Source organism: Nocardioides dilutus, from assembly GCF_054779555.1.
Genome location: NZ_BAAGYA010000004.1, coordinates 169,333 through 225,869, shown reverse-complemented (window position 1 = coordinate 225,869; position 56,537 = coordinate 169,333). Strand labels below are relative to the sequence as shown.

Sequence of the window (56,537 nt, the reverse complement as noted above, 5' to 3'; positions counted from 1 at the left end):
AGCTCGACGCCTGCGAGGGCAACCTGACCCGGCTCACCGACCTGCTGGGTGAGATCCGCCGCCAGCTCAAGCCGCTGGGGCGCCAGGCCGAGGTCGCCCGCCGAGCGGCCGGCGTCCAGGCCACCGTCCGCGACGCCCGCGCCCGGATCATCGCCGACGACCTGGTCACCGCCCGCGCCGCGCTCGACCAGGAGCTCGCCGACGAGACCCAGCTGCTGGCCCGCCAGCACGAGGTGGAGGCGCAGAGCGCCGCCGCCCGCGACGAGGAGGCCCGGCTCGAGGCGGCGCTGCGCGAGGACCTCCCGGCGCTCGCCAAGGCCCAGGAGACGTGGTTCGCGCTGGCCGGCCTCAAGGAGCGGGTGCGCGGCACCCAGTCGCTCGCCACCGAGCGGGTCCGCAACGCGCACGCGACCGTGGAGACGACGTCGTCTCCCGGGCGCGACCCAGAGCAGCTCGAGGTCGAGGCCGCCGACCTGCGCGAGCAGGAGGCGCGGATCGTCGACGAGGTCGGCGCCCACCGAGCCGCGCTCGACGAGGCCATCGCGGCGCGCCACCAGGCCGAGAGCGCCGCCGCCGAGGAGGAACGCCGGGTCGCGGGCCTGGAGCGCGCCGCCGCCGACCGGCGCGAGGGCCTCGCTCGCCTGCACGGCCAGGTCAACGCCGCTCGCTCGCGGGCCGCCGCGGCCTCCGACGAGATCGGCCGGCTCGAGCAGGCCCGCGAGGAGGCGCTGGCCCGGGCCGCGCGCGCCCAGCACGACTTCACGTCGCTGGAGACCCGGGTCGCCGGCCTGGACGCCGGCGAGGAGGGGCTCGACGCCGAGCACGAGGCGGCCGCCGCGGTCCTCAGCGACCTCGAGGACCGGCTGGCGAAGGTCCGCGACGAGGCGTTGCGTGCCGACCGCGACCGGTCCACGCTCACCGCCCGCAAGGACGCCCTCGAGCTCGGCCTGGCCCGCAAGGACGGCGCCGGCGCGCTGCTCGCGGCGTCCGAGCAGGTGTCAGGTCTGCTGGGGTCCGTCGCCGCACTCCTCACGATCCGCGGAGGTTACGAGACCGCCGTCGCCAGCGCGCTCGGGGCCGCCGCGGACGCCGTCGTGGTCGACGGTGCCGCTGCCGCGGTCGACGCCATCGACCACCTCAAGGCCGGTGACCTGGGCCGCGCGGGCCTGGTCGTGGCCGGCGGATCCCGGTCCGCGACCGCACCCGCCACCTGGCCGACGCTGCCCGCCGAGGCGTCCTACGCCGTCGACGCCGTCGACTGTCCCGACGCGGTGCGCCCCGCGCTCGCCCATCTCCTCGAGCGCGTCGCCGTGGTCGGCGACCTCACCGCTGCCCGCCGGCTGGTCGCCCAGCATCCCGAGCTCACCGCCGTCACCCTGGACGGCGACGTGCTCGGCGCCCACCTGGCGGCCGGCGGCTCCGCGAGCCAGCCGAGCCTGCTGGAGATCCAGGCCGCGGTCGACGAGGCGGGCGCCCAGCTCGCTGAGGCCGTGGCCGCCTCCGAGCGGCTCGCCTTCGACATCTCGCGGCTCGAGAACGAGCGGCACGACGCCCAGCAGCGCGTCGACGTCGCCCTCGCCAAGCTGCACGAGTCCGACGCGACCCTGGCCGCCGTGGCCGAGGAGCTCGGCCAGTTCGGGTCCGTGGTGCGCAACGCACGAGCCGAGGCCGACCGGCTGACCCGGGCCATCGAGGAGGCCGAGGCGGCGCGCGAGCAGGACCAGGCCGGCCTCACCGAGCTCGAGGGACGCCTGGCCCGCGCCGAGGCGGACCCCGCCGCCGAGCCCGAGCTCGACGCCCGCGAGCAGCTGGTCGAGCTGGCCCGGCAGGCACGCGCCAACGAGACCGACGCGCGGCTCGCGCTGCGCACCTCCGAGGAGCGCGCTCGTGCGCTCCACGGCCGCGCCGACCAGCTGCTGCGCGCGGCCCAGGCCGAACGCGAGACCCGGGCCCGCGAGATCGAGCGCCGCGAGCGGGTCGCCCGCGAGGGCCGCGCGGCCGAGGCGGTCCTGGTCGGTGCCCGGGTCGTCCTGGCCCGTCTGGAGACCTCGCTGGAGCAGGCCGCGCAGGCGCGGGCCGCGGTCGAGCAGGCCCGGCAGGGACGCGAGCAGGAGCTGCTTGCCGTCCGCGCGACGCTGCGTGAGCTGACCCGCGAGCACGACGAGCTGGTCAGCTCGGTGCACCGTGACGAGATGGCGCGCACCCAGCAGAAGATGCGCATCGAGCAGCTCGAGGAGCGCGCGCTCGAGGAGCTCGGCCTCGACGCCGACGGCCTGGTGAGTGACTACGGCCCCGACCAGCTCATCCCCTTCACCGGTCACGTCGAGGAGGGCGAGGAGCTGCCCGAGCCGACGCCGTTCGTCCGCGAGGAGCAGGCCAAGCGGCTGCGCACCGCCGAGCGCGAGCTCGCCATGCTCGGCACGGTCAACCCCCTCGCACTCGAGGAGTTCTCGGCCCTGGAGGAGCGCCACCGCTTCCTCACCGAGCAGCTCGAGGACCTCAAGAAGACCCGCCACGACCTGCTCGACATCGTCCGCGAGGTCGACGCCCGCGTGCAGCAGGTCTTTGCCGAGGCCTACGCCGACGTGGAGACGGCGTTCGAGTCGACGTTCGCGCGACTCTTCCCCGGCGGCGAGGGCCGTCTCGTCCTCACCGACCCCGACGACATGCTCAACACCGGCATCGAGGTCGAGGCCCGCCCGCCCGGCAAGAAGGTCAAGCGGCTCTCGCTGCTCTCCGGTGGCGAGCGTTCGCTCGTGGCGGTGGCCTTCCTCGTCGCGCTGTTCAAGGCGCGGCCGTCGCCGTTCTACATCCTCGACGAGGTCGAGGCGGCGCTCGACGACACCAACCTGGGCCGGCTGCTCGAGATCTACGAGGAGCTGCGCGAGAACTCCCAGCTCCTGGTGATCACCCACCAGAAACGCACCATGGAGGTCGGCGACGCCCTCTACGGCGTCACCATGCGCGGCGACGGGGTCACCACCGTGATCAGCCAGCGGCTGCGCGAAGCCGCCTCCGCCTAGCCATGGCGGCGCAGCGACCAGCGCGCGACGAGTACGTCTACTGGGAGCAGCAGACGACCCGCTGGGCCGACATCGACGTCTACGGGCACATGAACAACGCCCGCTACTTCGAGATCATCGACACGGTCGTCAACAACCACCTCGTGCACGCGACCGGGGTCGACATCCGCGAGCTGCCCGCCATCGGCGTCGTGGCCGAGGTTGGCTGTCGCTACTTCGCGGAGGTCGGCTACCCGGCGCCGGTCGACGTCGGCGTGGTGGTCGAGCGGCTCGGGACCTCCTCGGTCGTCTACCGGGTTGGCCTGTTCCAAGGCGACGACCCCCTGGCCAAGGCCGAGGGGCGGTTCGTGCACGTCTACGTCGACAACACCGACCCGGCTCGCCCTGTCACTCCGGTCCCGGACGAGATCCGCGCGGTGATCAGCTCGCTGCTCGGACCTGCTACCGACCAGGACTGATCGCGGCACCGCTGCCCCGGAGCTCATCGGGGATGCGGAACACCCGGATTGTGGGTCCACCCAGGCCACCGCCGGTGTAGTGGCCGAGGCTCCGCACCTGGCGAACAGCACTGACCGGCTCCAGCCACGACATCTTCTGGGCGTGCCCGGTGAACGAGCCGATCTCCTCGAAGTTGTCGAAGATGTAGCGGTAGATCGCCTGCTCCTGCGCGTAGTCGGGGTCCTCGAGGACACGGCCGTACATCAGGTCGCTGAGCACCACGAACTCCGCGGCGTCACCGTCGCGGGTCATGAAGAGGAACCGGTCTCCCTCGGCCTCGACGTGGTCGGTCAAGAGGGCGTAGGAGCCAGGCAGGAAGGGGGTGTAGCCCTCGTACGTGGTCTCCTCTTCGCTGATGCCCTGCTCCAGCACCCACTCCCTCGACTCGAGTCTGGTGTCCCGGGCCAGCAGCCCGGCGAGCGAAGTCACGCTGACGAGGGTGAGCTGTGTGGTCACGACCACCAGGGCTACACCGAGTGTTGCCCGCGCTGCCAGACTCCCGGCCCGCTCGACCAGATAGTCGATGCCGACGGCGGCGAGCAGCAGAGGGGTGACCCACATCGGGAGGCCCCACCGTTCCCACGTCATGGGCAGCGTGCTCAAGGACACCCAGAAGAGCATGCCGACGAACCACGGCAGCGTCTGCAGTCGCCGGCGGGCCACCACCACGCACACGCCAACCAGGACAAGGGCGCCGAGCACGAGTCCGCCGGGTTCGAGGAACTCGGCCACGTAGAACCACATGTTGCCGCCCAGCCCGTGATCCGGGTGGCCGAGCCGGTCTCCGGTGGCCTGCCTCCGGATCTCGGCGCGGACCCCCGTGGCGTCGGTGAAGAGGGTGGGGGAGATGAGGAAGAGGAGACCCGCGGTCGCGGCGAGCGACGCGGCACCGTGACTCAGGAATCGCCGCCAGTCCCGGTCGCGAAGGGCAGCCGCAGCCACGACCGCCGCGAGCATCAGGGCCCCGACGGCTCCTGGGTACTTGGTGCCGATCGCCAGGGCGACTGCGAAGCTGGCCGCGAGAAGCGGTGCCCACGACGTGGTCTCCGTGTAGCGCACCAACGCATACACGAGCATCATCACCGCGAACGTCAGCGGCACGTCCGGGGTGGCGTAATGGGCGTGCAGAACGAAAGGGGGGAAGAGCGCGAACAGGGCGGCGGCGATCAGGCCCGTTCGAGGTGACCACCGTCTGCCCACCAGGTACGCCAGCACCACGGTCAAGATCCCGAACACCGCGGTCGTCAGCCTCGCGAGGTTGTAGAACGGAAGCTGGCTCTGGGCGAACGCTCGTTCGATCGACGTCCCAACGACCCCGTGTGCGTACAGTGCGAAGACGCCGTAGTTGACCTTCATCTCGACGTGGTCGGGGCGGTAACTCCAAGGCGGTTCGAACGAGTTGCGCTCAGCCATGTCGACGACCGCCGCGACGACGGCGAACTCGTCTGGGTGCAACAGCAGCGGGAACCCGAAGTTCGCTCCGACGACACGGACCGCGGCGGCGAGCAGGACGATGGAGACCCGGATCACGCCGTCGCGCACCTCTGGGCGCCGGTCGCTCCGGGTGGCAGTCTCCCCGGTCACCCGAGCAGGGTAGGACGCATCGCTCGGCGATCGTGCGCGCATGGCCGAAGCGGCTGGTCAGACCGAGTGCTTGCGCACCATGACCGCCCGCACCGCCTCCTCGTCGAACGGCTCGCCCAGCCAGTCGAACATCCCGCGCAGGACGGCCGGGTCGGCGACGTAGTCGTCGTAGTGCACCCGGTAGGCCGCCTCGCCGAGCGAGTCGGCCAACGCCAGGATCCCGGCCTCGGCGGCGGCCAGGCCCTCGGCGTGGTCGCCCTCGGCCCACCAGCCCGAGCGCAGGACGGCGGCGTGGTCGCGGGTGTTGACCAGGAACTTCGCGCCGGGGAAGACCTCACGCAGCCACGCGACGTAGTCCGGCAGGTCCGGGTGGTACCAGCGGATCTCCTTGAAGCCAGTGACACGGGTGTCCTTCTTGGGACGCAGGACGGTGTCGAGCACCAGTTCACGAATCCCGGCCAGTGACCTGTCCAACGGGACGTCGCCGATCCCGTAGAACGGGTGCGTCCGCTGCCGGCCGTGGTCCGGCCCGACCCGCTCACGCTCAGTCGCGAGGGTCTGGTGGAACAGGAACAGGTGGTGCAGGGCGTCGCGGTTCTCGCCCCGGATCAGGTAGCCGGGGATCGAGTTGAGGATCCCCGCCAGCAGGGTCGACCCGGAGCGGCCGTAGGTCACCACGAAGACGTAGGAGAGGTCGTGGCGGCGCTGCCGACCGCGCCGCTCGAACATGCGGCCACCCTACGACCCCTCACGGCCCCTAACTGCGCGGCCGCCAGGTCGTTGATACACCATGACGGCGGTCGTGCTGGTGATGGCGCTGAGCGTGCTGGTCGCGGTCGTGGTCCTCTCGGTGTTCTCCTCGCAGGAGAAGGACGACTGGACCGAGAACCGCCCGGGGCAGGCGCCGGAGCCCGGCGAGACCCGCCTGGGCGACCTCTTGGATCCCTGACCGGGAGCCCGCTTCTGTTTGGATGGGCGTCATGTCCCTGACCGTCCTGATCCTGGTCATCGCCGCGGTGGCGGTGGTCCTGGTCGCGACCGTGACCGGACTCGTCGTGTCCGGGCGACGGAAGCCCAAGCCCCTCCCGGACACCCACACCGACGTGCTCGTGGCACCGCCGGTCGAGGCGGGCGAGGACATGCCACCCGTCGAGCTCAGCAGCCCGCCGGCGACCATCGAGCGACCCGAGGCCACCGCGACCCGGCTGCAGCGGCTCCGCCAGCGTCTCGCCGGCTCCCAGGGGGCGCTGGGCCGCGGCCTGCTCGCGCTGCTCAGCCGGGACAAGCTGGACGAGGACACCTGGGAGTCGATCGAGGACGTCCTGCTCACCGCCGACGTCGGCGTCGGGCCGACGCATGAGCTGGTCGACCGGCTACGCACCCGGCTCCGGGTCGAGGGCGGCGAGGCCCCGGACGCCAAGAGCGTGCTCCGCGAGGAGCTCGTCACGCTGGTCGACCCGGCCATGGACCGCCGGCTGCACGTCACCGGCGCCGACGGCAACCCCGGCGTGGTGCTGGTAGTCGGCGTCAACGGATCCGGCAAGACCACCACCGTCGGCAAGATCGCCCGCATCCTGGTGGCCGAGGACCGCAAGGTCGTGCTGGGCGCTGCCGACACGTTCCGCGCCGCCGCCGTGGACCAGCTAGCCACTTGGGGCGAGCGGGTCGGTGTCGAGGTCGTGCGTGGCCCCGAGGGCACCGACCCGGCCAGCGTCGCCTTCGAGGCGGTCAGGCACGGTGTCGAGCACGGGGCCGACACGGTCGTGGTGGACACCGCCGGGCGGCTGCAGAACAAGGCCGGACTGATGGACGAGCTCGGCAAGGTCAAGCGCGTCATCGAGAAGCAGGCGCCGGTCACGGAGGTCCTGCTCGTGCTCGACGCGACGACCGGGCAGAACGGCCTGGTCCAGGCCCGGGTCTTCTCCGAGGTCGTCGACGTCACCGGCATCGTGCTCACCAAGCTCGACGGCTCGGCCAAGGGCGGCATCGTCGTCGCCGTCCAGCGCGAGCTCGGCGTCCCCGTCAAGCTGGTCGGCCTCGGCGAGGGCGCCGACGACCTGGCGCCGTTCGACCCGGCCGCGTTCGTCGACGCGATGCTGGGCTGAGGTCCGAGTTGGCCGTCCTCGTCTCGGTCGTCCTCGACGCCGGCCAGGACCCGGAGGTCCGCGCCCGGACGGTGGCGAGCCTCGAGGCGCAGACGCACCCCACCTGGGAGGCGGTCGGCGGTCTCGCCGAGGCGTCGGGGGAGTACGTCGCGTTCCTGGACGCGGGCGACACCTGGGTGCCTGATCGGCTGGCGCGCCTGGTCGCCGTCGGGGCGCCGGTCGTGGCGGACCGGATGGAGGGCGTCCGGGGCAACGGCGACACGGAGGTCTACGCCCAGCCCCGTCCGACCGAGGCGGCCCGTCTGCTGTTCCGCCGCGAGGTGCTCGTCGACGGGGGCGGCATCGACCCCGAGGCCGGACCGGCCTGGCCCCTTGACTTCTTCCTGCGCAACCAGGTCGCCGCCGTCGAGCAGGTCGGCCGGACCGGTGTGCGGCGGTCCTTCCCGGACCGACGCAGAGCCGGTCTGCAGCGACCGGGCAACTTCCGGCACGCCGTGCTCAACCGCCACCTGGTCGACTGGGTCGGACTCGGGGAGCAACCTCGCGTGCCCGGCCTGACCTCGGTGATCATCCCGACGTACGAGGATGCCGAGCTGACGACCACCTGCGTGCGGTCGCTGCTCGCCGCGGATGGTGAGATCGAGGTGCTGGTCCTCGACAACGGGTCCGCGCCCGGGATCGCCTCGGCGCTGGACCGGCTGCGCTCCGACCGGGTGCGCGTCGTGCACGCACCCGAGAACTACGGCTTCGCGCTGGGCAACAACCTCGCCTTCGCGGAGTGCACGGGGGACGTCGTGGTCTTCCTGAACAACGACACGACGGTCCCGCCGGGTTGGATCCCGCCACTGCGCGCCGCCCTCGAGGACCCGGAGGTCCTCGGTGCCCAGCCGTTGCTCGTCTACCCGACGGGCGAGATCCAGTCGGCGGGCGTCGCGTTCCCTTCGACGGGTGGGCTGCCGCACATGCTGCTGCAGGGGTTCCCCGTCGAGGACGCGGTCGGCCTCGACGACCAGCCCTTCCACGCGCTCACGGGAGCCGCCCTCGCGCTGCGCGCGGACGACGTCGTCGCACTCCGCGGCTTCGACCCGGTCTTCACCAACGGCATGGAGGACGTCGACCTGTGCCGGCGGCTCGAGGCGATGCGTCCCGGGCACTTCCGCGTCGTCACCGCAGCCCCGGTCGTGCACCACGAGTCACGCAGCCCCGGCCGCTACCTGAAGCACCTGGCCAACCGTGAGCTCTACCTCGCTCGCTGGTCCCGCGCCGTCGAGCCTCGTGACGACGCCGAGCTGTGGGGTGGGCGTGGTCTCACCGTCGTCGACCACCGCGTCGCCCCGCGCAAGAACCAGCCTCCGGAGCTCGCCGTTCCGCATCCGGTCCTGGTGCGCGAACAGCGGCTCTCCTTCGACGAGCGGCCCGGCCGCCTGCGCTGGGCGATCAAGAACCCGGCGCCCGCAGGTGAGGGTGGCGAGCGGTGGGGAGACACGCACTTCGCGTCGTCGCTCGCGGCCGCGCTGCGCGCCCAGGGCCAGGACGTCGTGGTGGACCGCCGCCCCGAGTGGGACCGCACCACCGGTGCCGACGACGACGTCGCCCTGGTGCTCCGTGGTCTGCACCGGCACCTGCCGCACCCCGCCCAGGTCACGCTGGCCTGGGTGCTGTCACATCCGGACGACGTGACGCCCGACGAGCTGCGCGGCTACGACCGGGTCGTGGCAGCGAGCATCTCCTGGGCGGACCGGGTGAGCCGGGAGTGGGGCGTCCCCGTGGAGCCGCTGCTCCAGGCCACCGACCCCGACCTCTTCCACCCGCACGACGGGATCGCGGACACCGGCCATGACGTCCTCTTCGTCGGCAACTCGCGCCGCGAGCTGCGCCCGGTGGTGCGCGACGCCCTCGCAGCCGGTCTGCCGGTGGCGGTCTACGGGGACCTGTGGGGTGGGCTCGTGCCCGACGGGGTCGTGGTGGCCCGGTCGATCCCCAACCGCGAGCTGTCGGCGGCGTACGCGGCAGCCGGGGTCGTGCTCAACGACCACTGGGACGACATGCGGGAGGAGGGATTCCTCTCCAACCGGCTGTTCGACGCGGTCGCCAGCGGAGCGCGGGTGGTCAGCGACGAGGTCGCGGGGACCGCCGACCTCTTCGGGGACGCGGTGCAGGTCTATCGCAACGTCGACGACCTCCGGCGGCTCGCCACCCTGGCCGACCCGGACGCGGTGTTCGGCGACAGCGAGGCCCGGCGGCGTACTGCGGATCGGGTGCGGCGCGAGCATTCCTTCGCAGCCCGCGCCGAGCGGCTGGTCGAGCTGGCCCACGAGGCGCGGCGCGACCGCGGTCTCCGCTAGGACGTGTCCCGGCCGGCCGCGAAGCTGCGGGCCAGCGCGTCGGGGTCGGCAACGCGGCGCAGGTTGCGCTCGAACATGTCGACGGGCGCGTCCGGCACAGCGGCCAGGATCCGCTCCCGCCAACGGGCGAGCTCCGGGGTGAAGTAGGGGTTGGCGACCAGGAACCGCCGCTTGAAGAGCGGGAACCCCTCGGCCAGCAGGTCGAAGGCGCCGGGTCCGTAGAGCGGGTGGTTGGGGCGCAGGTCGGGCAGCCACGTCGAGAAGTCGAAGCCCTGGCCCACCAGGTATCGGGTGGTGCCGTACTCGTACTTCTGCACGAGCAGGTCGTGGTCGAGCTGTGGGACCACTGAGTCGAGGCGGCGGCGGAACCCCGGGTCGTCGAGCACCGGCCGGCGCAGCGCGAGGAAGTAGGAGCCGAGATGGGCCGACTCGCGCGATCTGAACACCGCCCGTGGGATCCAGTCGCGCTTGACCTCCTCGAGCGGCAGCGACTGCGGCTCGTCGGACTCGGGCTCGAACAACCGCGCGGTCACCTGCAGCGCCCAGAAGTCGCAGGCCCGCTGGTCCATCCGGGCGAAGACGTCGTCGAGCGGCCGGAGCAGCCAGCAGCTGTCGTTGGCCAGCAGCACCTCGTCGTACCGGTCCAGGGCCGACCACCCCACGAGCTCGCGGGCGAGCAGACTCCACGACCCGAAGTCGTGCGCGCCGTGCCGCCGCGCCCACGCACCCTTAACGAGGCCGTCCAGGCGCTCGAGCTGTCCGGGCCGCATGTCGCAGTCCGCCAGCACGTAGACGTCGGCGAACCGGCTGAGCTCCCGCACGTAGTCGACGACGTAGTCGTCCACCAGCCCGTCGGGGTCGTAGGTTGCGAACAGGCACACGCGGCGCGGCGGGCCCGTCAGGGTGTGCTCCGGGCGGGGGCTCGGCTCGGGGAGGGGGAGGAGCCCCCGGAACCGGCCGTCCACCAGGTAGTGGACCAGCGGGTTGACCGCGGTCTCGGAGTCGTCGGCGGGGTCGAGGTACTCCGCGACGTACCACCACACGTCGAAGGCGAGCGAGGGGTTGCGCAGCCGGCGCCAGCCGCGCCGGCAGAAGTGGTCGACAGGTTCGGCGCCGCGCTCGGCCTGCGGCGGGTTGTGCTCGAGGTAGCCCGACTCGTCGACCGCCCCCGACAGCCGGACCAGGGCGACCTCGCAGCGGCGTCCCTGGCCCACAGCCACGTCCTGGGCCGGCGGCAGGGGGGCGGCCACCGCGTCCAGGCCTGCGTCGAGCGCGCGGCGGAGCAGCGCCTCCGCGTGCGGACCCTCGGCAGCGGACCATGCCGTGACCAGCTGGGCCCAGGCGGCCCGGTAGCGCTCGTCGGTCATGGCGGCATCATCGCCGACCCTCGGGGTCCGCCCTCACGGGGTCGAGCGGTGCGCCCGACGTAACACCGAAGTAACACGGAGGCGGATGTCGTTTCCTGTCCGCAACATCCGACCCGTTGGGGTGAAACGTGGCGCACCGAAGGTTCTCGGCAAGAGGAGGGGCGCGCGACAGCGGCGTCGCACCCGAGAGCCCCGTCCTGTTCCCGCATTCTCCATGGAGGTTCTGTGGACGGCTATTACGCCTTCATGCTCATCGCGACAGCGTTCGTGCTGATGATGACGGTTCCTGCGCTGGCGCTGTTCTACGGCGGCATGTCCCGCTCGAAGTCCGTGCTCAACATGATGATGATGAGCTACATCGCGGCCGCGATCGTCGGCATCCTCTACGTCGCGGTCGGCTGGTCGATGGGCTTCGGCGGCGAGGGCACGTTCTTCGCCGACCCGACCGAGCTGCTCTGGCTCGACGGTGTCACGACCGACAGCTACATCGGAGTGATGTTCCAGATGACCTTCGCGGTCATCACCGTCGCCCTGATCAGCGGCGCGGTCGCCGACCGGATGAAGTTCGCCGCCTGGGTGGTCTTCGTGCCCCTGTGGGCCCTGCTGGCCTACTTCCCGATGGCGCACATGGTGTTCAGCTGCACCGACGACTCGCTCATCTGCGGCCGGATCGGCGCCCAGGACTACGCCGGCGGCACCGCGGTGCACATCAACGCCGGTATGGCCGCCCTGGTCCTGGTCATCCTGCTCGGCAAGCGCGTCGGCTTCGGCAAGGAGGCCATCCGGCCGCACAACCTGACGCTGACCATGCTCGGCGCCGGTCTCCTGTGGATGGGCTGGTACGGCTTCAACGTCGGCTCGATCGTCTTCACCGGCGCCACCGAGGAGGACAACATCGCTCAGTTCTTCTCCGAGACCGGCCGCACCTTCGCCAACACCACGCTCGCCACGATGGCCGCCATCCTCGGCTGGCTGCTGATCGAGTACTTCATGCACAAGAAGGCCACCTCCCTGGGTGCCGCTTCCGGCATCGTCGCGGGCCTGGTCGCCATCACCCCCGCCGCCGGTGCGGTCGACATCGAGGGCGCGGTCGCGATCGGCGCCATCGCCGGCGCAGTCTGCGCCTGGGCGGTCGGCCTGAAGTTCAAGCTCGGCTACGACGACTCGCTCGACGTGGTTGGCGTCCACCTGGTCGGCGGCATCATCGGCACCGTCCTCATCGGGGTCTTCTCCACCTCGGAGGGTGCGGGCGCCATCGACGGCCTCTTCTACGGCGGTGGCTTCGGCTCCCTGGGTGACCAGGCGCTGGGTGCCCTCGTGGCGATCGCCTTCTCCGGCGTCATCACGCTGGTCATCGGTCTGGCGATCAAGTACACGATCGGTCTCCGCCTCGCGGAGGAGGACGAGGTCGAGGGCATCGACTTCGTTGCTCATGGCGAGTCGGCGTACGACATCCACACCAGCGGGGGCGGCTCGTCCAGCGTCCTGGCGACCAAGACCGCTCCGGTCACGGAAGGAGCCAACGCATGAAGCTCGTCACCGCGGTGATCAAGCCGCACAAGTGGGAGGACGTCCGCGAGGCCCTCGAGACCTTCGGCGTGACCGGCATGACGGTCAGCGAGGTCAGCGGCTACGGCCGCCAGAAGGGCCACACGGAGGTCTACCGCGGCGCGGAGTACGACATCGCGCTGGTGCCCAAGATCCGCATCGAGATCGTCGTCGACGACGGTGACACCGAGGACGTCGTCGGGATCATCGTCAAGACGGCGCAGACCGGCCGGATCGGCGACGGGAAGGTCTGGGTGAGCCCGGTCGACACCGTGGTCCGGGTCCGCACCGGCGACCGCGACGCGGCGGCCCTGTAGCCGGCCTCGTCGTCACCAACCGTGTCGACGCCCCGGCCGTCCCAGCAGTGACTGAGACGGCCGGGGCGTTAACACGCCCGAAACAATTGCTGGGTTGGCTGTGGCCCCGTGACTTCGCTCGCCATCGACCCTGCACTCGACTCAGGCAACACGGCCTGGCTGCTCGCGGCCTCAGCTCTCGTCCTGCTCATGGCCCCGGGCCTGGCGCTCTTCTACGGCGGCATGGTCCGCTCCAAGAGCGTCCTCAACATGATGATGATGACCTTCGGGTCACTCGCGGTCATCTCCATCCTGTGGGTCCTGGTCGGCTACTCGATCGCGTTCGGTGATGACGTGACCCTCGGCCTGTTCGGTGACCCCACCCAGTACGCCGGCCTGGGCCAGCTGATGAGCGAGGAGAGCAACGGAGACTCCGGGATCCCGCTCATCCTGTTCGCGGTCTTCCAGGGCCTGTTCTGCGTGATCACCGGCGCCCTGGTCTCCGGCGCGATCGCGGACCGGGCCCGGTTCGGCGCCTGGATGGTCTTCGTCGCGGTGTGGACCCTCCTGGTCTATGCGCCGGTCGCGCACTGGGTGTTCGACTTCTCCGCCGGCGACCACGTCGGCGGCTGGCTCGCCAACGAGGTCGGCACCATCGACTTCGCCGGCGGCATGGCGGTGGAGATCTGCTCGGGCGCCTCGGCGCTGGCGTTGGCGCTGGTGCTCGGCCCCCGGGTCGGGTTCGGCAACGAGCCCATGCGTCCGCACAACCTGACGCTGGTGATGCTCGGCGCGGGACTGCTGTGGTTCGGCTGGTTCGGCTTCAACGCCGGGTCCGCGCTGGGCGCCAACCAGGCCGCCGCGGTCGTCTTCACGACCACGCTGCTCGCCGGGGCGAGCGGCTCGCTGGGCTGGTTGCTCCTCGAGCGGATTCGCTACGGCCGCGGCACGTCCCTGGGCGCCGCCTCCGGCCTGGTGTCGGGTCTGGTCGCGATCACGCCGTCGTGCGGCTCGGTGTCGCCGATCGGTGCCATCGCCATGGGGCTCGTCGCCGGAGTCGTCTGCGCGCTGGCGGTCGGCCTCAAGTACCGCTTCCGCTACGACGACTCGCTCGACGTCGTGGGGGTCCACCTCGTCGGTGGGCTGGTCGGCACCTTCGGGATCGGGCTGATCGCCACGGCGGCCGCGCCCACCGGCGTCGACGGCCTGTTCTACGGCGGCGGGGCCGACCAGCTCGGGCGCCAGCTCCTCGGCGGCGGGGTGGTGCTCGTCTACGCCTTCGTGGTGTCGGGCATCATCGGCTTCGTCGTCCACAGGACGATGGGCTTCCGGATCGACGAGGAGCACGAGGTCAGCGGCATCGACCTCGTGGTGCACGCCGAGACGGCGTACGACCTGCATCCCACCAGCGGCACCACCAGCTCGGGTGGCCCGTTCACCCAAGGAGGACTCGGATCATGAAGCTCGTCACCGCGGTCGTGAAGCCGCACAAGTGGGAGGACGTCCGCGCGGCCCTCGAGGGGGTCGGCATCACGGGCATGACGGTCAGCGAGGTCAGCGGTTACGGCCGTCAGAAGGGGCACACCGAGGTCTACCGCGGTGCGGAGTACGACATCGCGCTGGTGCCCAAGGTCCGGATCGAGATCGTGGTGGCCGACGGCGACGTCGAGCCCGTGGTCGACGCGATCACCCGGAGCGCCCAGACCGGCCGGATCGGCGACGGCAAGGTATGGGTGCAGGCCGTCGAGTCGGTGGTCCGGGTCCGCACCGGCGACCGCGACGACGCGGCGTTGTAGTCGAGTTCCAGCGATTCCTGCGGTGGTTTCGAGACGGCTCGCGCAGTCACCTCGCAAGCTCGGTGCCTGCGCCGAGCCTCCTCAACCTCATCGCCTGTCGCTCAGCCCTAGCAGGCTCGGGCTGAGCGGCCGATGACCGCGGCCGAGCGCGCGGAGCGCACGGCCGCGGCCGATGCGCTGTGCGTCCGCGCCTGGGAGTCGGTCTCCGGGCCTGACGTCGGCGCCGCGCTGGTGGCGGTCGGGGGCTACGGCCGTAGCGAACTGGCGCCCCACTCCGACCTCGACGTGGTGCTGGTCCACGACGAGCAGCCTGCCTTCGACCTGGGCGAGGTGGCCGGCACCGTCTGGTACCCCCTGTGGGACTCGGGGGCCAACCTCGACCACTCGGTGCGCACCCTGTCGCAGATGGTCGAGACGGCGGGCACCGACCTCAAGGTCGCGCTCGGCCTGCTCGACGTCAGGCATGTCGCCGGCGACCCCAACCTCACCCTGCGGCTGCGGACCACCATGCTCACCGAGTGGCGGCGAGACGCCCGGCACCGGCTGCGCGCGCTGCGGGCGCTGGTCGACTCCCGGCACGAGCTGATGGGTGAGCTGGCGCACGCCTCCGTCCCGGACCTCAAGGAGACCGAGGGTGGGATCCGGGACGCGACGGTCCTGAAGGCCCTGGTGGCGACCTGGCTGGTCGACGTGCCGCACGTCGAGCTCGAGCGCAGCCGGCTGGCGATGCTCGACGTCCGTGACCAGGTCCACGCCATCGCCGGCCGGGCGACGGACCGGATCACGCCGGAGATGTGGAGCGACCTGGCGCCACTGCTGGAGGTGGAGGACGCCCGCGCCGCCCAGGTGGCCGTGCGGGAGCTGGGCCGGCGGATGGCACACCTCTCGCGACTGACCTGGCGCCGGGTGGACGACGCTCTCGACCGGGCGACCGCTGCGCGCCGGCCGTCGCTGACGCCTGTCGCCGACGGGGTGGCGCTGGCGGCCGGCGAGATCGTGCTGGACAAGCGGGCCCGGCCCGCCGAGGACCCGGCCCTGCTCCTGCGGGCCGCCGCGGCGGCCGCCGAGCGCGACGTCGTGCTCGCGCCGCCGACCGCGGCCCGGCTGGCCCGCGAATGTGCGCCCATGCCGACGCCCTGGCCGGCCGAGGCCCGCGACCTCCTGGTGCGCATGCTCGCCGCGGGCCGCGGGCTCCTCGGGACCTGGGAGACCCTCGAGGCGACGGGGGCGCTCACCGGCCTGTTGCCGGAGTGGGAGCGGATCCGGCTGCTGCCGCACTCCTCCGAGATCCATCGCTTCACCGTCGACCGGCACGTGGTCGAGACGTGCATCGAGGCGTCGTCGATGATCCGGCGGGTCGACCGGCCGGACGTGCTCATGGTCGCCGCCCTGCTGCACGACATCGGCAAGGGCAGCCTGACCGAGCACAGCGTCGCCGGCGAGCCGATCGCGCGCTCGATCGCGACCCGGATGGGCTTCGACGACAGCGGAGTGGAGCTGATCGCCCTGTTGGTCCGGTGGCACCTCCTGCTGGCCGAGACCGCGACCACCCGCGATCCCGACGACCCGGCTACCGTCGAGACGGTCGCCGATCGGGTCGGCACCCGCCAGGCTCTCGACCTGCTGACCGTGCTCACCGAGGCCGACGCGCGCGCCGCCTCGCCGAAGGCATGGTCGACCTGGAGGGCCGGGCTGATCCTCGACCTCTCGCGACGCACCGCCGCCGCACTGAGCAGCGGCCGGGCCCTGCCGGCGATCGGGTCCGAGGAGGTCGAGATCCCAGCGGCGGCCAAGCAGGGGGCAGCGGTGTTCTCCGTCGAGGATCTCGACGACGGCAGCCGGGTCACCGTCACCGCCCCGGACCGAGTGGGCCTGCTCGCCGACGTCACCGCTGTCTTCGCCCTGCAGCGGATCCGCGTTCGTGCGGCGCGCGCCTGGTATCAGGACGGGTTCGGCGTCTCGGTGTGGGAGGTGGTCGAGGAGCAGCTCCAGCCGGCGACCCTTCGCCAGACCTACGAGGGGGTGGCCGAGGGGCGGCTCGACCCGAGTTCGCGGCTGCAGGTGTCCTCTCCGTCCGCGCTGGCGCCCTCGGTCGACGTCCGCCCGGAGGCGTCGGCACACGCCACGGTCCTCGAAGTACGGACCACCGACCGTCCCGGTGTCGTGCACCTGGTCTGCGCCGCACTCGCGCAGCTGGACGTGACGGTGCGCTCGGCGCACGTCGACACTCTGGGGCCGCAGGCGGTCGACGTCTTCTACCTCCAGGAGGCCTCGGCCGGGGTGCTCAGCGACCAGCGGGCCGCGGCTGCCGCGCACGCGGTCCGTGAGGCGCTCTCCGTCGCTCGTTAGGCTGGAGCCTCCCCAACACCCGAGGATCCATCTGTGTTCGCCACTCTCTCCGACCGTCTCGCCGACACCTTCAAGAACCTCCGTGGCAAGGGCCGGCTCTCCGAGGCGGACATCGACGCCACCGCCCGCGAGATCCGGATCGCGCTGCTCGAGGCGGACGTCGCCCTGCCCGTGGTCAAGGAGTTCGTGGCCGCGGTCAAGGAGCGGGCCCGTGGCGAGGAGGTCAGCCAGGCCCTCAACCCGGCCCAGCAGATCGTCAAGATCGTCAACGAGGAGCTCGTCAACATCCTCGGCGGCGAGACGCGCCGGCTGCGCTACGCCAAGAGCGGCCCGACGGTCATCCTGCTGGCCGGCCTCCAGGGCGCCGGCAAGACCACGTTGGCCGCGAAGCTGGCGCTCTGGCTCAAGGAGCAGGGCAAGAGCCCGCTGCTGGTCGCCTGCGACCTGCAGCGCCCCAACGCGGTCACCCAGCTCCAGGTCAACGGCGAGCGCGTCGGCGTACCCGTCTTCGCACCAGAGCCCGGCAACGCCCAGGGAATCGAGCACGGTGGTGACCCGGTCGCGGTCGCCCGGGGCTCGATCGAGGAGGCCAAGCGGACCCTCCACGACGTCGTCATCGTCGACACCGCGGGCCGCCTCGGCGTCGACGCCGAGATGATGAAGCAGGCCGCAGACATCCGCGACGCCGTCCAGCCCGACGAGGTGCTGTTCGTGGTCGACGCGATGATCGGCCAGGACGCGGTGGCGACCGCTCAGGCGTTCCTCGAGGGCGTCGGCTTCGACGGTGTCGTCCTCACCAAGCTCGACGGCGACGCCCGTGGTGGCGCCGCGCTCTCGGTGGCCTCGGTCACCGGCCGCCCGGTCATGTTCGCCTCCGCCGGCGAGAAGATGACCGACTTCGACGTCTTCCACCCCGACCGGATGGCCTCGCGCATCCTCGACATGGGCGACGTCATGACGCTCATCGAGCAGGCCGAGAAGGCGTTCGACTCCGAGCAGGCCGCCAAGGCCGCTGCCAAGCTCACCGGCCAGGGCGGCGAGTTCACGCTCGACGACTTCCTCGAGCAGATGCAGCAGGTCCGCAAGCTCGGGTCGATGTCCAAGATCATGGGGATGCTGCCCGGGATGGGGCAGTTCCGCGACCAGCTCGACAACTTCGACGAGCGCGAGATCGACCGCATCCAGGCGATCATCCAGTCGATGACGCCGGCCGAGCGGGCCAACCCCAAGATGATCGACGGGTCCCGCCGGGCCCGGATCGCCAAGGGCTCGGGCCGTCAGGTCTCCGACGTCAACAACCTCGTCGACCGGTTCTTCGAGGCCCGCAAGATGATGATGTCCTTCGCCAAGGGCGGGATGCCGGGTCTGCCTGGGATGCCCGGCATGGCCGGCGGCGGCAAGCGCGGCCAGGCCAAGCAGAAGGCCGCCCAGAAGAAGGGCAAGGGCAGCCGCCGCTCCGGCAACCCGGCCAAGGCCGCCCAGGAGGCGGCCGCGGCCAAGGAGAAGGCCGCCGCCGCTCCGGCGAACCCGTTCGGCGTGCCGTCCGGGGACGCCGAGGAGGTCGACTACGAGAAGGCCGCCGCCGCCCTCAACCTGCCGAAGGACTTCTCGAAGTACCTCAAGTGAGAGTTCTCGTGGTCGACGGGGCCAACGTCGTCGGCAGCCGACCCGATGGCTGGTGGAAGGACCGTGCCGGCGCCGCGCGGCGTCTCCACGAGTCGCTTCTGGTCGCGGACACGTCGTACGACATCACGGTGCTGGTCCTCGAGGGCGCGGCCAAGGGCGGCGTCCCCGCCGGTCGGGACGGCCACTTGGTCACGGTCCACGCGCCGCGCGACGGCGACACCACGATCACAGCCGAGGCGCGGGCCGCGGTCGGGCGCGGCGACCAGGTCACCGTCATCACCGCCGACCGGCTCCTCGCCGCGGCCGTCAACGCCGTCGGGGCCGCGGCGATGAGTCCGTCCTGGCTCCTCGACCAGCTCTGAGGCACTGCTCGGCGAGGGGAAACCTCCCGCGGATGAGGCCGCTCCGACCCACAAGCCAGGCCCGGTAACGTCCGTCGGGTGCCAGCGCTGAAGATCTCGGGTCCGGTGCTCCCCGACGGCGAGGTCCGTGACCTCTACGTCGTGGACGGACGGATCACGCTGGAGAAGCAGGCGGGGGCGGAGACCGTCGCGAGCGGTTGGGTCGTGCCGGGCCTGGTCGACGCGCACTGCCACCTCGGGCTCAACGACGACGGTGGGACCAGCGTCGAGGAGACCGAGCAGCAGGCGATCGACGACCGCGACGCCGGCGCCCTGCTGATCAGGGACGCCGGGTCGGCGGCGGACACGGCGTGGATCCACGAGCGCGAGGACCTGCCCCGGCTGATCCGCGCCGGGCGGCACCTCGCCCGGACCAGGCGCTACATCCGCAACTACGCCCACGAGGTGGAGCCAGAGGAGCTCGCGGCGTACGTCGCCCAGGAGGCGCAGCGCGGCGACGGCTGGGTCAAGCTGGTCGGTGACTGGATCAGCCGGGAGACCGGCGACCTGGCCCCGTCGTTCCCACCCGAGGTCTTCGCGGAGGCGATCCGGGTCGCCCACGACCACGGCGCCAAGGTGACGGCGCACTGCTTCGGCACCGCGGTGCTGCCGGGCCTCATCGAAGCCGGGATCGACTGCATCGAGCACGGCACGGGCCTCACACCGGACCTCGTCGCGGCGATGGTCGAGCACGGCACTGCGCTGGTCCCGACCGTGATGCAGGTGGACAAGTTCCCGGAGTACGCCGAGGCGGGCGCCCAGAAGTTCCCGGACTACGCAGCGACGATGACCGACCTGTTCGCCCGGCGGCGCGAGACGATCATGAACGCCTACGAGGCGGGGGTGCCGCTCTACGCCGGCTCGGACGGCGGGGGAGTGCGCAAGCACGGCAACATCGCCGGGGAGGTCGTGGCGATGGCCGACCTGGGGATGTCCACCGCGGCGGCCCTGGGTGCGGCGTCCTGGCGGGCGCGTGAGTGGCTCGGCTGGAACCCCACGCTCGAGGAGGGGGCGCCGGCCGACCTCGTGGTCTACGACGCGGACCCGCTGGCCGATCTGTCGGTGCTGGCCAGGCCCGCCTGCGTGATGCTGCGCGGCCGGGTGGTCGTCGGCTGAGCCGTCGACCAGCCAGCCAGCCAGCCCGTCAGTCCGTCCGGGCCGGCCGGGTGAACCACAGGATCGTCGTGCCGATGAGCAGTGCCAGGCCGAGGCCGAAGAGGAGCAGCGGGACGACGACCGCCAGCACGATGCGGAGCACGAAGTCCCCGACGACCAGCGCCGGGCCGATCTGGGCGGGACCCTCGTCGGCCGAGCAGGTCACCGACAGGTGACCGGAGCCCGGGTCGAACGACGCGATGGCCTGCCAGGCGTCGCCGTTGACGCTGCGGGTGATCGTGCCGTTGACCGGGTCGAGCGAGATCGCTCCGCCGGTGTCGGCGTCGCGGACGACGCACTCGGCGGCGCCGTGCTCCTGTTCCCAGAGATATCGGTCGCCGTCGGTGGCGACCGTGACCGGGTGCGGCGCGCCGTCCGCGGGGATCGTCGCCTCGACGCTGAGGAACCCGCTGTCGAAGATCCGGACGAACAGCACGACCCCGGCAAGGATCCCGGCGACGACCAGCAGGGCGCCGACCACGAACCAGACCACTCTGGGTCTGGGCTTCGCGGGTCCGGCCGGCTCGGGCGTGGCGCTGATGTACTCCGTCATCGGACTGGAGTCTGCTCGGTTTCGTGACGCCGTGGCGAGTCCCTCACCACGTTCGGCCCTCGCCACGGCTCCTCAACCTCCTCGCTTCCCGCTGCCTCCCTCGCAAGCTCGGGAGCCAGCAGGCTCGGAGATTTCGGCGGTCCGGCGAGGTCTGGCAGACTTGCCCGCTGAGTCTCGCGACCGAACGGACCCTCTCACCCGGTCGGATGCGAGCCCCCGGAGCCCGGTCCGCACGCCCCACGCGCACGCCGTACCTCCACCACCTGAGCAACACAAGAACTCTGAGGAGACACCACAACCGTGGCCGTCAAGATCCGTCTGAAGCGCCTGGGCAAAGTCCGGGTGCCGCAATACCGCATCGTCGTCGTCGACTCCCGCAAGAAGCGCGACGGCAAGGTGATCGAGGAGATCGGCAAGTACCACCCGAAGGAGGACCCCTCCTACATCTCGGTGGTCTCCGACCGGGCCCAGTACTGGCTGGGCGTGGGTGCGCAGCCGTCGGACGCCGTCGCCAAGATCCTCAAGATCACCGGTGACTGGCAGACCTACAAGGGCCTCAAGGGCACCGAGGGCACGCTGAAGGTCGCCGAGCCCAAGCGCGACAAGCTCGAGATCTTCAACGAGGCGCTCAAGGACGCTCACGGCGACTCCTCCGGCGAGGCGGTCACCAAGAAGGCGGCCGCCAAGAAGCCTGCCAAGAAGGCCGCCGAGGAAGCACCGGCTGCGGAGGCCCCGGCTGCTGAGGCCCCGGCCGAGGAAGCACCGGCTGCTGAGGCTCCGGCTGCTGAGGCTCCGGCTGCGGAGACGCCCGAGACCGCGGCCGCTGAGGCCGAGACCAAGACCGAGCCCGAGGGCACCGACAGCTGATGCTGGCGGAAGCCCTCGAGCACCTCGTGCGCGGGATCGTCGACAACCCCGACGACGTCTCCGTGCGTGACAAGCAGCTGCGCCGCGGTTCGATCCTGGAGGTCCGGGTCCACCCCGACGACCTCGGCAAGGTGATCGGGCGGGGCGGCCGGACCGCCACGGCGTTCCGCACGGTCGTCTCGGCCCTCGCGGGCCGAGGCGGCGCGCGGATCGACTTCGTGGATGTCGACCGCCGACGCTGAATTGGGCGCTGAGTCAGGCACGATGCCCGACGACCACATCGAGGTCGTCGTCGGCCGCGTGGGCAAGCCCCACGGGCTGCGCGGCGAGGTGACCGTCGACGTGCGCACCGACGAGCCGGAGCAACGCTTCGCCGTCGGAGCCACGTTGCGCGCCGAGCCGCCGGCCGGTTCGGCGAGCCCGCTGCGCTCGCTCACGGTCGCGAGCACCCGCTGGCACCAGGGGGTGTTGCTGGCCGGGTTCGAGGAGCTGCCCGACCGCAATGCGGCCGAGTCCGTGCGCGGGACGGTGCTCCACGCCACCATCCCCGCGGACAGCACTCCGGACGACCCCGAGGAGTTCTACGCCCACCAGCTCGTCGGGCTGGCGGCGTACGACGTCGACGGCACCCACCTCGGCGAGGTCACGGCGCTCACGACGGGCGCACAGGACCTGCTCACCGTGCGCACCCTCGACGGCCGCGACGCGCTGGTGCCGTTCGTGGCCGCCCTCGTGCCGGAGGTCGACGTGCCGGGGGGTCGACTGGTGATCGCCGACCGGCCCGGGCTCGTCAGTCCCTTCGACGAGGACTGAGCCGAGGACCGACGTGCGCCTCGACTACCTCACGATCTTCCCCGACTACCTGGCCCCGCTCGGCCTCTCCCTCACCGGCAAGGCCATCGAGCAGGGCCTGGTCGAGGTGCACGTCCACGATCTCCGCACCTGGACCCACGACCGGCACCGGACCGTCGACGACACGCCGTACGGCGGGGGCGCCGGCATGGTCATGAAGCCCGAGCCCTGGGGCGAGGCGTTCGACGAGCTCGGCCTGGACGGCGCGACCCTGGTCGTCCCGACACCGGCCGGGCGCCCGTTCACCCAGGCGCTCGCCCGAGAGCTCGCCTCGCGGCCCCGGCTGGTCTTCGCCTGCGGCCGCTACGAGGGCATCGACCAGCGGGTGCTAGACCACGCGGCCACGCGCACCGAGGTGGTGGAGCTGTCGCTGGGCGACTACGTGCTCAACGGCGGCGAGGTGGCCGCGCTGGCGGTCTCCGAGGCCGTGGTCCGGCTGCTCCCTGGCTTCATGGGCAACCCCGAGTCGATCGTGCAGGAGTCCCACGAGGGAGGCCTGCTCGAGCACCCCGTCTACACCCGGCCCCCGTCCTGGCGGGGCCTGGACGTGCCCGAGGTCCTGCTCGGCGGTGACCATGCGGCGATCGCCGCGTGGCGGGCCGAGCAGGCCCTGCGCCGGACGGCTGAGCGCCGGCCCGACCTGGCGCATCCCAGCCGGGTGGGGGAGTGGGAGATCGTCCCTGCCGTCCGAGGTGACGCCGGCGAGATCCTCACCCTCCAGCGTGCGTGCTGGGTGCAGGAGGCCCTCGACAACGACATGCTGGACATCCCGGCGCTGCACGAGTCCCTGGAGGCCGTCGAGGCGTCGCTGGACGACTGGACCTACTTCGTCGTTCGGGTGGAGGGACGGCTGGTCGGCGCGGTGCGCGGCCGGCTCGCGGTGCACGGCGAGGCGACGGCGTGGGACATCGGCCGGGTCATGGTCGCCCCGGACCTCCAGGGACGTGGGCTCGGCCGGGCGCTGCTCGAGCACATCCAGGCGGTGGCGCCCAGCGAGGCGTCGTCGTACGTCCTGTTCACCGGCGTCCGCAGCGCCGCCAACCAGCGGATGTACAAGAAGGCCGGGTTCAGGCTGCGCAAGGACCTGCCGGCGCCACCGGGCGCGGTGATCCTGACCAAGCCACGCTGATCGCCGCTGATTGGCCGGGCCCACCGCGCCTGTGGCAGACTCGTCCCTCGGCCCAGTCGGCCGAAGGACCGCCCGGAGATCGCCAGTGCGACCAAGCCGGGGATCCGCGTCGGGCCTCCTGCCACAGGGGGAGCCCACGCCGCCGGCCACCACGTCTGAGCCCACACCTGAACACCGCACCACCATCCGATACCGCGGCTGACCTGTGGCACTCGCGAGGAGCACTCAGTCATGAGCAACCAGAGCAACGTGATCGCCGATCTCGGCAACGCCGTCAAGCGCGACGACGTCCCGGACTTCCGCGCCGGTGACACCATCAAGGTCCACGTCAAGGTCGTCGAGGGCAACCGCTCCCGCGTCCAGGTCTTCCAGGGTGTCGTGATCCGCATCCACGGCTCCGGTGTGGGTCGCACCTTCACCGTCCGGAAGGTCTCCTTCGGCGTCGGTGTCGAGCGGACCTTCCCCCTCAACAGCCCGATCTTCGAGAAGATCGAGATCGTCACCCGCGGTGACGTGCGCCGGGCCAAGCTCTACTACCTGCGCAACCTGCGCGGCAAGGCCGCCAAGATCAAGGAACGCCGCGAGGCCTGAGTCGCCCCTCCCTAGACTCAGCGCGTGACCCCCGACGAGCGCGACGCACCCGTCGCCGACGAGCCGTCCGTGCCCGCCGAGGCCACCCAGTCCGAGGCCACCCAGCCACCCGCTGCTCAGCCCGAGGCCGGAGCCGGGAAGCCGGCGAAGGCCGAGCGCTCGAGCCTGCCCATCTGGCAGGAGACGCTGCTGCTGCTTGGTGTCGCCGTCGTGCTGGCGGTCGTCATCAAGGCGCTCCTGGTCCAGGCGTTCTACATCCCGTCGGAGTCGATGGAGCCGGGGCTGGTCGAGAACGACCGGATCCTGGTCCAGAAGTGGTCCTACTGGACCGGCGCGCCGAAGCGGGGCGATCTCGTGGTCTTCGAGGACCCGGGTGGCTGGCTCGGCCCCGACGAGTCGACGGGACCCTCCAACGGGTTCACCGAGGCGCTGGCGAAGCTCGGCCTGTTCCCCTCCGGAGGACACCTGGTCAAGCGGGTGATCGGGGTCGAGGGCGACACGGTCACCTGCTGCGACAGTGACGGGCGGATCGCAGTCAACGGGAAGGCCCTCGACGAGTCCGACTACGTCAAGGACGAGGCGGGTGTGGACTGCGCCGGACCGATGACGGGCAACTGCAACTGGTCCGCCGGCCCGGTGCCCGAGGGGCACGTCTTCGTGATGGGCGACAACCGGGCCCACTCCGCCGACTCCACTGTGCACATGTGCACCGAGGGTGAGACCGACTGCGTGCCCGGCCGTGAGTTCGTCGACAACGACCTGATCGTGGGCAAGGTGTTCGTACTCCTGTGGCCGTTCGACCGGTTCGGCACCCTCAACGGGGCCGACGTCCTTGCCGACGTGCCGGATCCCGAGTAGCCATACCGACATGAGCACACTGCCTCGGGGTGCCACGGTCCGTCGCGACGCGGGCCTCTACGGCTACGAGCGTGCTCTGCGCCGGCACGGTGTCGAGGTGATCGCCGGCGTCGACGAGGCCGGGCGCGGGGCATGCGCCGGCCCGTTGGTTGCCGGCGCGGCCATCCTGCCGCCGGGCAAGGCCGGCATCGTCCCCGGTCTGGCCGACTCGAAGCTGCTGACCGAGAAGGCACGTGAGCGGGCCTACGCCCAGATCGTCAGGCGTGCCGTCTCCTGGTCGGTGGTCGTGATCTCCCACGACGACTGCGACCGCCTCGGGATGCACGTCGCCAACGTGGAGGCGCTGCGGCGGGCGGTGGCGAAGCTCACCGTTCCCCCGGACTACGTCCTGACCGACGGCTTCCCCGTCGACGGCCTCGGCGTGCCCGGCCTTGCGGTGTGGAAGGGCGACCGGGTCGCCGCCTGCATCGCCGCGGCCTCGGTGCTGGCCAAGGTCACCCGCGACCGGATCATGACCGAGCTCGACGCCGACTACCCGGCTTACGACTTCAAGACCCACAAGGGCTACATCACCGACGTCCACAGCGCCGCGCTCGAGGAGCACGGGCCGTGTCCGGTGCACCGGCGGCGGTTCGTCAACGTGCGACGCGCGGCGGGCCTCGAGCCGATGCTTGGCACGGAGATGGAGGATGGCCCCGTGAGGATGCTGCGGTGAGTGCGGAAGATCTCGAGAAGTACGAGACCGAGATGGAGCTCACGCTCTACCGCGAGTACCGCGACGTCGTGGGGATCTTCAAGTACGTCGTGGAGACCGACCGCCGCTTCTACCTGTGCAACCAGGTGGACGTGAAGGCCCGCAGCGAGGCGGGCGAGGTGTTCTTCGAGGTCTCGATCTCCGACGCCTGGGTGTGGGACATGTACCGGCCGGCCCGGTTCGCCAAGAGCGTCAAGGTGCTGACGTTCAAGGACGTCAACGTCGAGGAGCTCAACCAGGCGGACATCGACCTGCCCAAGCCCTCCTGACCGTCTCCGGGCCAGGGAGGTCTAGTCCGGCCACCGCCTGGACAAGCCGTCCCACATAGCCCTTTCGGACTATTCCACCCCTGGAATGACCAATAGTCTGTAACTGCGCCGTTACCGTTCTGTGCAGCGGTTGAGGGGCCGCTGTTGGTCTTTGGGGGAGCGAGGAAGTGCTCGTGGTGACGTGCGCACGGATTTCTCGGAGTACTCGGAACAAGAACGAGCGGGGGGCTGCCGCGGTCGAGTTCGCACTCGTCGCGCCCCTGCTCATCCTGCTGGTGATGGGCATCATCAGCTACGGCTACATGCTGAGCTTCCGCCAGGCGCTGAGCCAGGGCGCCGCCGAGGGCGCCCGCGCGGCCGCCGTGTCGCCGTTCCCCACCGCCGCCGACCGCCAGCAGGAGGGTCTCCACGCGCTCAACGAGGCGCTGGGCTCCTACGGCGTCAGCTGTGACGGCTACGCCGCCGGGTCGCATCTGCGCAAGGACGGCGCCGACGTCGGCACCTGCTCGGTGACGATCGGCTCCTGCACCAACGAGCCGACGAAGGACTGCGTCACCACCTCGCTCAACTACCGATACGAGGACAACCCGCTGACGCCGAGCTTCCCCGGAGTCGGCCTCGTGCTGCCCCAGGACCTCCGCTACGACGCCGTCGCGAGGACCAGCTGATGCGCCGGTCCAGAACGCGCGAGCGGCTGCGCTCCTCGTCGCGTGACGAACGGGGCGCCATCATCCCGATGATGGCGATGCTCCTGGTCGTCCTCATTCCCTCGACCGCGATCGCCGTCGACCTGGGGATGCAGCGCGTCGTACGCCGCGACCTCCAGGCCCTGGCCGACGTGGTGGCGCTCGACCTGGTGCGGCTGGTCGACGGCCGCACCGCCGCACAGATCCACAGCGGCTACAACGGCCACCCGACCCTGGCCGCCGCACAGGCCAAGAGTGTGGACCGCAACGCAGACGTGCTGGGCGACCTGCCGACCGTCACGGTGACGCTCGCCTTCATGGACCCCACCACCCATCGGCTCGAGACGGTGGTCGACCCCAATGGGCAGGCGCAGACCAGGGAGGCGACGGGGTCCGAGGTCCCCACCGCGCTGGAGGTGCGGGCGGAGGGTGGCATCGAGTTCGCCTTCGCGCCCGGGCGCGGGAGCGCGGCGCGGGTCGCCGTCGCGGTCCCGTCGCCGTCGACCTGCTTCCGGCTCGGCTCCTACGCCGTGGGCGTGGACCTGGACGACAGCAACCTGCTCAACGCGCTGATGCCCGAGCTGATCAACAACAGCACGTTCTCGAGCACCCTCGTGGGCTACCAGGGCCTCGCGGCCGCGGACATCGACCTGCTCGACCTGGTCGGTGTGAGCAGCCTCGGCGTCGCCTCCCCGGACGAGCTGCTGGAGCTTGGCGGGCTCACGCTCGGCCAGTTCTACGCGGCGATGGCGAGCGCGCTGCAGGCCAACGGTGGAGACACGGCGTCGGTCGCCCTGCTGCAGACGCTGAGCACCAAGGCGAACCTGACCAGCCACGTAGCCGTCAGGGACATGCTTGACATCGAGTCCGGCAACACCGCTGCGCTGGCGGCGTCGTTCAACGTCCTCGACCTCGTCGTCGGCGCGGCGTACGCCGCCAACGGGACCAACTCGCTGTCCGTGCCCGGCCTCGCCACCCAGGTGCCCGGGCTGACCGGCATGACCGCGTCGCTGCTCGTCGGCGACAAGCCCAAGCTGGCATGCGGCGGCGTCGGCGCCAGGGCCAGGACCGGGCAGGCCGACCTCACGCTGTCGGGCAACCTCGCCGATGTCTCGAGCAGCCTGACCGGGCCGAGCAGCCTGACCGCCAACCTCGGCCCGCTCGGCGGCGTCGTGGGTGGCCTGCTCACGGGCATCACGAGCGGCGTCGTCACCGGCGGGCCGATCACCGCGACGACGTACGTCGAGTCGGAGGTCCACCTCGCCCAGGCCGAGGGACTGCTCACCAGGATCGTGTGCGGCGACGCGACCTCGGCCGCCAACGCCGAGGGCATCGACGTCGCGGTGTCGGCTTCGGTGATGTCGTCGATGAGCACCCAGCAGACGGTGGCCATCAACGGCACGCTCAACCTGCGGATCACCACGCTGCTGGGCCTCGAGGTCAACATCGCGACGATCACCATCGACCTGTCCTCGATCCAGACGTCGTCCACCACGCAGGGAACTGCCACGAGCACCGTGTCGTTCCGTCACCCCGACGACGACTACGGCACCCCGAAGTCGATGGGCTCCGGCATCGTGCTCAACAACCTGGCTGCCCCGACCGTGAGCAGCAGCGCGCAGGTCCACGTCGACTTCAACCCCGGCTACGGCGTGGACGGTGACGTCGACGTCTCCGCCATCTCTGGACTGAACGGCGTGCTCAACGCGCTGCTGGCGACGGCGACCGGCAACGTCAACGCGATGGTCGTCAGCCCGCTCAACACACTGGTGACCCCGCAGCTCCAGCGCCAGGTGGGGGTCAGGGTGGGGGGCGCGGACCTGTTCGCCCTCCCGCGGCCCAGCTGCAACGACCCGGCGCTGGCTGGTTGATCTGGCTGGTTGATGCGGATCAGCCTGGAACGTGTGGGACTAGTCCTTTTGGTCAGTTCTCCGTAGTCCTACCCCAGTTACCAGCCGGTTCCGCCGATGCCGGACTCGCCGGCGTGCCAGCCTGAGAACCACATCTCGTGGGGCAGAAGGTCAGGAGGGCGACGGTGTTCGGGTCGACGTTCGTCGCACGCCGGCGCCTGCGCCTGCGCCGGCAGGAACGGGGTGCCGTGGCGCTCGAGGCAGCACTGGTCACCCCGATCCTGCTGCTGGTCGTTCTGGGGATCATCGAGCTCGGGTTCCTGATGCGCGACCACAACGTCGTCGTCTCCAACACCCGGGTCGGGGCCCGTATCGCCTCGACCGGCGCCGGAGCCGGACCGGGAACGTGCGTCTCCGGCCCCGAGGAGCCACCCTGCACGCCGCAGAGTGCGCCCGCTCTGGCCCAGATGGCCGCAGACGCGATCCAGCGCAGCGGCTCGGCGATGCCGGTCGACCAGATCCAGTACATCCTCGTCTACAAGGCCAACGACGAGGGATACCCCGGCTCCAACGGCAACACGACGATGCCGACCACCTGCTCGGGCTACACCAACTGCGTGCGGTTCGTGTGGCGGGACTCGGCCAACAAGTTCCGCTACGCCGGAGGGACGTGGGACAGCCGGACCATCAGTGCGTGCTTCCCCGGCACCGCGGCCAACCCCCTCGACCGGGTCGGCATCCAGCTGGTCGCCGAGCACAAGACGTTCACCGGCATGTTCGGTGACTCCCTGACTCTCGAGGACCACGCGGTCATGAACTTCGAGCCGCTGGCCACCCAGAGCTGCGCGAGCGGCGACCACTCATGAGGTGGATGCGGCCATGAGGTGGGTGCGGCGCAGGATCGCAGCCCTGGCCGACGCCCGGACGAAGGAGGGCGGCTACGCCGCCGTGTTCGTGGCCATCGTCGTGGCCAGCGGGTTCCTGTTCGCGATGGCGGCGGTCAGCGTCGACACCTCGCGGTGGTACGACGAGCGGGCGCGCGTCCAGAAGGCGGCCGACGCGGCCGCGCTGGCCGGGGTCCCCTACCTGCCCTACGACATGACAAACGCGACCGCCCGAGCCAAGGAGGTCGCCAAGCGCAACGGTTACGACGACGCGTCTCCGAACGTGGTCGTCCTGGTCGAGGTCGGTGAGCTCGCCAGCCAGCTGAAGGTCACGATCACCTCGCGCATCGACAACGAGTTCGGCCGGCTGATCGGCGTCGACGCCATCGACATCGCCATGACCGCCACCGCGGACTACAAAGGCCCCGCCCCGATGGGCAGCCCGTGCAACACCTTCGGCAACGAGCCCGACCCGGGGACCAACACGGGGTCGCCGAGCCCACAGGGAACCGCCCAGGGGGCGAGCCCCTTCCCGAACTGCTCGCGGACGCCCCAGTTCTGGGCCACCGTCGAGGGCCCCGAGACCGGCAAGCTGCAGGGTGACCGCTACCAGACGCGCGGCTGTGAGGCCAACGGAGCCGGGGTGCCGTCCGGCGGCGTGGACGGGTGCAGCGGAGGCGGCTGGGGCAACAACGACGAGTACGACCCGTTCGGCTACGTCTTCGTGGTGAAGGTCCAACCCGCCGCCGTCAACCAGACGATCAACCTTCAGCTCTACGACCCGATGTTCGTGACGGTGGGGCAGCGCTGTGAGCAGCTGCCGGATTCCTGGAACTTCGGCTGGGACACCAATCCCACCAACCCCTACACCCGCAACATCGACGCGCGCAGCCGCTACACCGACGACGGTCCGGGCTTCCAGTCCTACTGTCCCGGCGACTCCAACGCCGGAGCCGGCTCGGGAGCCAGCCCGAGGCACCCGCTGATCACGAGCTTCGTGCTGCGCCAGCAGGTGGACTCGCTGGACCCCAAGCTCGCTCCCGTGCAGAACGACACCGGCGGCTCGCCCTGCATCAAGCAGTACCAGGGCCTGCACCTCAGCGGCGAGATCTCGGCGAACAAGTTCAAGCAGGGCGCCAGCGGCTACGACGCCGACCTCGTGAAGTACTTCCACAACTGGGTGACGATGTGCTCGTTCACCCCCACCCGGGCCGGTGACTACTACCTGCAGGTCCGGACCAACGTCTCGCTCGGCTCGGGGTCGGGATACGAGCGGTCGGGCAGCAGTACCGCCGCCGCGCAGACCGGCAACACCACCTCGGGAGAGGGGTCCAACGGGTTCGCGATGCGCGCGGTCACGCCGGCAGGGCTGGAGAAGGAGGTCGCCGTCGCCGGCTACAACCACATGCCCATCTTCGTCAACGCCAACACCGCATCGCCGGTCTTCAACCTGATCCGGGTCCTCCCCGGCGCGGCCGGTCAGTCGATCTCCTTCAGCTACTTCGACGCCGGTGACGCCGCAGGGACCGGCTCGGTGCGGGTGCTGCCTCCCACGGACGCGACCGGCAGCATCACCACCAACCCGTTCCCCGGCGGCTGCACCGCCGCGGGTGGGTCGGCGGGCAGCGGCCAGACGCTGAGCAACTGCACCGCCCCGTTCGACAAGCAGCCCAACGGCTACTCGAAGAACAACGGCAAGACCGAGACGATCGTCATCCCGATCCCCACCGACTACTCGTGCAACTACAACACGTTCGGTGGCTGCTGGTACCGGGTCCAGATCGGCTTCGGCACCGGCACGGTCAACGACGTCACCACCTGGGACGCCACGATCATCGGAGACCCGGTCCGCCTCGTCAAGTGAGCAGCGGCTGACCCATCCACGGCCCCAACCGGCCACCTGCCGTCCACATCCCTGAGGTCCCGACGCCTGTCCACAGGGCCTTCGTACGGCCGGGGCTGAGGTCGCCGGCTCCCTCGATTCTCCTTCCCAGGAGGTCGGACATGACGACGGCGGCACAACGAGCGGCCCTGGGGGCCTACGGCGAACGGGTGGCAGCGACCCATCTGGTCGCGCAGGGCATGGTCGTTCTCGACCGCAACTGGCGGTGCGACCGCGGGGAGCTCGACCTGGTCCTGCGTGACGGGGACGTCCTCGTCGCCTGCGAGGTCAAGAGCAGGTCCTCGGCCGTGGCCGGCTCACCCCACGAGGCCGTGGACTCGCGCAAGCTGCAGCGGCTGCACGACCTGCTGTGGCTCTGGTGCGAGGCACACGGCCTCCGGCCGTGGGAGACGCGCGTCGACCTGGTCGCCGTTATGCGCGGGCCGCGGGGGCGCGCCCGCGTCGACCACGTGCGGGGGTTGTCCTGATGCCGTTCGCCACCACTCACTGCGTGTCCCTCGACGGCGCGACGGGTCACCTGATCGACGTCCAGGCAGACGTGTCGGCCGGCCAGGTCGCCACCGTGCTCGTCGGCCGGCCGGACGCCGCGCTCAACGAGTCGCGCGACCGGTGCCGGATGGCCATCATCAACAGCGGCTACGACTGGCCCAACACCCGGCGGACCACGATCCTGCTGTCACCGGCCGACCTGCCCAAGCGGGGCACCCACTTCGACCTGGCCATCGCTGTTGCGGTGCTCGGCGCGCTCGACGTCGTGCCGCACGAGTCGCTCGAGGACACGGCGTTCGTCGGTGAGCTGACCCTGGCCGGCGGACTGCGCTCGGTGCGTGGCGTCCTGCCGATGGTGCTCGCTGCGCGCGAACGGGGCGTGGTCAGGGTCTTCGTCCCTGAGCCACAGGTCAGCGAGGCCGTCCTGGCGGGCGGGGTCGAGGTCGTCGGGATGCGGTCCCTGCGCCAGGTCGTGGCCGAGCTGTGCGGTGATGAGGTGCCCGAGGCGCCGCCGGTGGCGGCGATGTCGGGCAGCCGGCTGCTGGCCTGGCGTGGTCGGGACCGCCTCGACGGCGTCGACATGGCCGACGTCCGCGGGATGGCCGACGCGCGGTTCGCGGCGGAGGTGGCGGCGGCCGGCGGCCACCACCTGCTGCTGTCAGGCCCCAAGGGGTCGGGCAAGACAACGCTGGCCGAGCGCATCCCAGGCCTCCTGCCTGACCTGACCCGCGAGGAGGCGGTCGAGCTCACCGCGTTGCACTCCCTCGCCGGGGCGCTGGAGCCCGGTGACGAGCTGATCACCCGTCCGCCCTACGCCGCGCCGCACCACGACGCCAGCAAAGCGGCCCTCGTGGGCGGCGGGAGCGGTCAAGTCAGGCCGGGCGAGATCAGCCGCGCCCACTGCGGAGTGCTCTTCATGGACGAGTTCCCGTTGTTCCGGACCGACGTCATCGACGCCCTGCGCGAGCCGCTGGAGAGCGGTGACATCACCATCGCCCGGGCCGAGGAGTCCGTGACCCTGCCGGCGCGCAGCCTGGTGGTGCTCGCGGCCAACCCCTGCCCCTGCGGCAACTTCGTGGTGTCCGCCGCGAAGTCCCGGTGCACCTGCGCAGAGACCCAGCGCCGCAACTACCAGTCACGGGTCCGCGGACCGATCACCGACCGGATCGACATCACGCGACACCTCACCCCGTTGACCCCGGCGCACACCGACGGGCTCTCCCGCCCCGAGTCCACGGCCGCGGTCCGCGCTCGGGTCCAGGCCGCGCGGCTGCGGCAGGAGGACCGCTACTCGGGGGAGGGCTGGCGCCTCAACGGCCAAGCGCCAGGACCGGCGCTCCGCGACCGCTGGCCGCTGGCGAGGCCCGCGCAGACACTGCTCGATCAGCAGATGTTCGGTGGTCGGCTGACCCAACGCGGCGCCGTCCGGGTCCACCGGATCGCCTGGACCCTCGCCGACCTCGCCGGGTTGGACCGGCCGGGGCTCGCGGAGGTCGACGTCGCCATCCGGCTCCGCGCGGGTGATCCGCTGATGGCCGCGACGGTCGCGAGGCAGGCCGGATGACCGGGGACCTCGAGCAGGAGCGTCTCGCCCGGCTGGCTCTGGCCCGCACCCGCGAGCCCGGCGACCTCTGGCTCGCGCACTCGGTGGAGAAGGTCGGTGCGATCGACCTCTACGAGCACCTGCGCTCCGGCCGGGGTCGGTCGGAGACGGCCACCGAGGTGGCGGGGCGCCTCGCCGACGTCGAGCCCGCGCGCGACCTCGACCGCGCCCGGCGCCTGGGCCTGCGGTTCGTGGTGCCCGGTGACGACGAGTGGCCCACGCAGGTGGACGACCTCGCGTTCGCCGAGCCCGGCAGCGAGGGCGGCGGGCCGCCGCTCGGCCTGTGGGCCCGCGGTCCCGTGCGGCTGGACGACCTCGGCCGGTCGGTGGCGCTCGTGGGGTCACGGTCGGCCACCACCTACGGGTCCGACGTGGCAGCCGAGATGGCCGCAGGGTGCGCAATCGAAGGATGGACGGTCGTCTCCGGTGCCGCAGTCGGGATCGACGTCGCGGCCCACCGCGGTGCGCTCGCCGCCGGTGGCCGCACGGTGGCCGTCCTCGCCTGTGGTGCCGACAAGGCATATCCCCAGGGCCACCAGCAGCTGCTCGACCACCTCGCCGCCGAGCACCTGGTCGTCTCAGAGACCGTCCCGGGCGGCGCGCCCCTCAAGCACCGGTTCCTGACTCGCAACCGCATCATCGTGGCCCTCGCGCGGGGTGTCGTCGTCGTAGAGGCGGCTGCCCGCAGCGGGGCCCTCAACAGCGCCGGCTGGGCCACCCGGCTCAACCGTCCGCTGATGGGCCTGCCGGGCCCGGTCACCAGCGCGGCCTCCGAGGGGGTCCACACGCTGCTGCGCAGCGGCCGGGCCACGGTGGCCACGTCCGCGGAGCACGTGCTCGAGGCGGTCGCCGAGATCGGCCAGCACGACGCCGCGGACCCGAGAGGGCCCGAACGCGCCGCCGACCGGCTCAGCCCGCGCCGGCGCCAGGTTCTCGAGGCCGTCCCGGCCGTGCGCGCCGCGGGTCTCGACTCGATAGCCCGTGTCGCCGGGCTGGGCACGAGTGAGGTGTCGGCGGCGCTGCACGAGCTGGCGGCGGGGGACCTGGTGGAGGCGGACGGCCGTGGATGGCGGCTGGCGCGGCGGCCGGGGCAGGAGGTCCCGCGTCACTAGCCTGGTCAGGTGACGACCGACGCCGCGGACGAGGCCGCGCTGCCCGAGGCAATGACGCGGGTGCTGGCCGACTACGAGCGTCACCTGGCCTCCGAGCGGGACCTGACTCCCCATACCGTCCGCGCGTACGTCGGAGACATCGCCGGCCTGCTGGACCACGCCGGCCGGCTCGGCCTGAGCGACGTGGCCGAACTCGACCTGCGCTCGCTTCGCAGCTGGCTGGCCCGCCAGCAGACCAGCGGGCTGTCCCGAACCACCCTGGCTCGGCGGGCCACCGCGGCTCGGGTCTTCACCGCGTGGCTGGCCCGCACCGGCCGCATCCGCTCCGACGTCGGAGCCAGTCTCGGGTCGCCGCGCTCGCGACGAACGCTGCCGTCCGTGCTGCGCGCCGACGAGGCCGCCGAGCTCGTGCGCGCCGCCGCGGAGCGGGCCGACGACGGGAGCCCCGCCGGTCTGCGTGACGTGGCCATGCTCGAGCTGCTCTACGCCACCGGCATCCGGGTCGGTGAGCTGGTGGGCCTCGACCTCGACGACCTGGACCGGGAACGCGACCTGGTCAGGGTGCTCGGCAAGGGCCGCAAGGAGCGCTCGGTGCCCTACGGCAGGCCCGCGCGGCGTGCCCTGGACGCGTGGCTGGCCACGGGTCGTCCGGCCCTGCGGACCGCCGGGTCCGGCCCGGCGCTCTTCCTGGGGGCCCGCGGCGGCCGGATCGACCAGCGCGCTGTTCGGACCATTGTCCATCGGCGGGTGGCCGACGTGCCGGGGGCTCCGGACATCGGCCCGCACGGGCTGCGGCACACCGCGGCCACCCACCTGCTGGAGGGTGGAGCAGACCTGAGGTCGGTGCAGGAGCTGCTGGGACACGCCTCCCTGGCGACCACCCAGCTCTACACCCACGTCACCACAGACCGCCTGCGAACCGCATACCGACAGGCGCACCCCCGAGCCTGAGACCGTTGACCGGCTCGTCCCGCCACAGCGGGAGCAGGCGCACCGGACCGAGGCCCACCAGCCGGAGCGGGTCGAGGTAGGTCTGGCCGGCGACCCAACCCCAGTGCAGACAGGCACGTGGGAAGCAGTGGGAGCCGCTGAGCTCCAAGGAACCCAGCATCGTCCCCGCCCCGACCTGCTGCCCCACGGTCACCGCGGCAGTCACCGGCTCGTAGGTGGTGCGGGTGGCCCCGTGGGCCACGACGACGACCCCTCGGCCCGCGACCAGCCCGGCGTAGGTGACCATGCCGGCCAGGGCGGAGTGCACCGGCTGGCCGGGTGCCCCGAGCAGGTCGACCCCTCGGTGCCCTGCCCCGTAGGGGAGCACGGGTGGGTCGAAGCCGCGCACGACCTCGGGCTCGGGTCGCAGCGGCCAGACCCCGACCGGGTCGGCATCGGCTGCGTCCGCGACCGGCGCGAACGGCCCGAGAAGGGAGAGCAAGGCGAGGGCGACCACGACGATGACGGCACGAGCCCGAGAGGTCATGGCCTGAGCATCGCCCTGGTCGGCGACCGTGGCCGGTGACCGCGGCGGCTACCTGGGGAGAACCACCGGCCGCAGGCGGCTGGGGAGAGGTGCTGGCGGATTCGCCTGGTGTGTCAGGGGTCGACTAGTCTGGAGGGCGCAGTGCGGAGGTTTCGCACTGACTTCGCACGCAGGCAGACCACGACGGTTCCGCACTCTGACGAAAGAGCGGGGACCGGCCACCCGTGGGCGTCGGCCTTCAGTCCCGGCCCAGGCACGATTTTGGGCCAGGGTCAGGCCGCGCGCAGGCGTCAGGGCGACCGGCACCCGCCGGCCGCAGGAACTGAACAACGACCGGGCTCCGACACCGGTGCGTCCTGCCAGCAAGACAAGGACGCGCAGACGGGGTCGTGCCCACACAGGAGAAGAACCACATGGCAGTCGTCACCATGCGCCAGCTGCTCGAGAGCGGCGTGCACTTCGGACACCAGACCCGTCGGTGGAACCCGAAGATGAAGCGCTTCATCATGACCGAGCGCAACGGCATCTACATCATCGACCTGCAGCAGTCGCTGGCCTACATCGACCGCTCCTACGCCTTCATCAAGGAGACCGTCGCCAAGGGCGGCACCGTGATGTTCGTCGGCACGAAGAAGCAGGCCCAGGAAGCCATCGCCGAGCAGGCGACCCGGGTCGGGATGCCCTACGTCAACCAGCGCTGGCTCGGTGGCATGCTCACCAACTTCCAGACGGTGCACCAGCGGATCAACCGCCTCAAGGAGCTCGACGAGATCGACTTCGACAACGTCGCCGGCTCCGGTCGCACCAAGAAGGAGCTCCTGCAGATGAAGCGGGAGCGCGACAAGCTCGACAAGACCCTCGGCGGCATCCGCGAGATGAGCCGTACGCCCGCCGCGGTGTGGGTCGTCGACACCAAGAAGGAGCACCTGGCGGTCGAGGAGGCCCGCAAGCTGCGGATCCCGATCATCGGCATCCTCGACACCAACTGCGACCCCGACGAGGTCGACTTCCCGATCCCGGGCAACGACGACGCCATCCGCGCCGTCGGCCTGCTGACCCGCGTGGTCGCCGACGCCGTCGCCGAGGGCCTGATCGCCCGGTCCGGCGCCGGCAGCACGACCGGTGACGTGGCGGCCGAGGAGCCCCTGGCCGAGTGGGAGCGCGAGCTCCTGGGTGGCGACGCCGAGGCCGCGGCCGAGGCTGCCACCTCCGCCGACGCGACAGCCGAGGTCGCGGCTTCCGAGGCCACCGGTGCCGCTGCGGAGGCCGAGCCGGCCGCCGAGGCCGCCGTGGCTGCGACCGAGCCGGCCGCTGAGGCTGCCCCCGAGGTTGCCCCCGAGGTTGCCACCGAGGAGCCGGTCGCTGAGGCTGCGCCCGAGGTTGCCACCGAGGAGCCGGCTGTCGAGGAGCCCGCTGCCGAGGCCGCACCCGAGGCCGCACCCGAGGCGGCACCTGAGGCGGCATCTGAGGCGGGGGCCACCGAGCCCGCCGCCGACGAGACCGCCTCCTGACGGCTCACCCCGAACCACGAACCAGAGAAGAGGGACTGGCCCCACATGGCTGACTTCACCGCTGCCGACGTCAAGAAGCTCCGGGAGCTGACCGGCGCCGGGATGATGGACTGCAAGAAGGCGCTCGACGAGACCGAGGGCGACTTCGACAAGGCTGTCGAGCTGCTCCGCATCAAGGGCGAAGCCAAGGCCGCCAAGCGCGGCGCCGAGCGCGAGGCGTCGGCCGGCCTGGTCGCGCACGCCCCCGGGGTGCTCGTCGAGCTCAAGAGTGAGACCGACTTCGTCGCCAAGAACGCCGAGTTCGTCGAGGCGGCCCAGAAGATCGCCGACGCCGCGGCCGCGGCCAAGCCTGGCGACGTCGAGGCCCTCAAGGCCCTCGAGGTCGACGGGTCGACGGTCGGTGAGATCGTCGACGGGCTGGCCGTGAGCATCGGCGAGAAGATCGAGCTCGGCCAGTACGTCGCCTTCGACGGCGACGTCGTCGCCTACATGCACAAGCGCGCGGCCGACCTGCCGCCCGCCGTGGGCGTGCTGGTCCAGTACGAGGGTGACGCCAGTGCCGCGCGTGGCGCGGCCATGCAGATCGCCGCGATGCGCCCGCAGTACCTCACCCGCGACGAGGTCCCCGCGGAGATCGTCGAGAAGGAGCGCGCGATCGCCGAAGCGACCTCGCGCGAGGAGGGCAAGCCGGAGCAGGCGATCGCCAAGATCACCGAGGGTCGGCTCAACGGCTTCTTCAAGGACGTCGTCCTGCTGGAGCAGTCGTCGGTGACCGAGAGCAAGAAGACCGTCAAGGCGGTGCTGGACGAGGCCGGGACGACCCTGGTCCGGTTCGCACGCTTCGAGGTCGGCGCCTGACAGACTCCGCCCAGGAGACCGCCGGACGACTCGACGTAGAGGGGAGCACGAGCAGATGACCCACGAGGGCAGCTACAAACGGGTCCTGCTGAAGCTCTCCGGTGAGGTGTTCGGCGGCGGCGAGGTCGGGGTCGACCCCGACGTGGTCGCCACGATCGCCCGCGAGATCGCCTCGGTGCAGCGCGCCGGGATCCAGATCGCCGTCGTGACCGGCGGGGGCAACTTCTTCCGCGGCGCCGAGCTCCAGCAGCGGGGCATGGACCGGGTGCGCGCCGACTACATGGGCATGCTCGGCATCGTCATGAACTGCCTGGCCCTGCAGGACTTCCTGGAGAAGCTCGGCATCGAGACCCGGGTGCAGACGGCCATCACCATGGGCCAGGTCGCCGAGCCCTACGTGCCGCGCCGCGCCATCCGGCACATGGAGAAGGGCCGGGTCGTGATCTTCGGCGCCGGCATGGGCATGCCGTTCTTCTCCACCGACACCGTCGCCGTCCAGCGTGCGCTGGAGAGCAAGTGCGAGGTCGTCCTCTACGACAAGTCCGGTGTGGACGGCATGTACACCGCCGACCCCAAGATCGACCCGACGGCCACCAAGATCGACGAGATCACCTACGACGAGGCGATCGCCCGCGGCCTCCAGGTCATGGACCAGACCGCGTTCACGCTCGCCAGCGAGAACAAGCTGCCGATGATCGTCTTCGGGATGGCCGACGAGGGCAGCATCCTGCGCGCCGTCCAGGGTGAGAGGATTGGCACCCTCGTCAGCCCCGGCTGAGCAGGGACCGACACAGCTGCACCTTCGACGAAGCAGGAGCCAGGCGTGATCAACGACATCCTCAACGAGGCCGACGGCAAGATGGACAAGTCGGTCGAAGCCACCCGCGAGGAGTTCGCCACGATCCGGGCCGGCCGCGCCACTCCGGCGATGTTCAGCAAGATCCTCGTCGACTACTACGGCACCCCGACGCCGCTGCAGCAGCTGGCGTCCTTCACCGCCCCCGAGGCGCGGATCATCATGGTGCAGCCCTACGACATGGGCGCGATGGCCAACGTCGAGAAGGCGATCCGCGACTCCGACCTGGGCGTCAACCCGGCCAACGACGGCAAGGTGCTGCGCTGCGTGTTCCCCGAGCTCACCGAGGACCGGCGCAAGGAATACATCAAGCTCGCGCGCCACAAGGCAGAGGACGGCCGGGTCGCCGTCCGCAACCTGCGCCGGACCGCCAAGCAGCACCTCGAGAAGCTCGAGAAGGACGGCGAGGTCGGCAAGGACGACGTCACCGGCGCGGAGAAGCGGCTCGACTCGATCACCAAGAAGCACACCGACGAGATCGACGACATGCTCAAGAACAAGGAAGCCGAGCTCCTCGAAGTATGACGACCGTTCCGCCGGCACCGGCCAGGGACCACGGCCGGGCCGGTCGGGACCTTCCCGCGGCCATCGGGTCCGCGGTCGTGCTCCTGGGTGCGATCGCGCTGTCCCTGTTCTTCTGGAAGACGGCGTTCATCGCGATCGTCGTCGTCGCGATCGTGGTGGCGATCTGGGAGCTGGGCAGGGGACTTCGGGCCCAGGGCATCGACCTCCCCGAGCAGCCGCTCATGGTCGGCGCGGTGGTCATGCTCGTCGTCGCCTACGTCTCCGGAGCTCCGGCCCTGGTCACCGCGACCGCCGTGACGGCGCTGGGCACGATGCTCTGGCTCCTGCGGCGGGGCATCGACGGCTACGTCAAGAACGCCACCGCTTCCGTCTTCACCGTCGTCTACCTTCCGTTCCTCGCCTCGTTCGTGGCCCTGCTGCTCGCCGAGGGCGGGCGGTCGGGTGCGGGCCTGGACGACAGGGGGGTCGCCGGCGTCATCACGTTCATCCTGGTGACCATCGCTTCGGACACCGGCGGCTACGTCGCGGGGGTGCTCTTCGGCAGGCACCCGATGGCTCCGGTGATCTCGCCCAAGAAGTCCTGGGAGGGCTTCGTGGGCTCGGTGGCGGCCACCATCGGTGCCGGGATCGTCCTCGTGGTCTACCTGCTCGAGGGCGACTGGTGGGTGGGTGTGGCCCTCGGTCTCATCGCGGCCGTGATGGCCACCCTCGGAGACCTGTGTGAGTCGGTCATGAAGCGCGACCTCGGGATCAAGGACATGAGCCAGGTCATCCCCGGTCACGGCGGCCTGATGGACCGGCTCGACTCCCTGCTCGCCACGGTCGCCCCGATCTGGCTGCTGCTCCATTACGCGGTCTTCTGATGGTCGCCGTCCGAGGCACGAGGACGGGACCATCGATGGTGGTCGAGCAGGCCGCGCGACCGAGGGACGAGGTCGCGACCGGCCGTGTCGAGACCTACCGCAGGATTCGCGCCTGACGTAGGTGCAAGCCCTACTCTTGGACACGATGAGCAGCGACGAGACCGAGGTCCGGGACCCGGTCGAGGAACAGTCCGGCGGCGACGGGCCGGACTGGTGGCATCGGGACCACCCGACCTTCTCGGCGCTGTCCGGCTTCTTCACCGGCCTGCTCTTCGTGCTCCTGGTGCCGGCGGTGTTCGTCGGCGTGCTCAGCCTGCTGGTCGACTACGACCGGGTGGAGGAGCTGTTCCCGCTCGTCCTGGTCACGCTGATCGTGCCGCTGGGGCTCGTCCTGACGCCCAGGTCCAGGCGGTTCGGCACCTACATGTGGGTCGGCATCGTCACCACGGCGATCGTGGTGGTGGGGGTAGGCGCCCTGGTGCTCTACGTGCTGGTCAATGGCGAGTCCTAGCCCCGGCAACGACGCCGGCGATGGTGTGCGGACCCTGCCACTGGTCTTCGACGAGCCTCGTGGGCGCGCCAAGCCCCCTCGCCACCTCGCCGACCTCGCCCCGGACGAGCGTGCTGCGCTCGCGGCCGAGCACGGGCTGCCGGCCTACCGGGCCAAGCAGCTCGCGACGCACTACTTCTCCCGGCTGGTCGACGACCCGGCCCAGATGACCGACCTGCCCGCGGCCACGCGCGACCAGCTGGTCGCGGCGTTCCTGCCGCCGCTGATGACACCGCTGCGGACCCTCGAGGCCGACCGCGGCACCACCCGCAAGACCCTCTGGAAGCTCTTCGACGGCGCTCTCGTCGAGTCCGTGCTGATGCGCTACCCCGACCGCGCTACGGTCTGCGTCTCCAGCCAAGCGGGCTGCGGCATGGCCTGCCCGTTCTGCGCCACCGGACAGGGTGGGCTGCAGCGCAACATGTCGACGGCCGAGATCGTGGAGCAGGTCGTCGCGGGCGCGCGGTCGATGTCCCGCGGCGAGGTGCCGGGCGGCCCGGGGCGGGTGTCCAACGTGGTGTTCATGGGCATGGGGGAGCCGCTGGCCAACTACAAGGCCGTGATCGGCGCCGTACGCCGCCTCGTCGACCCGGCGCCCGACGGGCTCGGCATGTCCGCACGCGGCATCACCGTCTCGACGGTCGGTCTGGTGCCACGGATCCGCCAGCTCACCGACGAGGGCATCCCGGTGACTCTCGCGCTGAGCCTGCACGCCCCCGACGACGAGCTGCGCAACGAGCTGGTCCCGATCAACACCAGGTTCTCGGTCGCGGAGACGGTCGAGGCGGCCTGGGACTACGCGCGGGTGACCAGGCGCCGCGTGTCGATCGAGTACGCCATGATGCGCGGCATCAACGACCAGGGGTGGCGGGCCGACCTGTTGGCCGACGTCCTCCGGTCCTACGGGGACTGGGGGTGGGTGCACGTCAACCTGATCCCGCTCAACCCGACGCCGGGCTCCAAGTGGACGGCGTCCGACCCCGCAGACGAGCGCGAGTTCGTGCGCCGGCTCGAGGCCAAGGGCATCCCGACGACGGTGCGCGACACCCGCGGCCGGGAGATCGATGGTGCCTGCGGCCAGCTGGCCGCGACCGAGGTCTGACGCAAGTCACTGCCTTCGCTGCGGAGGTCTCGACACGCTCCGTCGCGGCTTCGTTCCTCAGCCGCGGTCGCTGCTCGACCACCATTGCTGAGCTGCCCTCGTTCCTCGGTCAGCTCAGCGGGTTGCGGACCACCAGCTCGACGTTGCGGTCCTCGCGTTCACCGCGCGGGCCGTCGCCCGGGTGGTGCCAGTCGTTGGCCGCCAGCTCGCGGGCCAATGAGGCCAGCTGCCGGCTGGTGTCCAGCCGGCCACTCCACCGGCGGGTGCCGGCGTGGTCGACGACCGTGCTGAAGAGTGACAGCGTCCCGTCCCGGTTGTCGGCGACCTCGATGATCCGCGACTGCAGCGGCCAGTCGATGTGTGCCGCGGTGTTGATCTCCCAGAGGCCACCCCCACCGGGGCGCGGCCTCGGCCAGACCCGGTTCTGGTGGCTGTGGCCGTTGACCCAGGCGACGACGCACCGGTGCTCGAGCAGCAGGGTCAGCACCTCGTCGCCCAGGACTCGGCTCTCGGGGTCCTGGCCGGTGCCGACGAGAGGGTTGTCCATCGTCTGGGACGTGTGGTGGCTGAAGACGATGACGATCCGGTCGGCCGAGCGTTCCAGCTGGTCACCGAGCCAGGCGAACTGTGTGGAGTCGAGCGACCCGTTGGCGTAGCCGTTGGGGTTGACCGTGTCGAGCGCGACGAAGCGGACCCGGCCCTTGTCGAAGGAGTAGTAGGCCGTGCCGTCCGTGCGGTTGCGGGCGGTGAACCCGTGCCCGCGCGGCGCCCCGGTGGTCGTGAAGTGCTCGGCGACCAGCTGAGCCCGGTCCAGCAGCCGCCGCTGCGGGTCCGCCGTGACCCGGCGCACCGACGGGGTGCCGTCCAGCGCCTGAAGGAGAGCCGGCAGGTTGCCGGTGCTCATCGCGGCGATCAGGTCGGCGGTGCTCATCCCGGCGGGTGGCGAGATCATCTTCAGCTCGCCCACGGCGACCGCGTTGAGCTGGAGGGTCCTGATCGGGAAGTTGCCCTGCACCAGGCCGTCATGGTTGCCGAGCGCCGTGTACCACGGCATCGCCAGCCCGGCGGCCCGGAAGGGACGCCGGGCGGCGTCGAGCAACCCGGGGACCGTGGGGAACCCGCGCACCCGGCGCGGGATGTCGTCGGTCTTGCCCGGGGGCGTGCCGTGCGGGTGCCAGTAATGGGTGTCGTAGTAGGTCGGGTCCCCGTCGGCGACGCCCTCGTAGGTCGTGAGGTCGCCCGAGTCCGGGCGCACCGGCCCGCCGTCGAGGACGTCGATGTTCCAGCGGGTCTCGTTGAGCTGGCTGTTGTCGGAGTTGTCGCCGGTCTGGATCGCCAGCGCCAGCCGCTTGCCGGTGACCGGGCCGCGCCGGATCCGGTTGATCCTGCGGACCATCGCGTCGGCGATCTGGGCGGTGAGCATCTCGTGCGGGCGGTAGGCGGAGGTGAAGATGCCCGAGCTCGCCTCGGGCTCGTCGTCCTGGCGGTCGGTGAACTCGACGCGGAGCGGTGACTGGGCGTCGAGGACGTGCACGTCGGAGAGCTGGACGAAGGCCAGGAGCCCGCGGCGCCGCCGCCGGCGGCCAGGGCGGGGCCGGGCGCCGAGGTCGAGTCGGAGGACGTGCCGCTCGCCGGGCCCCCGGAGCAGTCGCTGGTAGCCACCGCCCGAGCCCTTGAGCAACGTGCGCTTCATCGTCGTACGCCGGGCGGCCGGCGTCAGCGCGTCCGCGGCCGGCACCGCCGAGCCGGCTACGCCCGCCCCGACCCCTGCGACCGCTCCGGTCCGCAGCAGGCCGCGCCTGGTGATCCTCATGCCCCGTGGTCCCTCGTCCTCAGCAGTTCATCTGCTCGTCATCAGCGCCGTGGCCTCCTCGACGGAGTCCACGAGGTGCACATGATCCTCCATGGCCTGGCCCCGGGCCAGGGCCTGGAGCAGCGGCCACGCGGGCAGCGTCTCGGTCCAGTAGCGGCGACCGACGAGCACCATCGAGGCCAGCGACGTCTCGTCGGCGTAGTAGTTCTCGCAGGCGTCCTGGAAGACCTCCTGCACCGTGCCGGCGGCACCCGGCAGGAAGACGATCCCCGCGTCGCACACCTCGAGCAGGATCGCCTCTCGGGTCGGGTTGCGCACGTACTTCGCGATCGCAGTGGCGAAGATGTTGCTGGGCTCGTGGCCGTAGTGCCAGGTCGGGATACCGAGCGTGTCCCGCGGCTTCCCGAGGTTGCCGTCGACGACCTCTCGTGCCGGAGCCAGCCAGGCGTCGACGGATGGGCGGAACGCGGGCGTCCTCGTCAGCCGCTCCACCGCATCCGCGAGTGCCTCTGGTGGGTTGCCGGCGAGCCGGGCGCCGAGGTTGGCGGCCTCCATCGCACCGGGGCCGCCGCCGGTCGCCACGGTCAGGGAGGCGCCGAGACCGTGGCCGAGCCGGGTCGCGTCGCGGTAGCTCGGGGCGTCTCGCTGCGCCGCGTGCCCACCCATCACCCCGACCAGGCGGCGTTCCGAGACCCAGGCCGCGAGGGCGTCGTCGATCGCGTGGTCGTGGAGGGTGCGCGCGAGCATGTCCTCCTGGCCCGCGCCATTCTGGGACCAGGAGAACGCGCTGGCGTCGTAGGAGTCCGTGTAGGACGCCGTGCCGTAGAGCTCCTCGGCGGTGTAGAGCCGCGAGCGGTACGGGTCGACCGGAACCCCGGTCAGTGCCGGGAGCACCAGTCCGCCGGCCGCCTCGAACCGCTCGGCGTCACCGTTGGCGAAGCGGCACCCCAGGAACGTCGCTCCCGCGACCCGGCGCTCCAGCAGCGCGTCGCCACGCTCGGTGAGGTCGACCCCGTGCAGCCGCCAGCCGTTGAGGGTGGTGGCGCCGTCGCCGAGGCGGTCGTCGAGGTCGTCAAGCGACTCGATGTGGACGATGCGGCCGCGGGTCCTCCTCATTCAGAAAGCATGAGCCATGAGCTCGCCGAACAGGTCATGCTCGTCGACGTCGAGGCCGCGCGAACGGAACCACGAACACACGTTGGCGCAGTCACGGAGCAGGTAGTCCATGCCGTTGACGTTGCCGACCAGGTCGACGACCTGGGGCATGTCGATCACCACGAGCCGCTGGCCGGCGGCGAGGATGTTGTAGGCCGAGAGGTCGCCGTGCACCATCCCCGCCTGGACGGTGGTGGCCAGGACGTCGCGCACCTGGTCGAAGTAGGACTCCAGGAGCGGTCGGTCCGGCCTGACCTGCGCCAACCGCGGCGCGGTGTCGAGGACCCCGTCGTCGTCCTCGACGGTGATCCACTCCATGAGGATCTCCTGCCCGTCGATCTGGACGGGGTAGGGGACCGGCAGGCCGAGCCCGTGCCAGCGCTTGAGCGCCTCCCACTCCGAGACCGCCCACTCACCGGCGGCGACCAGCTTGCCGAACGTGCTCTTGCGCTTGAGCGCGCGCTGGTCGCGCGACCGCTTCATGCTGCGGCCCTCGGTGTAGGCGGCCGAGCGGTGGAACGTGCGGTGCTCGGTGCTGCGATAGCGCTTGGCCGCCATCACCACACCGCGCTCGGGCTCCAGCGGGTCCGCACGCTCCACCAGGAAGACGTCGGCCTCCTTGCCGGTCTTGAGGATGCCGAGCTCGGTGTCGATCGCCCCGCGCGAGGTCACGACCCAGTCGGGGCGCGGCTCGGGGCCGCGGCACAGCGGCTCCACGTCGTACCAGGTGGTCCAGCGCTGGTTCTCGTCGTCGGGGTCGTCGTACTGCTCGAAGTCGATGCGGAACGACTCGTCGATGCCCTCGAGGGGATCCTCGATCGGGGACTCCGGCTCCGGGAGCCGGATCAGGTTGTCAGGGACGTACTCCCAGTCGGGGTCGTCCGAGGCGAAGCGTCGGGTCATGAGAAGTGGTGCTCCGTGAGGTGAGAGGGGTTCGGTCTGCGGGCAGGCCGAGGACAGTGATCGGCATGTCACGACTCCTCTCGGTCACGGGCACGAAGGCCCTGCGTGGCTTCATGGTCGTGGCAGGGCGGCGGGGTCCGCAACACGTTTACCCGTCGGATAGCGTCACGGAGTGCGTCGGATCGTGTCGGCCCTGGCCGTCGTCCTGGTTGTCGGCCTGGTCGTCGGCGTCGGCCCTGCCCAGGCGCGGGAGGCCGAGGCACCCACCTCTGGGTCGGCGGGTATCGGCGACCCCTACTTCCCCCTCGACGGCAACGGCGGCATCGACGTCCTGCACTACGACGTGCGCGACCGCTACGACTTCGGGTCGGGGCGGCTCCAGGGCCGCACCACGCTCACGCTGTTGGCCACGCAGGACCTGTCCCGCTTCAACCTCGACTTCCTGCTCAGGGTGACCCGGGTCCGGGTCGACGGCGTCGCGGCGTCGTTCGGCCGGGGCAACCGGCACGAGCTGAGGATCACCCTGCCCACACCGGTCACCGCCGGCCGGCGGCTCAGCGTGGAGGTGCGCTACACCGGCCGGCCCGCCGACGCGACCTACCTCGGTCAGCGCAACTGGCTCGCCGACGCCGGCGAGGTGGTCACCGTCAACGAGCCGCACATGGCTCCGTGGTGGTTCCCCGCCAACGACCACCCGCGGGACAAGGCGACCATGGATGTGCGCATCACCGTGCCGAGACAGCGCAAGGTGATCTCCAACGGCTCGCGGGTCGACCGGGTCGTGAAGGGCGCGCTGGCCACGACCCACTGGCGGTCGAGCGAGCCGATGGTGCCCTACCTGGCGTTCTTCGCCGCCGGCGACTTCGAGGTGCGCAAGGGCTCGCTGGACGGCCGCCCGTACGTCGTCGCGGTGTCCAAGGCTCTGCCGCTTCCAGGGCGCCGGGCGGCGATGAAGATGATGCTGGAGAGCGCATCGCTGACGGCCTGGCTGGAGACCCAGCTGGGTCCTTACCCGTTCTCGAGCACCGGGGGAGTGGTCACGAGCCTCGCCCCAGGGTTTGCCCTCGAGACGCAGACCCGGCCGGTCTACCCGGCCGTGGGCCCGGCGTCGCGGCGCCTGCTGGTGCACGAGCTGGCCCACCAGTGGTTCGGCGACTCGGTGTCTGTCGACCGATGGCGCGACATCTGGCTCAACGAGGGCTTCGCGTCGTTCATGGAGGCGCGCTGGGCGGAGGCGACCGGCGGCCCCAGCGCCGGCCAGTGGCTCTCGAACACCTACGACGCCCTCAAGGACGACCCGGTGTTCTGGCAGCTGCAGATCGGCGACCCGGGCGCGGACCGGGTCTTCGACCTCGCCGTCTACATCAGGGGTGCCATGACCCTGCAGGCCCTGCGCAACCGGATCGGCGAGGACGCCTTCTGGACCGTGCTCCGCACCTGGCTCTCGTCCCGGAGCGGCGGCAACGGGCGCGTCGAGGACTTCCGGGCGCTGGCGGCCTCGGTCAGCGGCCAGGACCTCGGCGAGTTCTTCGACACCTGGCTGCTCAGCTCGTCCCGGCCTGCGAAGACGGCCGCGAACGGGTTCTGACTAACCCCTCAGCCGCACCGACAGGCAGGTCACGCAGCCCTCGAGCTTCTCGAACTCGCTCATGTCCACGGCCACCACCCGCAGGCCGCGGTTCTCGAACATGGCCCTGGTGGCCGGCGCGCTGGTCGACATCAGCACCGTCTTGCCGTCGAGCAGGACGACGTGGGACCCCGGCTCCTCGGGAACGGGCAGGAACGACGGGAAGACCGACGTGTCGTCGACGAGCGGCGGGTAGCCGACCACCGTCCCGTCCGGGAGAGCGGTGACCGCGGACTTCAGGTGCAGGACCTTGGTGACCGGGACGGCGACGACGGTCGCGCCGAGTGGGGCGAGGTGCGCGGCCAGCTGGTCGACGCCCGCCTGGTTGGTTCGGCCACCCAGCCCGACCCAGACCGTCCCGGCGTGCTTGAGCACGTCGCCGCCGTCGAGGGTGCCCGGCGTCTCGATGTGCACGATGCGTCGTGGTCCGACCACGGGGGCGAGCTCACGCAAGGCGCGCTCCGTGCCCTCGGTCTCGGGCTTCCGCTCGTCGGCGCCGGGGCGCGTGATCACGGCGAGGTCGCCGTAGGCCACGACCGTGTCCTCGACGAAGACCGCGTCCGGGCAGTCGTCCGCGGGCTCGACCTCGTGGCACTCCCAGCCCTCGGCGTGCAGGGCGGCGACGTAGCCCTCCCACTGACGACGCGCGAGCTCGCCGTCGACCGCGACGCGCTCGAGGTGGGTGAGCAGGCCGTCGGCCAGCCGCGGCCCAGGACGGCGCACCAGCGCCTGCTTCCTCACCGCGACAACCTCACGAGACCAACGGTCCCACGGCCCGCGCGAGCAGGCTGGGCCGCCCGGTCACCGCCTCCTCGCGGTCGGCTGCGGTGAAGGCGAGCCGGGCAGCGTTGACCCCGATCCAGCGCAGCGGCTCGGGCTCCCAGCTCGGCGAGTGGTGGTTGACCCAAGGGAGGTGGACCAGCTCGGTGTCCCGGCCGAGGACCAGGTCCCGCAGCGTGCGGCCGGCGAGGTTGGTGGTGGCCACGCCGTCGCCCACGTAGCCCCCGGCCCAGGCGAGGCCGGTGGCCGCGTCGAGGCCGACAGAGGCGCACCAGTCGCGGGGGACTCCGAGCGGACCGCCCCAGGAGTGGGTCACCCGGACCCCGCGCAGGACGGGGAACAGGTCGACCAGGCCGGCCAGGATCCGGGCGAACACGGAGTCGTCGCGGTCGAACGCGGGGTCCACCCGGGAGCCGGCGTGGTAGGGCGCGCCGCGGCCGCCGAAGACGATCCGGTCGTCGGCCGTGCGCTGGCCGTAGACGATGAGGTGCCGGAAGTCCGAGAAGGTCTCACGCCGGGCCAGGCCGATCTCGCTCCACGTCGCGGGCGGGAGCGGCTCGGTGGCGATCGCCAGGGAGTAGACCGGGATGCTCGTCCGCCGGTGTCCGGGGAGCTGGGACGTGAAGCCCTCGGTCGCGCGCACCACCGTCGCGGCCCGGACGCTCCCGCGGTCGGTGCGCACCTCGCGCGGGGCGATGCCTGTGACCCTGGTCCTCTCGTGGATCGTCACCCCCCGGCGTTCGGCGGCCCGGGCCAGCCCGCGCACCAGCCGGGCGGGGTGGATGGCCGCGCAGTCCGGGGTGTAGGTCGCCCCCGTCACACCGTCGGCCCGCACCAGCTCGCCGGCCTGCGCCGCATCGAGGAGTCGCAGGTCCTCGGTGTCACGGCCCCAGTGCCGTGCCTCCTCGACCTCGGCCCGGGCGCGCGCCAGCTGGGCCGGTCCGCGGGCCAGCCGGATCGTGCCGCCCTTCGCGAGGTGGGCGTCGATGCCCTCGGCCGTGGCGACCCGGGCGACCTCGTCGACGGTGGCCCGCATGGCTGCGTGCTGGGCCAGCGCGGCCTGGCGCCCGGCGATCGCCGACAGCGCGGGAAGCTCGGCGGGGAAGAGCGCCGAGCACCACCCGCCGTTGCGGCCTGAGGCGCCGAACCCGGCCACCTCGGACTCGAGCACCGCGACGGACAGCGAGGGGTCCGCCTCGGCGAGGTAGTACGCCGTCCAGAGTCCCGTGTAGCCGGCGCCGACGATCGCGACGTCGACGTCGAGGTCGCCCGGCAGGGCCGGCCGCGGCGTCCAGTCCTCCTCGGCGCTCTCGTGCCAGAAGGAGAGCCGGCCGTAGGACGGATGCCGGCTCAGCGCACTCCCCACGAGTAGGTCTGCTTGCGCAGCTTGAGATAGACGAGGGTCTCGGTGCCGGCCACTCCGGGGATGCCGCGGATCCCGTTGGAGATGATGTCGAGCAGGTGCTCGTCGCTCTCGCAGACCACCTCGGCGAGCAGGTCGTAGCTGCCCGCGGTCAGCACCACATAGGAGACCTCACCGATGGCCGAGAGGGCGTCCGCCACCGGCTCGAGGGGGCCGGTGACCCGGATGCCGACCATCGCCTGGCGGGCGAAGCCCAGCTGCAGCGGGTCGGTCACCGCGACGATCTGCATCACGCCGCTCTCGGTGAGCCGCTGCACGCGCTGCCGGACGGCTGCCTCCGATAGGCCCACCGCCTTGCCGATGGCGGCATAGGAGCGGCGGCCGTCCTGCTGGAGCTGGGCGATGATCGCCTTGGAGATGTCGTCGAGGTCGTGCCGTTTGCCGTTCATCGGGCACATCCTGTCCTGGGGTTCGGCGCTAGGGAACCACGAAGGAATTCGTTGCTCGCAGGTTACAGGACCGCGGTATCCCTTGTAGCCGGTCCGCCGTCATGCCAGGATCCGCATGATGAGTGGGGAGCGCGACACGATGCGACCGGTGCCACCGCCCCGGGGGACGACCCGGCGCGGCCTGCTGGCCGGCGGGGGCGCCGTGGCCTTCGTCGGCCTCAGCGCGGCGGCCCTCAAGCTTCCCTTCTTCGGGGTCGAGGGGGCCCAGGTCGAGGCGGCCTCCTGCATCGGCACCGACATCTCCGAGACCGACAAGCGGCTGATCATCTCCAACTGGCCGGCCTACATCGACCCGCGCCGCAAGAAGACCTCCACGCAGTCGATCTTCACCGACACCTACGGCATCGAGGTCGACTACACCGACGACATCAACGACAACTCGGAGTTCTACGCCAAGGTCAAGAACCAGCTCGGCTCCTGCGAGACCATCCAGCGGGACATGATGATGCTGACCGACTGGATGGCGGCCCGGATGATCGACCTGGGCTGGATCCAGAAGCTGGACACCTCGAAGATCCCCAACGTCATCGACAACGTCATCGACCCGCTGCGTGGCCTGGCCTGGGACCCGGACTTCGAGTACCACGCGCCGTGGCAGAGCGGCCTTACGGGCATCGCCTACAACGCCGACGCGGTCGACGAGGTCCGCACGTTCGAGGAGCTGCTCACCCGCAGCGACCTCAAGGGCCGCATCTCGCTGCTCACCGAGATGCGCGACACGATGGGCTTCCTGATCAAGGTCACCGGCGGTGAGCCCAGCGACTTCGACGAGGACGACTGGGGCAACGGCATCGACCTGCTGCGCCAGGTCGTGGCGGACGGCCAGGTCCGCGCGTTCACCGGCAACGAGTACATCCAGGACCTGGCGGCCGGCAACATCGTGGCTTGCGAGGCGTGGTCCGGCGACGTCATCCAGGCGCAGTACGACAACCCGGCCATCAAGTTCGTCGCTCCTGAGGAGGGCCTGATGCTCTGGAGCGACAACATGCTCGTGCCCAACCTGGCCGAGCACCAGGCCAACGCCCAGACCTGGATGAACTACTACTACCAGCCGGATGTCGCGGCCAAGCTCGCTGCCTGGGTCAACTACATCTGCCCGGTCAAGGGCGCCCAGGAGGAGATGGAGAAGCTCGACCCGAGCCTGGTCGACAACCCGCTGATCTTCCCCGACGACGAGATGCTCGCCCAGACCATGTCCTTCATGGCGCTCGACGAAGCCCAGATCACCAAGTACGAAGGAGATTTCGCCGATGTCACAGGTGGTTGAGGCCCCCGGCGGAGGAGCGGACGAGCTCGCCGACCCGTCGTCGTACGACGGGCTCGCGCTGCGCGCGCTGACCAAGCACTTCGGCTCGTTCTACGCGGTCCGCGAGCTCGACCTCGACGTCCCGCGCGGCTCGTTCTTCGCCCTGCTGGGCCCCTCGGGGTGCGGCAAGACCACGACGCTGCGGATGGTGGCCGGCCTGGAGACGCCGAGCTCGGGCTCCATCACACTGGCCGGCAAGGACATCACCTACGCCAAGCCCTACCAGCGCCCGGTCAACACCGTGTTCCAGAACTACGCGCTGTTCCCGCACCTGGACATCTTCGAGAACATCGCCTTCGGCCTGCGCCGCCGCAAGGCACCCGACGTCGACAAGACGGTCCGCGAGATGCTCGAGCTCGTCGAGCTCGACTCCCAGGCGCGGAAGAAGCCGGCTCAGCTCTCGGGCGGTCAACAGCAGCGGGTGGCGTTGGGCCGGGCGCTCATCAACAACCCCGAGGTCCTGCTTCTCGACGAGCCGCTCGGTGCGCTGGACCTCAAGCTGCGCCGGTCGATGCAGATCGAGATCAAGCGCATCCAGACCGAGGTGGGGCGGACCTTCATCCACGTCACCCACGACCAGGAGGAGGCCATGACGATGGCCGACACGGTCGCGGTGATGAACCACGGCGTGATCGAGCAGATGGGCGCCCCCGCCGAGCTCTACGAGAACCCGCGGTCGACCTTCGTCGCCAACTTCCTGGGTCAGTCCAACCTGATAGAGGGCAACGTCAAGAACCGGGCCGCCGACATCGTCACCGTCGACATGCACGGCATCGACGTGTCCATCCCGGTCCCGCGGGCGCACGCGCCGGGCGACCGAGGCTGGGTCGGCATCCGGCCCGAGAAGGTGCTCATCGGCGAGGTCGGCGAGGAGCTCGACGCGCCCGGCAACACGATCCCCGGTGGCGTGATCAGCGACGTGAGCTTCGTGGGCGTCAGCACGCAGTACCTTGTCCGGATGCCATGGGGCCAGGAGCTCCAGGTGTTCTCCCAGAACACCGGGCGCCACCGGCTCTTCGCGGTCGGTGACAAGGTCGAGCTCTCGTGGCGGCCGGAGTACGCCTTCCTCCTCGACGCCGCCCAGGACGCGTTCGCGGGCGCCCAGCGGGTGGACGACGATGGCTAGCGCCGCAGGCGCGGCGCCGCTGGCCGTCGCCGAGCCCGACCACGGCCGCAAGCGCGGCCGCGTGGGCTACCTGCTGCTCGCTCCCGCGGCCATCTGGCTGGGGCTCTTCTTCGTGGTCCCGTTCTACTCGCTGGTCGCGACCAGCCTGTTCGACCCGAGCGGCTCGGACTCACGCGGCTACGAGATGACCTACCACGTCGCCAACTACTGGAACGCCTTCCAGGACTACAAGGGCCCGCTCCTCCGCTCGCTGCTCTACGCCGGCATCGCCACCGCCATCTGCCTGGTCATCGGCTACGTGCTCGCCTACGCGATCGCCTTCAAGGCCGGGCGCTGGAAGAACCTGATGCTGGTGCTGGTCATCGCGCCGTTCTTCACCAGCTTCCTGGTCCGCACCCTGTCCTGGAAGCTGATCCTGGCCGACGACGGCTTCGTCGTCGACGCCCTGCAAACCGTGCACCTGCTCGGTGACGACGGCCGGCTCCTGGCCACGCCGGTCGCCGTGGTCGCCGGCCTGACCTACAACTTCCTGCCATTCATGGTGCTGCCGCTGTTCGCCAGCATCGACAAGATCGACCACCGGCTCATCGAGGCATCGGGAGACCTCTACGCCAACCCGATCGTCGGCTTCTTCCGGGTGACCTGGCCGCTCTCCCTCCCCGGCGTCGTCTCGGGCACGCTGCTGACCTTCATCCCGGCCGCAGGCGACTACATCAACGCCCAGCTCCTGGGCAGCCCCAACCAGCGCATGGTCGGCAGCGTCATCCAGAGCCTGTTCACCGACGCCAACAACTACCCGGCGGCCGGAGCGCTCTCGATGATCCTGATGCTGCTGATCCTGGTGATGGTGCTCGTCTACGTCCGCCGGGCGGGCACCGAGGAGCTCCTATGAATACACCCCACGAAAGCGCACGAAGGGGCGCTCCGCGCGGAGGCGGCACGCTTCCGCGGGGACCCCGAAAATGAACTGGATACGCAAGCACCTGGTCCTGATCCTCGGGCTGCTGGTGCTCGTCTACACCTTCATCCCGATCTTCGTGGTCGTGCTGATGAGCTTCAACGACCCGGCCAGCCGGCTGATCTACCGCTTCGACGGGTTCACGCTGCACAACTGGACCAACCCGTGTGAGGACCCCTCGATGTGCGAGGCCCTCTCGCGCAGCATCCAGATCGGCCTGCTGTCGACGGTCGCCGCCACCATCCTCGGCACGCTGGCCGCGTTCGCGCTGGTGCGGCACTCGTTCCGCGGCAGGTCGGTCGCCAACCTGGTCATCTTCCTGCCCATGGCCGCGCCCGAGATCGTGCTCGGCTCGTCCCTGCTCGCGCTGTTCGTCGGCGCCGGGTTCGCCGGTCAGCTCGGGTTCTGGACGATCCTGATCGCGCACATCATGTTCTGCCTGTCGTTCGTCGTCGTCACCGTGAGATCCCGGCTGGCGGGGATGAGCGACACCCTCGAGCAGGCGGCGGCCGACCTCTATGCGACGCCGTCGCAGACGTTCTGGCGGGTCACCTTCCCGCTGGTCTTCCCCGGCATCCTGGGTGCGGCGCTGCTGAGCTTCTCGCTGTCCTTCGACGACTTCATCATCACCAACCTCAACGCCGGCAACACCACGACGTTCCCGATGTATGTCTGGGGCGTCGCCCAGCGCGGCGTACCGATGCAGGTCAACGTGGTCGGCACCGTCATGTTCGTGATCTCGGTGATCATCGTCGTCGGTGGGGAGCTCAACTCCAGGCGCCGTGCCAAGGCGCTGGTCTGACCTGCGCCCCTCGACGTCAGCCCATCAGTAGTGTCTGCGAGCGTGCCCGGGCTGACGTACGCCGTCGTCGGTGCCGGCCCCTCCGGGCTGGCCGCCGCGCGCAACCTGCAGCGGTGCGGCCTCCCGTGGTCGGGCTACGAGCTCGGGGACGACGTCGGCGGGCTGTGGGACATCGATGGGCCACGGAGCACCGTCTACGAGTCCGCGCACCTGATCTCCTCGAAGCGGACCACGGAGTTCGCGGAGTTCCCGATGGCGGAGTCGGTCGCGGACTACCCGAGCCACCGCGAGCTGCTGGCGTACTTCCGCGGTTTCGCCGACCACTTCGGCCTGCGTGACGGCTTCGAGTTCGGTGCCGAGGTCGTCAGGGCCGAGCCGAGTGAACAGCCGTCCGACGGCAGCTGGGTGGTCACCGTCCGGACGACCGCGGGGGAGAGGGCGACCCGGCACGCCGGCGTGGTGGTGGCCAACGGCACCCTGAGCGAGCCCTCCGTGCCGGCGTTCGCCGGGAGCTTCGACGGCGAGGTGCTGCACACCAGCCGCTACAAGCGCGCGTCCGCGTTCGCGGGCAAACGGGTCCTGATCATCGGTGCCGGCAACTCCGGCTGTGACATCGCCGTCGACGCCGTGCACCATGCGTCGTCGGTCGACATCTCGGTGCGCAGGGGCTACTACTTCGTCCCGAAGTACCTGTTCGGCAAGCCGGCCGACACCCTCAACCAGGGACGCCCGCTGCCCCCGCGGCTCAAGCAGGCGATCGACAGCCGGCTGCTCAAGCTGTTCACCGGCGACCCCGTGAAGTTCGGGTTCCCCGCGCCGGACTACAAGATCTACGAGTCCCACCCGATCGTGAACACGCTCGTCCTGCACCACCTCGGACACGGCGACATCCGGGTCCGTCGCGACGTCGAGCGCTTCGACGGTGACGGTGTGGTCTTCACCGACGGCGAGCGGGGGGAGTACGACGTGGTCGTGCTGGCCACCGGCTACCGGCTGCACTACCCGTTCCTGGACCCCGCTCTGCTCGGCTGGACCGGCGACGGCAGACAGGGCGCTCCGGACCTCTATCTCAACGTGTTCAGCAAGGCCGACCGCAACCTGTTCGTGGTCGGCATGATCGAGGCGACCGGCATCGGCTGGCAGGGTCGCTACGAACAGGCCGAGCTGGTGGCCGCGTACCTGCGGGCTCGCGAGGCGCTGCCGGAACGTGCGGCCGAGCTCGAGAAGCGCGTGCACGGTCCGCGCCCCGACCTGTCCGGCGGCTACCACTACCTGGCGCTGGAGCGGATGAGCTACTACGTCAACAAGGACGCCTACCGCGCCGCCGTGCGCGCCGAGATCGAGCAGCTGGGGGTGACGTCGTGACCCCTCTGCTGACAGCGCTGGCGGGCGACGTGGACAACATCAGGATCGCGTTCGAGGAGGGGTCGCTCACCACGCTGAAGATCGTCATCGGCGCGATCCTCTTCGGGATCGCTCTGGACACCTCGCTCGACGACTTCCGGCGCGCTGCGCGGCGTCCGGGGGTCATCGCGATCGGGGTTGTGGCGCAGTTCGTGCTGCTGCCGGCGATCACGTTCCTGCTCACGCTGGTCCTCGACGTCCGCGGCTCGGTGGCGCTCGGCATGATCCTGGTCGCCTGCTGCCCGCCCGGCAACGTCTCCAACATCCTCACCCACCGGGCGAAGGGCGACGTCGCGCTGTCGGTGTCGATGACCGCGGTGAGCAACGTCCTGGCGATCTTCCTGATGCCGCTCAACGTGGCCTTCTGGGGGTCGATCCACCCGACCGGCAAGAAGCTGCTCGAGGACATCGACCTCGACGCGGTCGACATGCTGCTGGAGATCGGGCTCGTGATCGGGGTGCCGTTCGCGGCGGGGATCACGATCGCGCGGCTGTGGCCGCGGGTCGCCTCCCGCGCCGGGAAGATCATCGGCCCGGTCGCGTTCCTGGCCCTCGG

At 71.0% G+C, this 56,537-nt stretch carries 54 protein-coding genes (2 of these 54 only partly in view); 43 read left to right on the top strand and 11 right to left on the bottom strand.

Features of this window, described 5'->3' with window-relative positions; translation table 11 throughout:
- Together smc and ACYVC6_RS22330 are read left to right on the top strand one after the other, a co-directional pair.
- Positions 1 to 3,023, top strand: the 3' portion of a protein-coding gene (gene smc / locus ACYVC6_RS22335; protein ID WP_460716766.1) for a chromosome segregation protein SMC. 538 nt of this gene lie to the left of the window's left edge; only the last 3,023 of its 3,561 coding nucleotides appear in the window; its start codon lies beyond the left edge, outside the window; its stop codon occupies positions 3,021 to 3,023.
- Positions 3,024 to 3,025: 2 nt separating this feature from the next.
- Positions 3,026 to 3,481, top strand: coding sequence for an acyl-CoA thioesterase (locus tag ACYVC6_RS22330; RefSeq protein WP_460716765.1), 456 nt, complete (start codon positions 3,026 to 3,028; stop codon positions 3,479 to 3,481).
- On the opposite strand, the gene ACYVC6_RS22325 is transcribed toward ACYVC6_RS22330, so the two are convergent.
- Together ACYVC6_RS22325 and ACYVC6_RS22320 are read right to left on the bottom strand one after the other, a co-directional pair.
- Positions 3,465 to 5,105: an ArnT family glycosyltransferase gene (locus ACYVC6_RS22325; protein ID WP_460716764.1), complete on the bottom strand. Its 1,641-nt coding sequence runs from the start codon at positions 5,103 to 5,105 to the stop codon at positions 3,465 to 3,467. The two genes, ACYVC6_RS22330 and ACYVC6_RS22325, sit on opposite strands and share 17 nt — an antisense overlap.
- Before the next feature lie 57 nt (positions 5,106 to 5,162).
- Positions 5,163 to 5,834, bottom strand: coding sequence for a sulfotransferase (locus ACYVC6_RS22320; protein ID WP_460716763.1), 672 nt, complete (start codon positions 5,832 to 5,834; stop codon positions 5,163 to 5,165).
- 61 nt (positions 5,835 to 5,895) lie between these two features.
- On the opposite strand from ACYVC6_RS22320, the gene ACYVC6_RS22315 reads away from it, so the two are divergent.
- The 3 genes from ACYVC6_RS22315 to ACYVC6_RS22305 are packed head-to-tail and all read left to right on the top strand — an operon-like array spanning position 5,896 to position 9,555.
- Positions 5,896 to 6,054, top strand: a complete 159-nt coding sequence (locus tag ACYVC6_RS22315; protein WP_460716762.1) for a hypothetical protein — start codon at positions 5,896 to 5,898, stop codon at positions 6,052 to 6,054.
- Positions 6,055 to 6,085: 31 nt separating this feature from the next.
- Positions 6,086 to 7,210: a signal recognition particle-docking protein FtsY gene (gene ftsY, locus ACYVC6_RS22310; RefSeq protein WP_460716760.1), complete on the top strand. Its 1,125-nt coding sequence runs from the start codon at positions 6,086 to 6,088 to the stop codon at positions 7,208 to 7,210.
- A gap of 8 nt (positions 7,211 to 7,218) precedes the next feature.
- Complete coding sequence (locus ACYVC6_RS22305; protein ID WP_460716759.1) at positions 7,219 to 9,555, top strand: glycosyltransferase; 2,337 nt, start codon at positions 7,219 to 7,221, stop codon at positions 9,553 to 9,555.
- On the opposite strand, the gene ACYVC6_RS22300 is transcribed toward ACYVC6_RS22305, so the two are convergent.
- Positions 9,552 to 10,922: a rhamnan synthesis F family protein gene (locus tag ACYVC6_RS22300; RefSeq protein WP_460716758.1), complete on the bottom strand. Its 1,371-nt coding sequence runs from the start codon at positions 10,920 to 10,922 to the stop codon at positions 9,552 to 9,554. The two genes, ACYVC6_RS22305 and ACYVC6_RS22300, sit on opposite strands and share 4 nt — an antisense overlap.
- Positions 10,923 to 11,168: 246 nt before the next feature.
- Here ACYVC6_RS22300 and ACYVC6_RS22295 point away from each other — a divergent pair, with 246 nt between their 5' ends.
- The 8 genes from ACYVC6_RS22295 (at position 11,169) to ACYVC6_RS22260 (ending at position 20,054) form a co-directional block, all read left to right on the top strand.
- Entirely contained in the window at positions 11,169 to 12,452 is a 1,284-nt protein-coding gene (locus ACYVC6_RS22295; protein WP_460716757.1) for an ammonium transporter, read from the top strand.
- Positions 12,449 to 12,787: a P-II family nitrogen regulator gene (locus ACYVC6_RS22290; protein ID WP_460716756.1), complete on the top strand. Its 339-nt coding sequence runs from the start codon at positions 12,449 to 12,451 to the stop codon at positions 12,785 to 12,787. The genes ACYVC6_RS22295 and ACYVC6_RS22290 overlap by 4 nt, the downstream gene beginning before the upstream one ends.
- A 108-nt stretch (positions 12,788 to 12,895) precedes the next feature.
- On the top strand, positions 12,896 to 14,227 hold the full coding sequence (locus tag ACYVC6_RS22285; RefSeq protein WP_460716755.1) for an ammonium transporter: 1,332 nt from the start codon (positions 12,896 to 12,898) through the stop codon (positions 14,225 to 14,227).
- A complete protein-coding gene (locus ACYVC6_RS22280; protein WP_460716754.1) occupies positions 14,224 to 14,562 on the top strand; it encodes a P-II family nitrogen regulator in 339 nt (112 codons plus the stop codon). The genes ACYVC6_RS22285 and ACYVC6_RS22280 overlap by 4 nt, the downstream gene beginning before the upstream one ends.
- Positions 14,563 to 14,694: 132 nt before the next feature.
- Positions 14,695 to 16,911, top strand: coding sequence for a [protein-PII] uridylyltransferase (locus tag ACYVC6_RS22275; RefSeq protein ID WP_460716753.1), 2,217 nt, complete (start codon positions 14,695 to 14,697; stop codon positions 16,909 to 16,911).
- Between the two features lie 33 nt (positions 16,912 to 16,944).
- Positions 16,945 to 18,537, top strand: coding sequence for a signal recognition particle protein (gene ffh, locus ACYVC6_RS22270; RefSeq protein ID WP_460716751.1), 1,593 nt, complete (start codon positions 16,945 to 16,947; stop codon positions 18,535 to 18,537).
- Positions 18,534 to 18,899 carry a hypothetical protein gene (locus ACYVC6_RS22265; protein ID WP_460716750.1) on the top strand — a complete coding sequence of 122 codons (366 nt, stop codon included), beginning with the start codon at positions 18,534 to 18,536 and terminating at the stop codon, positions 18,897 to 18,899. Before ffh ends, ACYVC6_RS22265 begins: the two co-directional genes overlap by 4 nt.
- Before the next feature lie 78 nt (positions 18,900 to 18,977).
- Positions 18,978 to 20,054: an amidohydrolase family protein gene (locus ACYVC6_RS22260; protein WP_460716749.1), complete on the top strand. Its 1,077-nt coding sequence runs from the start codon at positions 18,978 to 18,980 to the stop codon at positions 20,052 to 20,054.
- A 28-nt stretch (positions 20,055 to 20,082) separates the two neighbouring features.
- Here ACYVC6_RS22260 and ACYVC6_RS22255 read toward each other — a convergent pair whose 3' ends face one another.
- Positions 20,083 to 20,646, bottom strand: coding sequence for a hypothetical protein (locus tag ACYVC6_RS22255; protein WP_460716748.1), 564 nt, complete (start codon positions 20,644 to 20,646; stop codon positions 20,083 to 20,085).
- Between the two features lie 300 nt (positions 20,647 to 20,946).
- On the opposite strand from ACYVC6_RS22255, the gene rpsP reads away from it, so the two are divergent.
- The 16 genes from rpsP to ACYVC6_RS22175 all read left to right on the top strand — a co-directional run bounded on the left by rpsP (position 20,947) and on the right by ACYVC6_RS22175 (position 35,444).
- A complete protein-coding gene (gene rpsP, locus ACYVC6_RS22250; protein ID WP_460716746.1) occupies positions 20,947 to 21,513 on the top strand; it encodes a 30S ribosomal protein S16 in 567 nt (188 codons plus the stop codon).
- The gene (locus tag ACYVC6_RS22245; protein ID WP_292672191.1) at positions 21,513 to 21,755 is read left to right on the top strand and encodes an RNA-binding protein; all 243 of its coding nucleotides are present in this window, start codon (positions 21,513 to 21,515) and stop codon (positions 21,753 to 21,755) included. The genes rpsP and ACYVC6_RS22245 overlap by 1 nt, the downstream gene beginning before the upstream one ends.
- Before the next feature lie 22 nt (positions 21,756 to 21,777).
- Positions 21,778 to 22,326, top strand: coding sequence for a ribosome maturation factor RimM (rimM, locus tag ACYVC6_RS22240; RefSeq protein WP_460716744.1), 549 nt, complete (start codon positions 21,778 to 21,780; stop codon positions 22,324 to 22,326).
- A gap of 13 nt (positions 22,327 to 22,339) precedes the next feature.
- A complete protein-coding gene (gene trmD / locus ACYVC6_RS22235) occupies positions 22,340 to 23,494 on the top strand; it encodes a tRNA (guanosine(37)-N1)-methyltransferase TrmD (RefSeq protein ID WP_460716743.1) in 1,155 nt (384 codons plus the stop codon).
- Between the two features lie 231 nt (positions 23,495 to 23,725).
- Entirely contained in the window at positions 23,726 to 24,085 is a 360-nt protein-coding gene (gene rplS, locus ACYVC6_RS22230) for a 50S ribosomal protein L19 (protein ID WP_460716742.1), read from the top strand.
- 24 nt (positions 24,086 to 24,109) lie between these two features.
- Entirely contained in the window at positions 24,110 to 24,943 is an 834-nt protein-coding gene (lepB, locus tag ACYVC6_RS22225) for a signal peptidase I (RefSeq protein WP_460716741.1), read from the top strand.
- A gap of 10 nt (positions 24,944 to 24,953) precedes the next feature.
- Positions 24,954 to 25,658 carry a ribonuclease HII gene (locus ACYVC6_RS22220; protein ID WP_460716740.1) on the top strand — a complete coding sequence of 235 codons (705 nt, stop codon included), beginning with the start codon at positions 24,954 to 24,956 and terminating at the stop codon, positions 25,656 to 25,658.
- A complete protein-coding gene (locus tag ACYVC6_RS22215; RefSeq protein ID WP_460716738.1) occupies positions 25,655 to 25,966 on the top strand; it encodes a DUF2469 domain-containing protein in 312 nt (103 codons plus the stop codon). Before ACYVC6_RS22220 ends, ACYVC6_RS22215 begins: the two co-directional genes overlap by 4 nt.
- Positions 25,967 to 26,139: 173 nt before the next feature.
- Positions 26,140 to 26,634, top strand: a complete 495-nt coding sequence (locus ACYVC6_RS22210) for a TadE family protein (RefSeq protein ID WP_460716737.1) — start codon at positions 26,140 to 26,142, stop codon at positions 26,632 to 26,634.
- Positions 26,634 to 28,523 (top strand): pilus assembly protein TadG-related protein, encoded by a 1,890-nt coding sequence (locus ACYVC6_RS22205; protein ID WP_460716735.1) that lies wholly within the window; start codon positions 26,634 to 26,636, stop codon positions 28,521 to 28,523. The genes ACYVC6_RS22210 and ACYVC6_RS22205 overlap by 1 nt, the downstream gene beginning before the upstream one ends.
- A 164-nt stretch (positions 28,524 to 28,687) precedes the next feature.
- Positions 28,688 to 29,368, top strand: a complete 681-nt coding sequence (locus tag ACYVC6_RS22200; RefSeq protein ID WP_460716733.1) for a TadE/TadG family type IV pilus assembly protein — start codon at positions 28,688 to 28,690, stop codon at positions 29,366 to 29,368.
- Positions 29,369 to 29,381: 13 nt separating this feature from the next.
- On the top strand, positions 29,382 to 31,250 hold the full coding sequence (locus ACYVC6_RS22195; RefSeq protein WP_460716732.1) for a pilus assembly protein TadG-related protein: 1,869 nt from the start codon (positions 29,382 to 29,384) through the stop codon (positions 31,248 to 31,250).
- Positions 31,251 to 31,390: 140 nt separating this feature from the next.
- On the top strand, positions 31,391 to 31,756 hold the full coding sequence (locus ACYVC6_RS22190) for a YraN family protein (RefSeq protein WP_460716731.1): 366 nt from the start codon (positions 31,391 to 31,393) through the stop codon (positions 31,754 to 31,756).
- A complete protein-coding gene (locus ACYVC6_RS22185) occupies positions 31,756 to 33,342 on the top strand; it encodes a YifB family Mg chelatase-like AAA ATPase (RefSeq protein WP_460716730.1) in 1,587 nt (528 codons plus the stop codon). Before ACYVC6_RS22190 ends, ACYVC6_RS22185 begins: the two co-directional genes overlap by 1 nt.
- On the top strand, positions 33,339 to 34,493 hold the full coding sequence (dprA, locus tag ACYVC6_RS22180; protein WP_460716729.1) for a DNA-processing protein DprA: 1,155 nt from the start codon (positions 33,339 to 33,341) through the stop codon (positions 34,491 to 34,493). Before ACYVC6_RS22185 ends, dprA begins: the two co-directional genes overlap by 4 nt.
- A gap of 51 nt (positions 34,494 to 34,544) precedes the next feature.
- Positions 34,545 to 35,444, top strand: a complete 900-nt coding sequence (locus ACYVC6_RS22175; protein WP_460716835.1) for a tyrosine recombinase XerC — start codon at positions 34,545 to 34,547, stop codon at positions 35,442 to 35,444.
- Here the strand turns inward: ACYVC6_RS22175 and ACYVC6_RS22170 are convergent.
- Positions 35,392 to 35,970, bottom strand: coding sequence for a M23 family metallopeptidase (locus ACYVC6_RS22170; RefSeq protein ID WP_460716728.1), 579 nt, complete (start codon positions 35,968 to 35,970; stop codon positions 35,392 to 35,394). The genes ACYVC6_RS22175 and ACYVC6_RS22170 overlap by 53 nt on opposite strands.
- 413 nt (positions 35,971 to 36,383) lie before the next feature.
- On the opposite strand from ACYVC6_RS22170, the gene rpsB reads away from it, so the two are divergent.
- The 7 genes from rpsB to rlmN all read left to right on the top strand — a co-directional run bounded on the left by rpsB (position 36,384) and on the right by rlmN (position 42,235).
- The gene (gene rpsB / locus ACYVC6_RS22165; RefSeq protein ID WP_460716727.1) at positions 36,384 to 37,481 is read left to right on the top strand and encodes a 30S ribosomal protein S2; all 1,098 of its coding nucleotides are present in this window, start codon (positions 36,384 to 36,386) and stop codon (positions 37,479 to 37,481) included.
- A 45-nt stretch (positions 37,482 to 37,526) separates the two neighbouring features.
- A complete protein-coding gene (gene tsf / locus ACYVC6_RS22160) occupies positions 37,527 to 38,339 on the top strand; it encodes a translation elongation factor Ts (RefSeq protein ID WP_460716726.1) in 813 nt (270 codons plus the stop codon).
- A 55-nt stretch (positions 38,340 to 38,394) separates the two neighbouring features.
- Complete coding sequence (gene pyrH, locus ACYVC6_RS22155) at positions 38,395 to 39,117, top strand: UMP kinase (RefSeq protein WP_460716725.1); 723 nt, start codon at positions 38,395 to 38,397, stop codon at positions 39,115 to 39,117.
- A gap of 48 nt (positions 39,118 to 39,165) precedes the next feature.
- On the top strand, positions 39,166 to 39,720 hold the full coding sequence (gene frr, locus ACYVC6_RS22150; protein WP_460716834.1) for a ribosome recycling factor: 555 nt from the start codon (positions 39,166 to 39,168) through the stop codon (positions 39,718 to 39,720).
- Positions 39,717 to 40,583 (top strand): phosphatidate cytidylyltransferase, encoded by an 867-nt coding sequence (locus tag ACYVC6_RS22145; RefSeq protein ID WP_460716724.1) that lies wholly within the window; start codon positions 39,717 to 39,719, stop codon positions 40,581 to 40,583. Before frr ends, ACYVC6_RS22145 begins: the two co-directional genes overlap by 4 nt.
- A gap of 145 nt (positions 40,584 to 40,728) precedes the next feature.
- Positions 40,729 to 41,094 carry a hypothetical protein gene (locus tag ACYVC6_RS22140; RefSeq protein ID WP_460716723.1) on the top strand — a complete coding sequence of 122 codons (366 nt, stop codon included), beginning with the start codon at positions 40,729 to 40,731 and terminating at the stop codon, positions 41,092 to 41,094.
- Complete coding sequence (rlmN, locus tag ACYVC6_RS22135; RefSeq protein ID WP_460716722.1) at positions 41,081 to 42,235, top strand: dual-specificity RNA methyltransferase RlmN; 1,155 nt, start codon at positions 41,081 to 41,083, stop codon at positions 42,233 to 42,235. The genes ACYVC6_RS22140 and rlmN overlap by 14 nt, the downstream gene beginning before the upstream one ends.
- 109 nt (positions 42,236 to 42,344) lie before the next feature.
- Here rlmN and ACYVC6_RS22130 read toward each other — a convergent pair whose 3' ends face one another.
- From ACYVC6_RS22130 to ACYVC6_RS22120, 3 genes are read right to left on the bottom strand one after another with little or no spacing between them, the layout of a single operon-like run.
- Complete coding sequence (locus ACYVC6_RS22130; protein WP_460716721.1) at positions 42,345 to 44,048, bottom strand: TIGR03767 family metallophosphoesterase; 1,704 nt, start codon at positions 44,046 to 44,048, stop codon at positions 42,345 to 42,347.
- A gap of 27 nt (positions 44,049 to 44,075) precedes the next feature.
- On the bottom strand, positions 44,076 to 45,164 hold the full coding sequence (locus tag ACYVC6_RS22125; RefSeq protein WP_460716720.1) for an LOG family protein: 1,089 nt from the start codon (positions 45,162 to 45,164) through the stop codon (positions 44,076 to 44,078).
- Positions 45,165 to 46,106, bottom strand: coding sequence for a serine protein kinase RIO (locus ACYVC6_RS22120; protein ID WP_460716719.1), 942 nt, complete (start codon positions 46,104 to 46,106; stop codon positions 45,165 to 45,167).
- Positions 46,107 to 46,278: 172 nt separating this feature from the next.
- On the opposite strand from ACYVC6_RS22120, the gene ACYVC6_RS22115 reads away from it, so the two are divergent.
- Entirely contained in the window at positions 46,279 to 47,694 is a 1,416-nt protein-coding gene (locus ACYVC6_RS22115; protein ID WP_460716718.1) for a M1 family metallopeptidase, read from the top strand.
- On the opposite strand, the gene ddaH is transcribed toward ACYVC6_RS22115, so the two are convergent.
- The 3 genes from ddaH to ACYVC6_RS22100 are packed head-to-tail and all read right to left on the bottom strand — an operon-like array spanning position 47,695 to position 50,325.
- The gene (gene ddaH, locus ACYVC6_RS22110; protein WP_460716717.1) at positions 47,695 to 48,474 is read right to left on the bottom strand and encodes a dimethylargininase; all 780 of its coding nucleotides are present in this window, start codon (positions 48,472 to 48,474) and stop codon (positions 47,695 to 47,697) included.
- Between the two features lie 10 nt (positions 48,475 to 48,484).
- Positions 48,485 to 49,879, bottom strand: coding sequence for an NAD(P)/FAD-dependent oxidoreductase (locus ACYVC6_RS22105; protein ID WP_460716716.1), 1,395 nt, complete (start codon positions 49,877 to 49,879; stop codon positions 48,485 to 48,487).
- Positions 49,864 to 50,325 (bottom strand): Lrp/AsnC family transcriptional regulator, encoded by a 462-nt coding sequence (locus tag ACYVC6_RS22100; RefSeq protein ID WP_460716715.1) that lies wholly within the window; start codon positions 50,323 to 50,325, stop codon positions 49,864 to 49,866. Before ACYVC6_RS22100 ends, ACYVC6_RS22105 begins: the two co-directional genes overlap by 16 nt.
- A 118-nt stretch (positions 50,326 to 50,443) precedes the next feature.
- Between ACYVC6_RS22100 and ACYVC6_RS22095 the strand changes: the two genes are divergently transcribed.
- The 6 genes from ACYVC6_RS22095 to ACYVC6_RS22070 all read left to right on the top strand — a co-directional run.
- Positions 50,444 to 51,652 carry an ABC transporter substrate-binding protein gene (locus ACYVC6_RS22095; protein ID WP_460716714.1) on the top strand — a complete coding sequence of 403 codons (1,209 nt, stop codon included), beginning with the start codon at positions 50,444 to 50,446 and terminating at the stop codon, positions 51,650 to 51,652.
- Positions 51,636 to 52,817 (top strand): ABC transporter ATP-binding protein, encoded by a 1,182-nt coding sequence (locus ACYVC6_RS22090; protein ID WP_460716713.1) that lies wholly within the window; start codon positions 51,636 to 51,638, stop codon positions 52,815 to 52,817. The genes ACYVC6_RS22095 and ACYVC6_RS22090 overlap by 17 nt, the downstream gene beginning before the upstream one ends.
- A complete protein-coding gene (locus tag ACYVC6_RS22085; protein WP_460716712.1) occupies positions 52,810 to 53,709 on the top strand; it encodes an ABC transporter permease in 900 nt (299 codons plus the stop codon). The genes ACYVC6_RS22090 and ACYVC6_RS22085 overlap by 8 nt, the downstream gene beginning before the upstream one ends.
- 70 nt (positions 53,710 to 53,779) lie before the next feature.
- Positions 53,780 to 54,577: an ABC transporter permease gene (locus ACYVC6_RS22080; RefSeq protein WP_460716710.1), complete on the top strand. Its 798-nt coding sequence runs from the start codon at positions 53,780 to 53,782 to the stop codon at positions 54,575 to 54,577.
- 42 nt (positions 54,578 to 54,619) lie between these two features.
- Entirely contained in the window at positions 54,620 to 55,942 is a 1,323-nt protein-coding gene (locus ACYVC6_RS22075) for a flavin-containing monooxygenase (RefSeq protein WP_460716708.1), read from the top strand.
- Positions 55,939 to 56,537 carry the 5' portion of a bile acid:sodium symporter family protein gene (locus ACYVC6_RS22070; RefSeq protein ID WP_460716707.1) on the top strand. The gene runs 352 nt beyond the window's last position, so only the first 599 of its 951 coding nucleotides appear in the window; its start codon is at positions 55,939 to 55,941; its stop codon lies beyond the right edge, outside the window. The genes ACYVC6_RS22075 and ACYVC6_RS22070 overlap by 4 nt, the downstream gene beginning before the upstream one ends.

Excerpts from the sequence above, each read along its gene's own strand:
- ACYVC6_RS22195 (WP_460716732.1), top strand. The coding sequence starts at position 29,382 with ATGAGGTGGGTGCGGCGCAGGATCGCAGCCCTGGCCGACGCCCGGACG.
- dprA (WP_460716729.1), top strand. The coding sequence starts at position 33,339 with ATGACCGGGGACCTCGAGCAGGAGCGTCTCGCCCGGCTGGCTCTGGCC.
- rplS (WP_460716742.1), top strand. The coding sequence starts at position 23,726 with ATGAGCAACCAGAGCAACGTGATCGCCGATCTCGGCAACGCCGTCAAG.
- ACYVC6_RS22080 (WP_460716710.1), top strand. The coding sequence starts at position 53,780 with ATGAACTGGATACGCAAGCACCTGGTCCTGATCCTCGGGCTGCTGGTG.
- ACYVC6_RS22130 (WP_460716721.1), bottom strand. The coding sequence starts at position 44,048 with ATGAGGATCACCAGGCGCGGCCTGCTGCGGACCGGAGCGGTCGCAGGG.
- ACYVC6_RS22290 (WP_460716756.1), top strand. The coding sequence starts at position 12,449 with ATGAAGCTCGTCACCGCGGTGATCAAGCCGCACAAGTGGGAGGACGTC.
- ACYVC6_RS22095 (WP_460716714.1), top strand. The coding sequence starts at position 50,444 with ATGAGTGGGGAGCGCGACACGATGCGACCGGTGCCACCGCCCCGGGGG.
- ACYVC6_RS22140 (WP_460716723.1), top strand. The coding sequence starts at position 40,729 with ATGAGCAGCGACGAGACCGAGGTCCGGGACCCGGTCGAGGAACAGTCC.
- ACYVC6_RS22275 (WP_460716753.1), top strand. The coding sequence starts at position 14,695 with ATGACCGCGGCCGAGCGCGCGGAGCGCACGGCCGCGGCCGATGCGCTG.
- ftsY (WP_460716760.1), top strand. The coding sequence starts at position 6,086 with ATGTCCCTGACCGTCCTGATCCTGGTCATCGCCGCGGTGGCGGTGGTC.
- ACYVC6_RS22280 (WP_460716754.1), top strand. The coding sequence starts at position 14,224 with ATGAAGCTCGTCACCGCGGTCGTGAAGCCGCACAAGTGGGAGGACGTC.
- ACYVC6_RS22125 (WP_460716720.1), bottom strand. The coding sequence starts at position 45,164 with ATGAGGAGGACCCGCGGCCGCATCGTCCACATCGAGTCGCTTGACGAC.
- rpsB (WP_460716727.1), top strand. The coding sequence starts at position 36,384 with ATGGCAGTCGTCACCATGCGCCAGCTGCTCGAGAGCGGCGTGCACTTC.
- ACYVC6_RS22220 (WP_460716740.1), top strand. The coding sequence starts at position 24,954 with ATGAGCACACTGCCTCGGGGTGCCACGGTCCGTCGCGACGCGGGCCTC.
- ACYVC6_RS22145 (WP_460716724.1), top strand. The coding sequence starts at position 39,717 with ATGACGACCGTTCCGCCGGCACCGGCCAGGGACCACGGCCGGGCCGGT.
- ACYVC6_RS22120 (WP_460716719.1), bottom strand. The coding sequence starts at position 46,106 with ATGACCCGACGCTTCGCCTCGGACGACCCCGACTGGGAGTACGTCCCT.
- ACYVC6_RS22175 (WP_460716835.1), top strand. The coding sequence starts at position 34,545 with ATGACGCGGGTGCTGGCCGACTACGAGCGTCACCTGGCCTCCGAGCGG.
- ACYVC6_RS22190 (WP_460716731.1), top strand. The coding sequence starts at position 31,391 with ATGACGACGGCGGCACAACGAGCGGCCCTGGGGGCCTACGGCGAACGG.
- ACYVC6_RS22295 (WP_460716757.1), top strand. The coding sequence starts at position 11,169 with ATGCTCATCGCGACAGCGTTCGTGCTGATGATGACGGTTCCTGCGCTG.
- ACYVC6_RS22315 (WP_460716762.1), top strand. The coding sequence starts at position 5,896 with ATGACGGCGGTCGTGCTGGTGATGGCGCTGAGCGTGCTGGTCGCGGTC.
- ACYVC6_RS22300 (WP_460716758.1), bottom strand. The coding sequence starts at position 10,922 with ATGACCGACGAGCGCTACCGGGCCGCCTGGGCCCAGCTGGTCACGGCA.
- ACYVC6_RS22185 (WP_460716730.1), top strand. The coding sequence starts at position 31,756 with ATGCCGTTCGCCACCACTCACTGCGTGTCCCTCGACGGCGCGACGGGT.
- ACYVC6_RS22320 (WP_460716763.1), bottom strand. The coding sequence starts at position 5,834 with ATGTTCGAGCGGCGCGGTCGGCAGCGCCGCCACGACCTCTCCTACGTC.
- rlmN (WP_460716722.1), top strand. The coding sequence starts at position 41,081 with ATGGCGAGTCCTAGCCCCGGCAACGACGCCGGCGATGGTGTGCGGACC.
- ACYVC6_RS22245 (WP_292672191.1), top strand. The coding sequence starts at position 21,513 with ATGCTGGCGGAAGCCCTCGAGCACCTCGTGCGCGGGATCGTCGACAAC.
- rimM (WP_460716744.1), top strand. The coding sequence starts at position 21,778 with ATGCCCGACGACCACATCGAGGTCGTCGTCGGCCGCGTGGGCAAGCCC.
- ACYVC6_RS22255 (WP_460716748.1), bottom strand. The coding sequence starts at position 20,646 with ATGACGGAGTACATCAGCGCCACGCCCGAGCCGGCCGGACCCGCGAAG.
- ACYVC6_RS22205 (WP_460716735.1), top strand. The coding sequence starts at position 26,634 with ATGCGCCGGTCCAGAACGCGCGAGCGGCTGCGCTCCTCGTCGCGTGAC.
- ACYVC6_RS22085 (WP_460716712.1), top strand. The coding sequence starts at position 52,810 with ATGGCTAGCGCCGCAGGCGCGGCGCCGCTGGCCGTCGCCGAGCCCGAC.
- ACYVC6_RS22170 (WP_460716728.1), bottom strand. The coding sequence starts at position 35,970 with ATGACCTCTCGGGCTCGTGCCGTCATCGTCGTGGTCGCCCTCGCCTTG.
- ACYVC6_RS22100 (WP_460716715.1), bottom strand. The coding sequence starts at position 50,325 with ATGAACGGCAAACGGCACGACCTCGACGACATCTCCAAGGCGATCATC.
- ACYVC6_RS22090 (WP_460716713.1), top strand. The coding sequence starts at position 51,636 with ATGTCACAGGTGGTTGAGGCCCCCGGCGGAGGAGCGGACGAGCTCGCC.
- ACYVC6_RS22330 (WP_460716765.1), top strand. The coding sequence starts at position 3,026 with ATGGCGGCGCAGCGACCAGCGCGCGACGAGTACGTCTACTGGGAGCAG.
- tsf (WP_460716726.1), top strand. The coding sequence starts at position 37,527 with ATGGCTGACTTCACCGCTGCCGACGTCAAGAAGCTCCGGGAGCTGACC.
- pyrH (WP_460716725.1), top strand. The coding sequence starts at position 38,395 with ATGACCCACGAGGGCAGCTACAAACGGGTCCTGCTGAAGCTCTCCGGT.